Consider the following 55,428-nt stretch of genomic DNA (forward strand, 5'->3'; position numbering starts at 1 on the left):
AGGCGATGTTGTTGCGGGTGCGGAGTGTGTCGGGGTGGTCGGGTCCGAGGATGCGGGTGCGGTCGGTGAGGAGCTGTTGGGAGTCGGCTAGTGCGCCGGAGGTGTCGCCGGTGTCGCCGCGCCATGAGGCGATGTTGTTGCGGGTGCGGAGTGTGTCGGGGTGGTCGGGTCCGAGGATGCGCGCTTGGTCGGTGACGAGTTGCTGGAAGTCGGTGAGTGCGCCGGAGGTGTCGCCGGTTTCGCTGCGCCAGTAGGCGATGTTGTTGCGGACCGTGAGTGTGGCGGGGTGGTCGGGTCCAAGGACGCGGCTCTGGTCGGTCAGGAGTTGTTGGAAGTCGGTGAGGGCGGCGGCGGTGTCGCCGGCGTAACCGCGCCACGAGGCGATGTTGCTGCGGGTGCGGAGTGCGTCGGGGTGGTCGGGTCCGAGGACGCGGCTCTCGTCGGTGAGAAGTTGCTGGAAATCGGCGAGTGCGCCGATGGTATCGCCGGTTTCGCCGCGCCAGTAGGCGATGTTGCTGCGGGTGCGGAGTATGTCGGGGTGATCCAGCTCGAGGACACGGGTGCGGTCGGTGAGGAGTTGCTGGAAGTCGGTGAGTGCGCCGGTGATGTCGCCGGTATGGCCGCGCCAGTAGGCGATGCTGTGGCGAGTCGTAAGTGTGTCGGGGTGGTCCGGCCCGAGGACTCGGGTGAAGTCGTCGAGTGCTGCTGCCCACCGGTCCCTGTTATCCGCCGCGTTGTGGGAATTCAACTTCATCAGGAGGTCGAGCGCAGCCTTGGATCGGTCGCAGAGGATGAAATGGCGTACGCCTGCGGCGCGTTCGTATGGCGCGGCCTCCGAATCGTCATCGGCGAAGGTGGCGACGATGGCACGGTGCGCGGCCGCGATGGTGCCGGCAGCGTTCCGCTCGAGCTCTGTCTGTACCGGTTCGAGAAAAGCGCTGTGGGTCAACCCGACTTGTTCAGCGTCGGTTCCGGGCGCGGCCCGCGCGATCAGGGAACCCAACGCGGGCAAAGCTGTGCGTAGTCGCGGTGTGTCGAGATCGACACCGAGCTGTTCGAGCGCCCCGACGACGACATCGAGTGGTATGACCGGTCCCGCACCGGCGGCCACGAGCACGGCCAGCAGTTTCGTGATCATCTCGGCGTCGGATACCTCTGCGATGGCGTCGGCGATCCGCCGGGCGGTAGCGGCCGAGAGGATGGTGTCCGGGGTCGATTCCGCGGCGGTGGGCGGCTCGGAGAGTTCCCGCAGCAGCCGCGCCACCAACCATCCACCCGGCACGGCGGATTCGGATCGGGCGAGCGATTCACCCCACTCCTCGATCCCGTCCCGGGTGGCACGGAGTGCGTTCCGGGTCGCGACGACGAGGTCGTACCCGGTCGGCGGCGTCACCTCGATCCGCGTCATATGCGCGAGGTCGTCGGATTCCTCGAGTCCGGTGCCCGCCCGGATCCCGACGATCAGTCGCACGAATCGCAGCTTCTCGAGCGTCGTGAGCGAGGACAGTGCGGCTACCAGCGCCGCACGGTTACCGGGTTCGGGTTGGTCGAGCCCGTCGACAATGATCTCGACCACCTGCACCTTGGTCGGCAAGGTCAACGGCCCGATGATCATTCGCTCGAAGACACTGAGCTCGGAACGGGAATCGCCGGTGAGCTGCCTGTCGTATTCGACCGCAGCATCGGCATAGCCAGGCATGCGCGCGGTCAGCTGCTGCACCAGTTCCGAGGTCACCGATTCGAGACTGCTTGTGACATCGAGAAACACGGCAGCGGTGATCGATCGCGGCCCTTGCGTCGGGAACGCCTCGACAACCACAGCGGTCGGCCGGACCAGCAACGCCAGTGCCGTAGATTTCCCCGCACCCGCAGGCCCGATCACGGCCCGCAACCGCGGCCCACGATTCTCGGTAATGGCTTCCAAGACATTCCTGACATCGTCGGTCAGCTCGACCCCGGCGATGAGTTGATCGACCAGCGCACTCGCCGGGCGATCGGTGGCGGAATCCGGATTCAACGCGAGTGACCGGTTCGGCACCAGCCACAGACTCGGATCACTGTCGATAGGCGCGCCAGGCCGGAACTGCGTGGTGGCCAACCGCTGCGGTTGCTGGTGCAGGCAACTGGTTCGCAGCGGCGCGATCAGATCCTCGGTGAGGAGATTCTGCCCCCGGAACCGCACACCTTCGCGAAAGGCGGCAATGGTCGTCCTGGTGAAACAGGCGTTGAACGCAGGCCCGTCCGCCGAAGCGCACAGCAGATCGAGTCGCCCGGCATTGCGATGGATCCCGGGCAGCCACGCTTTGGCCGCGCCGACCAGCCCCGCCCCGGCATCACACGCGTCAACGAGCACAATGAGCCCGTCGAGCCTGGCCTGTTTGAGCTCGTTCTTGATCACCGTCGAGAAATCAAGGGCCCTATTGTCTTTCGGCCGCTCCGGCGAGTCGGTGGCGAGCAGATAGTAGTCGTCACCGTCGTCGACACCGTGCCCGAGAAAGCTGATGAACAGCGTGGCCTCACGCTCCGACGCCCGCGCGAACGCTTCCTCGACCGCCGCCCGCAACTCGGTATACGTCGGATTCAGCACCGGCCCGCCGGCCGCTGTCGCCGACTCCCAGAGATCATCTTTCCGAAGTTCCCCGTACAGCTCGGTCGCCAGCTCAGCCACCCCGTCGAGGGTGTTCCGCGCGACGCACTGCGACCCGATCACCAGTGCCAGTCTGCCGGTCATGCAATCCAACCTAGCGCCAACTCTCCACCCCCGCTGCGGGTTCCAGCCCCCGCGACCTGGGACGATAGCAACCCTTCCGCCGACTTCAGTGCCACGGAGCTCACCCCTCGACGGTGCCGGCACGATGGTCGAAAGAGCACCAGACCCCGGGCGCGGAGACTGGTGGCGCCGCGACTCCGGCGCGGGCAGAATCGAGACGACCCAACACAACCAGGGGAGTCGATGTGTCGGTAGTTGTGCTCGTCCACGGTATCGCGCAGGAGCAGTACTCGGCGGACTTGCTGGAGAGCACATGGATTCCCGCGATGGCGGGCGCGGTCCGGCTGGCAGGCAGCCCTGATATCGCCGACCAACTGTGGCGCGAGGGCCGCCCGGGTGCCCACGAGACGCGAATGGCCTTCTACGGCAATGCCTTCCTTCCGGAAGGCGCCCAGGGTAGTTCGGCGGCAATGGAACTCGACGACACCGAACTCGATATCGCCGAGCAGCTCGCCGAAGCCTGGCTACGGGCTGCCGCCGAGCGGGCGACCGACCCGGCCGATCGCGCCGAGGCCCGCACCCAGCTCGCGATACTCACCGACGACACTGCCCAAGCCCAGGGTGCCGGCGCCGCCCTGCGCCCGGCGATCAACGCCATCACCCGCCTGAACTGGTTCGCCCCCATGGGATACAGCCTCGCCGCCCGGTTCGTCGTGCGGGCGCTCGGCCAGGTCACCAGATACTTCACCGATCCGGATGTCCGCGAGTTCGCCCAGCAACGAGTGCTCGAACACATCGGCCCCGAAACCCGCCTGATCATCGCCCACTCGCTCGGTTCCGTCGTCGCCTACGAGGCACTGCACCGCATCGACCAGCCCGTCGCCCTGCTCACCGCGGGCTCGCCACTCGGCCTGCGGTCGATCATCTACCCGCGCCTCGAACCGAGCCCGCCCCGAGTGCCACCAACAGTCACGACCTGGGACAACCTCGCCGACCGCGACGACATCATCGCCACCACCCTGGACCTGGCACCCCTGTTCCCGCCCTCAGACAACGGCATCCAGCCCACCCGCACCGTGGTCGACAACGGCGCCGAACCCCACAGCGCCCTCAATTACCTGACGAAGGAACACGCGGGGAAAGTCGTCGCTGCCGCCCTCCAGTAGCCGTCGCATGCATGTAGAATTGCATGCATGGTTGCCTTGCAGATTCGCGACGTTCCGGAGCCACTGCGCGATCAGCTGGTCGCACTGGCGCAGCAGCGAGGCCAGTCGCTGCAGGCGTTCCTGTTCGACCTGGTCCGCGATGAAGCCCGGCGCCAGGACAATATCGCGGTGCTCAAACAGTTCAGCCCCGCCGCATTGGACGTAGCGTTCACCGCGCAGGACGTCGTGGTAGCGCTGGATGCCGTACGTGCCGAACGGGATTCGGCGCTGGATGAGTCGGAGGTCCGTGAGTGATCGTGGTCGACGCCTCGGTCTTCGTCCATGCTCTCCTGAACCCCGACCCGCTCGGTGACACCTGCCGCGCCGCGCTGGAAGCCGACAACCGCTGGATAGCCCCGCAGCACTGGACCGTCGAGGTCATGTCGGTGATCCGTCGCTTCACCCGAGCCGGCACCATCACCGCGGCCCAGGCCGACCGCGCGGTGATCGCCCTCGGCAGGCTGGATCCCGAGGTCCCCGTCACTCGCGTCCTCGTCCCCAGAATCTGGGAACTCCGCGACAACCTCACCGCCTACGACGCCGCCTACGTCGCAGCGGCGGAAGCCTACGGTTGCGACCTGCTCACCACGGACTCGCGGTTGGCGAACGCGCCAGGAATCGCCTGCGCGGTCCGCGTCATGCAGGTGTTATCGGACCAACGCGGGGCTGGGAAGTAATGCGCCGCGTGGCGATGCTCGCCACGCGGCGCGGTCGCTGACCGGATTTCAGGACGTCGGAACGGCGGTGGTTGTCGTGGAGCTCGACGGTGTCGACGAATTCGGGGTGCTGCGCGACGTGGACGGCGGCGGGGTGCTCGGACCGGTTGTGGTGGTCGGACCGGTCGTGGTGGTCGGGACCGGGCCGACGGTGATCGAGCGGGCGACGGCTTGCCAGTCGGCGGGGAGGTCGCCCTTGTCCGATTTCGCGATGGTGTAGGTGTCGCCCTTGTTGTTGCGGGCGGCGAAGAGGGTGGCTGTCTTGCCGGTGCCCTCGCTGCCGGTGAACAGGCAGACGTAGGAGGTGGGGCAGCGGTCGTAGCCGGTGCAGCCGCCGGTCTTGTTGCACCAGTCCTGCGTCACGCTGGTGAAGGTGTTGCCGCTGATCTTGGTGTTCTGCGAGCCCTTGCCGTTGTCGAGGGTGACCTCGTGCTCTTCGTCGGGGGCTTGGCCGATCCGGTCGAGCAGATAGGCACAGGCTTTGCTCAGCACGAGCCCGGTGGCCGCGGCGATCAGTGCCGCTGTCACAGTCACCCCCGCCTTCATCTTCACCACGACGGCGTCGACGATCGGCACCACCTTCTCGCACACGACTTCTTGCGCCTTGTCGGTGGCCTCCTTGCCCGCGGCGTCGTGCTCGCATCCGACGACGCCGAATCCGACTACCAGCGCGAGCACCACCGCGAACAGCTTTTGCACCGCGTCAGAATGCGCGCGGATTATCCACCCGCGCAAAGAATTTCACCTGCACGTTCCCCGCACTCGGGCGTGGTTTCGATTCCTCAGTGCAACGAACGAACCGTCACGCCCGGCGCTCCCGACGCGGCGAACCACGATGCCAACGCGGCGCCGTCGAGCCACTGCGGACTGCGCTCGCCGACATCGATGGGACCGTCGATCGCGCCGACCGCACCGGCCACCTCGCAACCCGCCAGCCGGGCGCCGCGGAAACTGGCATTGTCCATCCGGGCTTCGCGCAGGCTCGCGCCCCGGAAATCGGTGTCGCCGAACGTCGCTCGCCGCAGGTCGGCGCCGGTGAGGTCGGCACGATGAAAATCGGAGGTCGCGAAGTCGGCACTCATCAGCCGCGCGCCGTGCAGCCGGGCCTCGCGCAGCGTGCAGTCGCGCGCTTGGGCCTTGCCGAGATCGGCGCCGGTGAGATCGGCCCCGGACAGATCCGTCGACAACATCCAGGCGCCGTAGAGATCGGTGTCGACCAGCCGGACACCGGTCAGCCGCGCCTCGCCGAGTTCGGCCCCGCCGAGGTCGAGCCCGGACAGATCACTGCCGCCGAGATCGAGTCCCCAACCGTTGAACAGCATTTCGGTCGTTCGCGGCACGGCCGGATCGGTCGGCAGGCGGTCGAGATAGTGCGCCAGCGCCTTCCTGGCATCCGGGTCGGTGGGCCAGCAGGGGACCGTGTGCAGCTCGCCTTTCGATCGGCGCCGCCAGAACATCATGAGGAATGTTTACACCCCCCGGATCTCGCCCGAGAACGATCCCGGGGCGAAGGTGCTCAGCTGGCCCGATGAATGGGGTGGACCCGGGACAGGGCCCGCTTCGCCTCGGCGAGCGAGATCATCTGATCTTCGTCGTCGATCTCGGCGACCGCGGCTTCGGCCCATTCCCTGAGCAGGGTGGATACCCCTACGCGCCGTTCGTCGGCGAGATCCTTCAACCGGGAATGCAGCCCCAGCGGCAACCGGATGGAGGTGGTCACCATGATGTCCTCGTTGGCGGGCAGACGGGGCGGAGCATCGGCGGGCGCATCGGAGAAACTCAGCCGGTCCATGTAGTCGGCGAGTTCTTCTTTGCTCGATGGATAGTCCTGATCGCTCATGACCGGTTCCCACTTTCCCACTGCTCGAATTGCGCCAGTTCCTCGGCACGCATCGCTCGTGCGCCGATGATCACCCACGTCCAGTCGTCGCGCTGCCGTGTGACCACGATCAACGGGCGCCCGGCCGTGGTGCGCCCCCACACCGTCAGAACGGTCACCTGGCCGTCGAAGGCCGGGCGTGGCCACCGTCGTGACGCTGCGAGGACCTGCCGAACCTCGCTGGGTTCGACGCCGATCAGGTGAGCGATCGCCCAATCAGGCCACTCGAAACCCATATGTCCATAATACGCACGTAGTAAGTGTGTGTGAAAGCGCTGAGTACCGGCTTCGCGCCGACGCGGCGGTCCTGGCCCGGTGGCGCACCGTGAACCAGCGAGGTGTGCACCGAGCGGACAACCCGGCCGTACCCTCGAATGCGCGCGGTCGGTTCGTTGTCCTCCGCGGGTCTGGACGCGGTGCGGAGGAAGGGGAGGGCACGGTGGTGCGCGCAGGCGAGATCGACCGCCCGCTGTCGCCGTCGGAACGCTGGTTCTGGCTGGTCGACCAACTCTCCCCGGCCAACTGCGTGGTCCGGTTGCGGGTGCGTGGCCCGATCGGCGCGTATCGCCTGGAGGAGGCGGCGGCCGCCGTCGTCGCCGAATATCCGCTACTGCGCGCGATCGTCGTCGACGGTCCGCGCTTCGTCCCCTCGAACGACCCGCACCTACCGGTCCTGCACCGCATCGTCGCCGACCCCGACGAGTGGCGCACCGTCTTCGACGACCAGCTCACCGCACAGATCGACCTGTCGACCGCCCCGGGCCGCCTCGTCGATCTGGCTTGGCGCCCAGGCACTTCCGACGAACTGCACGACCTGATCCTGGTCTTCTCACACGTGCTGATCGACGGCCGCTCGATGGCCTCGCTCGCGTCACGTATCCTCGCCGTCGCCTTCGGCGCACCCGGCCTCGCCGCCACCCGGCCCCCGATCCAGGCCGCCGACGACCTGATCCCACCCGCGCACACCCGTCTGCTCCGCTGCCTGCGCACCAACCTCGCCGGTCAGCTCACTGCGACAATCCGGCGCCCCGTCGGCCTCCCCGGCGACTTACCCCCGCTCCCCGTGCGCCGCACCCGCACCGTGCACCGCACCATCGAAGGCGACCAGCTCGCCGAGCTCCGTGCCCGCTGTCATCAGGCGGGCGTCACCGTCAATGCCGCGCTCGCCGCCGCCCTCGCCCAGGCGCTGGGCGAACTGAACCGCCCTGGCGGATCCGGCGTGGCCGGAATCGGCATCCCGGTCGACCTGCGGTCCCGGCTACAACCACCACCCGCCGACGACGAACCCGGCATGTTCACCGCCGTCCTCCCGACCTTCGTCCCCTTCGGCCCGAACCGCTCGCTGTGGGACGCAGCCCGCGCAGCGAAAACCCAACTGACCCAACGTCTCACCCACCATGCCGACCTGACTGGCCTGGCCGCCATCCGCTACGGCTGCCCCCGCTCCCTCGAATCAGGCAGGCGCGCCGTAGAACTCGTAGACCGCCGAGCCCCCTGGAACGTCACCCTGAGCAACCTTGGCCGCCTCACCCCACCCGAAACCCCCGGCCCCCTGCCCATCACAGCCCTCACCGTCGCAGGCACCAACTCCTGCGCCAGCGCCCTCACCGTCGCCGTAGCCACCTTCGACACCACCCTGTCGATCACCTTCTGCTACGTCGACACCATGCTCCCGCGCCCTACCATCGAATCCCTCGCCGACAACACCCTCGCGCCCCTGACCCGCTGATCCGAGAACCTGCCTCCCCGCTCGTCGTCCCCGCGAGCCGGGCAACCACCGCGCTGAACGTTCACTATCCCGTCGATCGGTTGAAATCGGGACCGTCACAGCGATCAGTGCATGCTCAGCGCAGTCGAAACAGGCCCTAGGTGAGCCGTTCGCGCAGCACCTCGCGGAGGGCGGCGCGGTCGGGTTTGTTCGTGCGGCCGCTGGTGGGGATCCGGTCGACGATCACGATGTCGTCGGGGACCGCGGTGGTGTCGATGATCTGCGGCAATCGTGCGCGCAGCAGGGCGGCGACGTCGCCTGCGTCCGGGTCGGTGACGACGGCGAGGACGATGCGTTCGTCGCCGATCTCGTCGGGGATGCCGATCATGATCGCCTCGCGGACGCCGTCGATCGCCGTGATCACCGGCTCGTAGAGTCCCGGGTAGATGTTGGTCTTCCCGCGGATCATCATGTCCTTCTTGCGTCCGGTGAGCACGAGCTGGTCACCGTCCCAGCGCGCCAGATCGCCGGTGCGGACCTCCGGGAGCGGGTCGGCGCCGAGGTAGCCGCGGCACAGATTCGGTCCGGCCAGCACGAGTTCGCCGTCGTCGGCGATCCGGGCCACCACCCCTGGTACGGGGGCGCCGAGCAGATCGCCGGAGTGCGCGAGTTTGGCGACATCGTTGGTGACGGCGACAGGCAGGATCTCCGTCATCCCGTAGATCGCGAGAAATTCGGTACTGGGCAACGACTTTCGTGCCCGTCGCAGCAAGGCGGGGGTGACGGGGGCGCCGCCGAGCGCGACCTGGCGCAGGTACGGCGGCGGGGAGATCGCGCCGGACTCGAGCGCGTCGAGCGCGACGGCCAGGTCGGCGGGCGTGTAGAACGCGTGGGTGGCGCTGTGCAGGGCCTGGGTGAACCGGACGGGGTCGATGTGGGTGCCGAACCGCGGATACGGCGGCATCGCCCAGCGCGCGCCCGCCATGAGCGCGGGCAACCCCATCATGAGTTGTTCGGTGTGCAGGAACGCACCGGGCGCCAGACTGGTCCGCCCGCTCATCGCGGCCAGCCCCGCGCCGAGCGAAGCACGGCTGTGCACAACGGCTTTCGGCTCGTCGGTGGTGCCCGAGGTGAACACGATCAGCGCGGCCGCCTCGGGATCGGCGGGCACGGTCGCCGTGCCTGCCGCCGCACCGGTGAAGCGGCGCAACGGAATCGAACCTGACGGCGTCCCTGGCAGCCAGGGACCGCTGTGGATGTGCCGCACGTCGAGTGCGCCGAACCGGGGGAGACTCAGTCCGCGCCGACGCCCGAAACCGGCCAGCGGGCCGCTCACCGCATACAGCAGCGATTCGGTCGCCGCCCAGGTGGGTTCGACCAGTTTCACGCGCTGGGCGAACAATTCGGGCCCGACGCCGGGGTCGACGAAGACGATGGTCCCGCCCGCCGCGATCACCCCGAAGACCAGCGTCACCGAGGACACGCTCGGCCGGATCGAGAACAGCATCCGATCACCGGGCCGGAACCCGGCCGCCCCGAGGTTATAGGCGACTCTGCCGACGGTGTCGACGAGCTCGCGATAGGTCAGCGCACGTTCGCCGACCGTGCCGAGCGCGGACGCGTCGGGAATACGGTCGGCCTGCATGGCGAGGCGTTCGAGAAAGTCCGTCGTCATCGGATATCGACGACCTCGGGCCGGTAGCGGTGGTCGGCGTACCAGGCCAGCGTCTTGCGGATGCCCCACGCCCGCACCCGCCGGTTCGAGCCGAACACCCGGACATCACGGCGCAAGCCGTAGTCGGTGGTGAGCGTGCGTACCGCGTTGACCAGCGCGCGGTCCTCGTGCAGATCCTCGATCGCGGTGCGCGGGAATCCGCCTGCGGCAAGGTACAACTCGGCGGTGATCGCCATATTGCACCCGGGCGTCATCACATAGGGGCCGAGATATTTCGGATCGCGATTGCCCGAGCGCACCTTCCCGAAGGCCGACGCCACCTCCAGCGCGACCCGGATGATGGTGCGATCGCGCCACGAAACCCCTTCGTCCGTCCGGGGAATCAGCTGCCCGCTGACCAGTCGCAGCCCGGAATCGAACCCGGCCTTGATCCGCTGCGTCCAGTCGGGCGCGGGCAGGCAGTCGGCGTCGGTGCGGGCCAGGAAGGTCGCCCCCTGCGCGATCGCGTACCGCATCCCGGTGTCGGCGGCGGCGCCGGTGCCCTTCTGCGGCTCGGTGATCACCTCGATCGCCGGGACCGGATGCGCCGCGGCGAACGCGCGCACGATCTCGACGGTGCCGTCGCTGGAGTTGTTGTCCACCACGACCACGGTGAAGCCGGTATCCCGTTGCGCGGCAATGGCGGTCAGGGTCGAGCCGATCCCGCGCTCTTCGTCGAACGCGGGAATCACCACCCAGAGCGCACCGCTGTTCACAGGTCGGCCACCAGCCGGTCGAGACCACCGATCCCATCGACCCACTCGTGGAAGCGATCGAGACCGTCGGCGAACGGCACCGTCGGCCGGTACCCGAGTTCCCGTTCGGCACGGGAGATGTCGTAGGTCGCCGACCGCGTGACGAGCGCGACCGCGTACCGCGACAGCGGGGGTGTCCAGCGCTGCGCGACCGCCGGAATCCGCCACACCGTCTCGATTGCCGCCAGCGCGCCATCCAGCACCGGCGCGGGCACGGTGATGCTCGGCGCGGCCAACCCGAACCGCTGCGCCACCGCCGCCATGGTCGGCCACACCGACACCGGTTCGGCATCGGCGACGAAATACGCTCGCCCACCGACCTTCTCGGCCTCGAGCGCCAGGACCACCGCCTGCACGAGATGGTCGATGTAGCACAGCGACGCCCGCACATCCCGGCCGCCGGACAGGTCGGGCAACCGGCCGGCCCGCAACTTCGCCAGGATCTGCACGATCGGCCCGCGCCGGTCGCCGGGTCCCCACACCGCGCGCGGTCGCAGCGAGCACGTCGTGAACTCCGGCGTATCGGCCGCCAGCACCAGCTGCTCGGCCACCGCCTTGGTCTCGCAATAGCTGTTCAGGAACCGGGCGGGGTACGGCACCGTCTCGTCGATGCCGAGCTGGTCACCGCCGTCGGGCGCCATCAGCGCACTCGGACTGCCGATGAACACGAACCGCGCCACGCCTGCCGCCGCGGCCTCCTGCATCAGCCGATCTGTCCCGGCCACATTCACCGCGAAGAACTCCGCGGGTCGCCCGAATTCCCCGAGCAGCGCCGCGGCGTGCACCACGGCCCGCACCCCGGACACGGCGCGGGCCATGGCCGCGGCGTCCGCGAGATCGGCCACCGCCACCTCGGCACCGGCCGGGGCGGACGCGGGGTCGCGCACCATCGCCCTGACCGGCACTCCGCGCGCCAGCAGGCCGCGCACGATCGCCCCGCCGACGAAGCCGCTCGCTCCCGTCACCAGCACAGTCATCGCGTCACCTTAAGACGCGGACGCGGCGCGGACAGCTGGGCACACCGGTTCGATCCGTCGCCGCCACGCCGGGCTCACCGATCGGCCTCGCCCAGCGTCTTCCACCACGTCGCACCGAACAGCATCGTCATCGCGGCTGCCCGCCCCGGCCCGATTCCCCGCTCGGCGGCCACGCGGCGCGCGGCGGGAATCTGCGCGAGATGCGCTCCGACGCTGAGCGCCAGGTCGATCCAGAACGCGACCTTCAGCAGGCGCGACCGGAACGGCCGCACGAGTCCGAGTATCACGAAGGCCCAGCCCAGCACCGGGATCGTCCGCAGCGCGAGTACGGTCCGTCTGCTCGGGGCGCCCGCCGTAGCCGCGCGATGCCGTGCCTGATCGTGTTGCGGTGCCGCCACCGTCCACCTCTCCGTGTTTCCGTCCGCTGTCGAAGCGGCATGTGTTGTCATCACTGCACCCCCGGCCCGCGGTAGGTCACGGCCGCGGCGGTGGGTCCGCCGTCGGCCGCGACGAACAGCAGCGGCCGTTCGGCCAGCCCGGCATCGCGCGCCGCCACATAGGCGGCCGTCAGAGCGGACGTGTGCGCGTCGCCGGCGAAGTCGTCGGTCACCACGGCGCCGACACCGAGTTCGGCGGCCAGTGCGGCGGCGAAGCCGGGTGCCGGCTTGCCGCACACGAGCACGACCTGGCCCGCGTCGATATCGTCGGCCGCCAGCGCTTCCCGTGCCGCGGCGACCGCGTGCTCGACGAGTTCGGCGGTGTCGGTGCTGAGTTCCACCGTCAATGCCGAACGGCCCGTCGCGCCCATCGTCGACAGGGTCACATACCCCTGCGGGTCGGGCAGCGCGTCCCCGGCGCTCACATGCACACCACCGAAACCGACGGCAGCGGCGGAATTCTCGAGCACCAAGGCCGCACCCACCGGTTCGAACGCGAAGTCGGCGTCGGCCTGCATCGACGGGTGCGCGTCGCCGGAGACGACGACCACGTGTCCGGTGGGCAGGTCGGCCAGCAGTGACGCGGCGACACCGATGGCATTGACCACGCCGCACGCCCCGTTCATCAGGTCGAACGACAGGCACGGCACGTCACCGGGCCGGTACTCCAGGCCGATGCCCGCGGCCTGCTGGATCAGCGCCGCCACCGCCGGTTCGACGAGGTTCGCGTCGCGGTACACCCCGACATTGATCAGCGCGTCGATCTGTTCCGGCGTACAGCCCGCACCGGTCAGCGCGGCCCGCGCGGCGGCGGCCGCCTGGCCCACCGAACTGACTCCGCCGGTCTGTGTCACGGCCGAAGAAATGATGATTCCCATACTGTCCTATACCCGCAGATCGCCGATTGTCACCGACAGGAACCCGGCGACCACCCCGGAGGCGGCGGGCACGAGCAGCACCTTGGACCCCGGCGCGAGCAGACCCTGCCGCAACGCGTCGTGCAGCACCACGAAATGCGATGTCGACGCGGTGTTTCCGTATCGGTCCAGCACGGCCAGCTTGGGTGGCATCACCGAGTCGAACTCGCGCTCGGCGATCTTGTCGATCAATTCCACCGCGGGACCGCTGAATTGGTGATGGATCAGGTAGTCGTAGCCCTCGTCGGCGAAGCCCGAGCCTCGGGCGGTGAGGAATTCGCGCTGCCGAGAGGTCCACAGCAGGTACCTGGACTCGTTGTGCATCGCGCGGTTGTCGGTGTAGAGCGCGACACCGGGGCCCTGATCGCTCGGCATGCCGAGGCACAGCTTCGCGAACGCCGCACTGGTGTTGAGCTCCACGTAGTCCAGGCCGGGTCCGTCGGTGCCGTCGAGGATCACGGCCGCGCCCGCGTCACCGACGGTGAGCGAGGCGAACTGCGGATCGTATTTCTGCGAGATCTCACGCACCGCGGTGTCGGAGATCGGCGTGATGCACTCGCCGGAGACCACCATGCCCCGCCGGACCGCGCCGGATCGAATCATCCTGTCCAGCAGCAGAACCCCGGTCAGCATCCCCGCGCACGCATTGGACACGTCGAAGTGGATGGCCCGCGTCGCCCCGAGTGTGTTGCGCAGCAGCAGGGCGAACGAGGGTTCGAAGCAGAAGTTCTCGCCGCGGGTGCGGGTGATCGAGCAGGAGATGATCACGTCCAGATCGGCGGCGTCGTACCGGGAATTCGCCAGCGCGCTGCGGGCGGCGGCCAGGGCGATGGTGAACGAGTCCTCCGGCCTGCCGTCCTGGTCGACGCCGCGGACTCGCCGCGCCACGACCCCGCTGACTTTCTCCAGGTCCAGCGGCGCGTCGACGGCCAATCGGCTCATCAACTCCGCTGTGGTTACCTCGCGGGCCGGCAGATACGCGCCGACGGCTTCGATTGTGGATCTCACCATGTACTTGTTCACTTCCGAATATCGCGTGATGCACAGTCCTCCATCAGCGCATCCCGCCGATCCTAGTCACAGACCTTCACTATTCGGTCACGGTCAACTAGATTGTGCCGGGGTGTGGAGTGCTGCCCGACGCCATGAACTCACCCTACTAGCCGCAGGTCAGCCCTGGTTGCCTGGCGTTCTGCTGTTGGGCAGGATCGCGCGGCCGATTCGCAAGGTCCCCAAACTCGGTTGGTTCGTTGCCGATCCGCTGGTCGCGCGCCAGATCTACAACGACAGTACGCATTTCAGCATCGTCTCCGAGGGTGCGGCCGGGCACTGGTGGGCCCAGGTCATCGGTGACTGGGTCGAGGATCTGTTCGAAGGGCCGGGGCACACGGAGCTGCGCGCCACGGTGCGTGACCTGTTCACCCTCTCCCACACCGATGCCCTCGTCGAGCGCGTAATCGGCCCTGACCTGCGGGATCTGCGGGATCGGCTCGCCGCGGGCGAGACCGTCGACATCGCCGCACGCGCCCAGATCCTGGTCGGGCGCAGCGTGTCCGACCTGGTCGGCATGCGCCCCGAGGATATCGCCGCGGCCATCGGCGGCGACCACACCGACGATCTGGACGCCCTGTTCCTGCGGCTGTTCCACCACGTCGAGGAGCTGGTCAACCTCGGGTTCGGCACCATGGCCTCGACCACTCTCGACCCGGTCGCGGTGGCCCGCGCGAAGGAACTGGCCGGGCAGCTGGCTGTCAATGTCCCTACCGCCTACGAACGCGCGGATCCCGACACCACCCTCGGGCGCTGCCGGGAGCTGGGTCTGGATGTCGAACACGCGGCGGGGCTGGCGATTCTCATGGCCGTGGCCGGCACCGACACCCTGGCCAGCGCCATGACCAGGATGGTCGCGATCATGCACGACACCGGTCAGCATCGGGCGCTGCTCGCCGCGCCCGAGCGGCTGCCCGACGCGATCCGCGAGACCCTGCGGGTGACCAGTCCGGCCTATCTGGTCGGGCGCTCGGTCACCGCCGACGTGAACATCGCCGGACGCGAGCTGCGCGCGGGCGAGCACGTCAAGATCCTCACCTGGACGATCAACAACGCGGTCGGCGAGTTCAGCGTGCACCGCGACTACGTGCCCGAGACCCGTCAGCTCTGGTTCGGCGGTGGCCGTCATCTGTGCCTGGGCGCGCAGCTCGTCCACTCCGAACTGATCGCACTGCTCACGGCCCTCACCGCGGCGGGCAGACCGTGGCAGATCGTCGAGCGCCGCTACCGCCGCAAAGTCTTCATCCCCACCTACGAGACCCTGCGCATCCGCCTCGCGGACTGAGTACCACCCTGGCCAGGTCATAGCGAGGTTGTCCAGTCGGCGATTAAGCTGAGGATCGTCATGGGAGAGCCACGCACACTGGAAGGGTCGCCGGTCGAACTCGGCCGCCGCGCGATCAGCGACGTCGAGATCGCCGCATGGGCTCAGCGATTCGACCTGCTCTCGGATCCGAACCGCCTGGAAATCCTCCTCTGCCTGCACCGTACCCCCGGCATCAGTGTCGGCGAACTGGCCGCCGCGATCGGCCGCACCGAGAACGCGATCTCCCAAGCCCTCCGCGTCCTGCGCTACGAGGGCTGCGTCACCTCGACCCGCGAAGGCCGCACGGTCACCAACCGCCTGACCGACCCGATCATCCACGAAATACTCCACACCATCGGCGCCAAACACGCCTGACGTCGTGGCTCAGGGGAATTCGGCGACCACCTGGTAGAGCGCAGGGTTGGCGTGTGCGACCTGGCGCGCTTGGTCGACGGACGCGACGACCGTCGGGTTGAGCCCGGCGGCCTCGCAGGCCTCCGCGCTGTCCCAGTGCGCGACATTCACCAGCTGGAAGCGGGAATCGGGGAGCAGTGCGCGGTGCAGGCGGACATCGCGGAAGCCGGGCGCGGTGCGCATCAGCGCGACCCGCTCGCGCCACTGCGCGACGAAACCGTCTACGTCAGCGGCGGATACCTCGATGACATTGATGAAAGTGACACCCTGGTCGGTCATGTCGAAACTCCTTCAGCTCGCGGATCCGGGACGGACGATCATGAGGACGACCACGGCCGTCCAGAGCAGGTTGTAGATGCCTGCCAGCATCGACAGCACGCGCAGGCGCTTGCCGTCGTCGGGTTCGTCGAGCGCTTCGCGTTGCATCGGGTGGATCTGCACGGCGAGCAGTCCGCCCGCGATGGCGGTGGTCACCATGGCGGTGGTGATCCAGATTTCGTTCATCCGGCCCTGGATCGTGGCCAGCACGATGCCGATCACCGGGACGATGATCGCGAGTTTGGCGTAGTTGCCGGTGATCCGGTGCAGCGCCACGGCCACGGACCTGCTGCGCACTGACTCGGGATCGGGGCCGCCCGCGGCGACCGGGGCGTATCGGGGGAACAGGCTGGTCGCGACCGCCGAGCCCCCGACGAAGACGATGCCCGCGACCACATGCACGGACAACAAGAGATGTTCCACCTACGACTCCCTCCGACCTTCAATGTGGCTGAAGCTTAGCGCGAGTTTCAGCAACATTGAAGGTTGGATTCGTCACGTCCGGCGACGGCGCAGGTCAGGCAGGCGACGCGCCGGTGAACGCGGCGACGATGGCCGCGCCGACTCGCCGCTGAATCGGGTCGGCATCGGGCCCGAAGAGCTGAGTGTCGACCTGCGTCACCACTTTTCGCGCCTCGCCGAGCAGCTGTGCGCCCGCCTCGGTGAGTTCGATCGCCGAGGCCGACCCGGCGCGCGCGGTGCGATCCTGCACGAGCCCGGCCGCGACGAGGGACTTCACCGCTGTGTGCACGCTCTGCACGCTCGTCCCCGACATCCGCGCCAGCTCGCTGAACGACGCGCCCGGCACGCCGTTGATGTGCCCGAGCAACCCGAGCCTGGCCACCGTGAGGTCCAGCGGCGCCAGGGCCGCGCTCAGCTCCGCCTCGACCCGGCGCGACAGCGTGATCACCAGGATGGTCGGGCTCATCGCCGGCGGTCGTGGGCGCGGGTTCTCGGTGGTCACCGAGCCATTTTCCCGCATGCGCCCGCACCCGGCGGTGACAGGCCGGGCACGGGCGCGCCGGTTCAGATTCCCGAGCGGATCATCCCCTTGCAGCGCATGAGGAATTCGGCGAGGTATCCGTCGTGCGGAACGCCGGGCCGCAGCCAGGTGGTCGGGTTGTCGCCGAGGTAGAGGTTGGTGATCGTGGGTTCGTTCAGCAGGGCGTCGACCAGTTCGGCGCGGGTGGTCATCGCGGTCAGCACGAGCGAATCACGCAGGGGCGCAATGCCGTCCGCCGGTCGCCACGGTCCCACCCAGACGCAGGGGAAGGCCAGTTCGACACCGAGCTGGGGTGCGGTCGCCGCGTCGACGAGGTGCACGGCCGGGCGCAGCACCGCACCGCCGGACGGGAGCTCGTCGACGATGGTGTCCCCGCCGAGCAGTGGTGTCGCCGTGCCCGCCACCTCGTGCAGGTACTCGTCGATCGCGGTCACCGTCGGCACCGGTTGCACGGTGAGGATGGCGTCGGGGTGGTCGGCGGGCAAGCTCGGAATGCGGTCGAGGCGCTCGGCGAGTGCGCGAGCCAGCGGTTCCGGATCGCCTTCCACCAGCACCGCGGTGGTGCAGGTGCAGGCGGTTCCGCCGAGGTGACTCACCGAATCGGCGATCACGTCGATCCGGTCGCGCCAGTCCACGTCCGAGGTGATCAGGATCTTGGAACGACCCGGCCCCTGGGTGAGGACGCGCGGGCTCGCGCCGTACTTGTCGACGACATCCTGACCGCCGTAGACGATCGCGTAGTCGGCCTCGGCGATGATCACATCGGCGGCGGCGTAGTCGGTGGGCAGCAGGGTGATCGTCTCGGGTGGGAACCCCGCCATGCGCAACGCGCTCACCAGACGGAACGCCGTGAACGGCTCACGCGCCGACGGACGGACCACGACCTTATAGCCCAGCGCCAGCGCCTCCGGCCAGAGTCCGTGCACCGCAGGGGTATTGCCCGCCGCGTGCACCGCGAAGACGTCACCCTTGCGGACCCACACGGCGGCACCCTCACCGGTACGCTCGTCCGACCAGTTGGCGACCGCGCCCTGCGGCATCGCCAATTCCAGTGTCTCGCGCTGCGATCGCAACACCTCGGCGACCCACTCGACCGACTGGCGCACCACCTGCTGCGGCACGCCCGACACCGTCGAGACGATCCGGATGTACTCCTCGGGCTCGAGCCCGCCGATCGTCGCGGTGGTGAACAGCTCGGCGGCCTTCGTCATCAGGGTGAGGCGTTCCCCGGCGGGGACGGTCGGCGCTGACCGCATCGCCGCGATGGCACGTCGCACGAACAGGGCCGGGACCTGGCCCAGCTCACCGACTTCCGTGCCGTCCAGGGCGGTGATCGGAATGCGCTGCCTGGCGCGATACGGTCCGGCGGGGCCGAGGGCATCGATCTCGATCATCAGTACACGCCCTCGATGACCGACTTGTCGGCGAAGGTCGGGACCGGCCGCACATCGGCGACCGCGCAACCCAGCGTGCCCGGTGCGGGCTCGGCGCGCAGCGCGGTGTCGCGCTCCAGATTGTTCGGCAGCAGAGCGTATTTGGTGAGGTGGTTCATCACCACCTGGCCGCGTTCGCCGACCGCGACGTCGTCGCCGGTGGCCGGATCGACCACCCGGAACGCGATGTAGGGGCTCGGGGTGTCGAACACCGCGAGGCCGTCCTCGCGTTCGTCGTCCCGCTCGCGCGACATGCCGAGGATGGTGGTGCTGCCGTACAGGCCCTTGAGCGGGATACCGGGAAAGACCTCCTGGCGCAAGATCTCTCGCGTGTCGGCGTCCATGTGCGCGCCGCTCCAGCACAGGAACTTCACCTGCTTGCGCACCGCATCGACCAGTTCCTCGCGCCGGGCCAGCCGCTGCAGCAGCGGCGGCGTCGCGATGAGGATGCCGACCGACTGGGTCGTCAGGATCGCGGCGGCCTGGTCGATCAGGTGCTCGGCGTAGCGATCGGCGCCCTCGGTGTCACCGGAACCGATGAGCTGCTTGATCCACCGCGGGTCCAGATCGACGGTGAACTTCACCCCGTTGTGCCTGCGCGCGCGCCGGGACGCGAACTCGCCGAACATGTGTGGGCCGCTGGGCGCGATGGCGAGGGTGTTCACGGTCCCCAGCTCGGCATAGTGGTGCTCGTCCCACGACAGCGCGAATTCCATCCACCGCTCGAACATCACGAACCGCTTGGGCGCCCCCGTCGTCCCGCCGCTCTCGTAGATCCCCGCGATCTCCCGATCCGCCCCGCGCAATCCCCGCGGAATCAGATCCTCCACCGCGACGTCCCGGAACTCGTCGATCACATTCGGGAACAACCGCAGATCGTCGAAGGTCCTGATTTCGGTCACCGGATCGAATTCGAGCCGCTCGGCTCGCCGTAACCAGTAGGGACTCCCCGTCTCGGCACTGAAATGCCAGCTCATCAACGCCCGGACGTAGTCGTCGGGATCGACGTCGACAGCGTCCAGCTCGAGTATGTCGGAACACATGGCACAGCCTCCGGGGTGCGCAAACAATGGGCGTTCTGCGAACCCCATCGTTGCGCCCCCACCACTCCCCGAACGCCCGGGAACGCCCACGTCGATCAGACGATAGGAACGTCCACGGTCCGCCGGTGCAGGTGCTGATTCCGCCTAGGCGGGTAAGGCGGGGATGGTGCGGGCGTGGGTGACCTCGGGGGAGACCGTGATGACGTCGCAGGCGGCGAGGAGGGCGTCGGGGAGGTCGGGGCCGAGGTGGGTGAGGCTGGGGGTGACCACGGCGGCGGCCTCGGTGGTGGTGACCACGTCGAGGAGGCGGCCGATGGGGTCGGTGGTGCGGTCGCTGAAGACGACCGTCTTGGTGAAGCGGTAGCCGAGACGTTCGGCTAGGGAGCGGATCTGCGTTTCGTCCCAGGACTGGGCGACACCCGAGATGTCGCGGCGCAGGTATCCGATCGCCGGTGGCTTCATGGGGGAGACGCTACCGGCGCAGGGTGTCCGTTGCCGTGAACGCGAGCGAACGTGAGTCGAATTCGCAATCTGACTGATGCTCATTTCGGAATTTCGTCCGCGGGGGTGGGTCGCCGTGATCTACTGCTCGCCAACTCGGGCGGAACGAGGTCTCGACGACGTTGTCGAGCGGCGCCCGGTGTATGTGGGAGACAACGATGGTGGACAGAAGAATGCAGCGGGTGGCCGGTTCGATGGCCGCGTTCGCGGTGGCGGCGGGTTTCGCGGTGGCAGCGGTTCCCGCAACGGCCTCGGCCGCACCGGGAACGATCACCTGGAACGACGGGAACAGCAAGTTCACCCGGACGGTGTCCAACACCAACCCGGTCGTCGGCGACACCGTGACCGTCACGACGAAGTTCGAGCGGACCGGCATCCCGGTGGAGTACATCTACAACATCAAGGACCTGCACCCCGCCTGCCTGACCCCGGTCGCGGGCTCGGCGAAGATGGGCGGTGACCCGGTTCAGCTCGACACGTCGTCCTCGGATTGGGTCCGCGCCGAGTTCGGCATCACCAAGTACCCGGTGTACCCGAACATCGAGCCGAAATCGCAGACCTTCGAGGTGCAGTACAAGGTGGGCGTCAACTGCGCCCGCGACACTCCGCTGCCGACCTCGATGCACTACGGCGGTTCGCTCGGCGACGGCACCTACCAGGGCAAGGGCCCGAACATCACGGTGTCCAGCGATGCCGTGTCGAGCACCGTGCTCACCGATGTGACCGGCGCACAGGTCGGCAAGGCCGTCACCCTGGAGGCGAGCGTGTCACCGGCGGCGGCGGGCGGCACGGTCCAGTTCAAGGCGGGCGACAACGTCCTCGGCGACATCCCGGTCGCCGCGAACGGCAAGGCCTCGATCGTCTGGACGCCGGGCGCCGCCGGCGCGTACACCATCGGCGCGACGTTCTCCGGCCGCAGCGGCGTGGCGAGCTCCTCGACCACCAAGGTGGTCACCGTGGCCGAGCTGCCGACCGATCCCGGCCCGGGTGACGGCGGCGGCACCGGCACCGGATCCTTCGGGTTCTGAGCCACCCTCTCCGGCGCGGAATCGGTTGCTACCAGGTCTCGTTGGAGATCAGCGCGGTCAGCAGCTGACGAATCGCGGCGACCCGCCGTTCCGTGCCGGGGAGCTGGTCCAGCGCGCACTCCGGATCGGCGGGCGGGCCCAGATGGGTGCAGCCGCGCGGGCAGTCCTCGATGGCGTCGGCGAGATCGGTGAACGAGGCGATCACGTCGTCGGGCGTGATGTGGGCCAGGCCGAACGAGCGCACGCCGGGAGTATCGATCACCCAGCCGCCCGCGGGCAGCGGTAGCGCCACCGACTGGGTGGAGGTGTGCTTGCCCTTGCCGACACCCGACACCTCGCCTACGGCCCGATACGCATCGGGCACAAGGCGATTCACCATCGTCGACTTGCCGACGCCGGAGTGCCCGATCAGGGCGGTGAGCCGGTCGTCGAGCAGTTCCAGCACCGGCTCCATCGGATCGTCGATTCCCGCGTAGAGGATCTTCAGGTCCAAACCCTCGAAGGCGGCGGCGAATTCGGACTCCGCGACCAGATCGCGTTTGGTGAGTACCAGAATCGGTTCCAGCCCACCGGCATACGCGGCCACCATGGCCCGCTCGACGAAGCCGGTGCGCGGCGGCGGATCGGCCAGCGCCACGACGATGAACAGCTGTTCGGCATTGGCGACGACGATGCGTTCGAACGGATCGGTGTCGTCGGCGGTACGGCGCAGCACGGTGCTGCGCTCGGCGACCCGCACGATCCGGGCGAGGGTGTCGGGCTTGCCGGTCAGGTCACCGACGACGTCGACCTGGTCGCCGACCACGATCGGCGTGCGGCCCAGTTCCCTGGCCCGCATGGCGACGATGCGCCGGTCGGCGTCACCGTCGAGCACGCACCCCCAGCGGCCGCGGTCCACCGAGACCACCATCGCGGCCTCGGCGTCGTTGTGCTGGGGACGGGTCTTGGTGCGCGGACGCGAGGCCTTGCCCGGGCGGACCCGGACATCGGATTCGTCGTAGCTGGCTGCGGAGCGGCCTTGGCGGCTCAGTGCGACGCTCCCTCACCCGATAAGGCGGGCGCCAGCATCTGCTCCCACAGGGTGACGAAGGTCGGCAGGGTCTTGGCCGTCGTGCCGATGTCCTCGATCTCCACGCCGGGCACCCGCAGGCCGAGAATCGCACCGGCGGTCGCCATCCGGTGATCGGCGTAGGAGTGCCACTGACCGCCGTGCAGCGGGGCGGGCACGATCTCGAGGCCGTCCTCGGTCTCGGTGACATCGCCGCCCAGCCGGTTGATCTCGGCGGAAAGCGCTGCGAGCCGGTCGGTTTCGTGGCCGCGCAGGTGCGCGATGCCGCGCAGGATCGAGGGCGAGTCGGCCAGGGCGGCCAGCGCGGCGACGGTCGGGGTGAGCTCGCCGACGTCGTGCAGGTCGATATCGATGCCTGCCAGGCGCTCCGGGCCGCGCACGGTGAGCACGCCGTCGAAGATGCGGGCCTCGGCGCCCATCCTGACCAGGATCTCGCGGATCACGTCACCGGGCTGGGTGGTGCCGCGCGGCCACATCGGGATGCTCACCTCGCCGCCGCTGACGGCGGCCGCCGCCAGGAACGGAGTGGCATTGGACAGGTCGGGCTCGATCTCCCAGTCGACCGCGCGGATCGGGCCGGGCTGCACGGTCCAGGTCTGCGCGCTGCGCGAGTCGGCGGGGGTGTGCACCACCACGTCGGCACGGCGCAGCATCTCCACCGTCATCTCGATGTGCGGCATGGACGGCAGCTGCTTGCCGTCGTGCTGCACGGTGATGCCCTCGTCGAAGCGGGCGGCCGAGAGCAGCAGCCCGGAGACGAACTGCGAGGAACCCGACGCGTCGATGGTGACCGCGCCGCCGCGCAGGCTGCCGGTGCCGTGCACGACGAACGGCAGCGCGTCGCCGTCGACATCGAGGCCGAGCTTGCGCAGCGCGTCCAGGATGGTGGTCAGCGGGCGGAGCTTGGCCTGCTCGTCACCGAAGAACGCGACATCGCCGGTCGCCAGCGCGGCGGCGGGCGGCAGGAACCGCATGATGGTGCCGGCCAGGCCGCAGTCGACCGCCGTGCTGCGCAGCGGCGCCGGGGTGACCTGGAGGGTCTCGGCGTCACCGAGGATCTCGGTGCCCAGGCCCTGCAGTGCCTTGATCATCAGGTCGGTGTCGCGGCTGCGCAGCGCACCGGTGAGGGTGGACGGGCCATCGGCCAGTGCGGCGAGGATGAGCGCGCGATTGGTGATGGATTTCGAACCGGGCAGGGTCACGGTCGCGTGGACGGGGACCTCGATATGGGGCGCTGGCCAGAAACTCACCCGCCCATCTTCGCGCATGTGCGGTCCGGACACACGGGTGGTGTGGAATTCGGTGTGGTCGCGTCGCCGCCGGGTGTCGGACTCCGGTGAGACGATGGCCCTATGTGCGGACGATATGCGACGACCACGAATCCGGGTCGGCTGGCGGCCGAACTCGACGCGATCGACGAGACCGACCTCGACGCGGACCAGCAGGAATCGACGGTGAGCTACAACGTGGCGCCGACCACCCAGGTGCTGACCGTGGTGGAACGGCACGAGCACGGCGAGCCCGGAGACGACCCGAAACTGCGGGTGCGGCGCATGCGCTGGGGCCTGATCCCGTCCTGGACCAAAGCCGGCGAGCCGGGGGTGCCCGCGAAGGGCAAGCCGCTGTTCAACGCCCGCGCCGACAAGGCGGTCACCGCGCCGTCGTTCCGCGATTCCGCCAAGCACAAGCGCTGCCTGGTGCCGATGGACGGCTGGTACGAGTGGCTGGTCGAGTCGGCGCCGACCGCCAAGGGCAAGGCCGTCAAGCAGCCGTTCTATATGTCGCACGCGGACGGGTCGCGGCTGTATATGGCCGGACTGTGGTCGGTGTGGCGCGATCGTGAGGTGCCCGGCGCCGAGCCGCTGCTGTCGTGCACGATCCTCACCACCGATGCCATCGGCGATCTGGCGCGCATCCACGACCGGATGCCGCTGCCGATGCCGCGCGAGCACTGGGATGCCTGGCTCGACCCCGATCATCCCGCGCCCGCCGAGCTGCTGGCCGGGGTGTCACCGGAGGAGGTGGCCGCGATCGTCGCGCGGCCGGTGTCGACGCTGGTGAACAGTGTCCGCAACAACGGACCGGAACTGCTGGCGCCCGCCGGGGCCACCGACGGCGGAGCCGGGCAGATCAGCTTGCTGTGATCGTGCCCGGCCCCGGAGTTGTCGTCAGAATTTGCACTTCACCGAATCGGTGACGATGTTCAAGCTGCACTTGATGATTCCGGAGGTCAGGTCGATCAGCACGGTGGCGACCCCGCCGCCGAGCTTCTCCATCTTCTCGGCCTTTTCGCTCTTCTCGGGCGCGGCCTTCGGTGAGTTCTTCTTGGTGCCTTGGCCGTTGAGCGGGAAGTCGCTCGAGTCGGTCGGCGCCGACGGGGCCACCGGCGGAATGGCGGTGGCGGGCGGGGCGGCGGCGAGGGCGCCGAAGGTGAGGACTAGAGCACCGGACAGGGTGGCGATCGTCGAACGAGCGGACATTTCTCGCATCACATCCTCGGGTCGAATAGGTCGTACCGGGCGCGGAATGCGTCGCAGTGAATTCGGAACGAGACCCCGATCGGATGGCTGTGCGCCGGTCTACGCGGTGATCGGCGCCGTCACGGCGCTCGCCACCCGGGCCAGATCAGCCGGTGCGAGCTCGATTTCCAGACCGCGCTTGCCCGCACTGCACAGCACCCGGTCCCACTCCAGCGCGGATGCGTCGAGAACGGTCGGCAGCTTCTTGCGCTGGCCGAGCGGGGAGACCCCGCCCAGGACATAGCCGGTGGTGCGTTCGGCCTTGGTCTTGTCGGCCATGCTCGCCTTCGGCGCACCCAGCGCGGCGGCGGCCGCCTTCAGCGACAACTTGGCGGGCACCGGCAGCACCGCGACGGCCAGCGCGCCGGTCGAGAGCTCGATCACCAGCGTCTTGAAGATCTGCGCCGCCTGCACACCCAGTTCCGCGCCGAGCGCGTCCACGGCCTCGTCACCATAGGACTCCGCCCGGGGATCGTGGGCGTAGGCGTGCACCCGATGCGCGATCCCCGCGCCGGTGAGGATCTTGATCGCGGGCGTCGACGCGGCTGCCATGGGCGTCACCCTAACCATGTCCGGCCCCCGGTCGGCAAACACATTTCCGGCGGCGCGGGAACACGGACCCACGGGTGCATGTTGCACACAAGTGACAAGCCACCCGAGGCGGATGCTGTGAAGGAGAGATAGTGACACTGCTGCTCGAGGAGCGTCCCGTCTCACCGCAGGGTGCGCGATTGCCTTTCGAATCCGTGGTGCCGGTAGATTCGGTTACTACGGCGATCGAAGGGATTGGTGTGACGAGCGACGATGACGTGGTGCCTGCCGAGGCATCCGGCTCAGGAGTCGACGAAGCCGAGCTGGCTGCGCGGTTCGAGCGCGATGCGCTCCCGATGCTGGACCAGCTCTACGGCGCCGCCCTGCGGATGACCAGGAACCCGGCCGATGCCGAGGACCTGGTGCAGGAGACGTATGTGAAGGCGTTCCAGGGATTCAAGTCCTTCAAGGAGGGCACCAATCTGCGTGCCTGGCTGTACCGGATCCTGACCAACACCTACATCAACTCCTACCGCAAGAAGCAGCGCCAGCCCGCGCAGTACCCGACCGACGAGATCACCGACTGGCAGCTGGCGGCCACCGCCGAGCATTCCTCGACAGGCCTGCGCTCGGCCGAGGTGGAGGCCCTGGATGCCCTGCCCGACGACGAGATCAAGGCCGCGCTGCAGCAGTTGCCGGAGGAATTCCGGATGGCGGTGTACTACGCCGACGTCGAAGGTTTCCCGTACAAGGAGATCGCCGACATCATGGGCACCCCGATCGGTACCGTGATGTCCCGGCTGCATCGCGGCCGCAAGCAACTCAAGGGTTTGCTCGCCGGTGTGGCGCGCGAACGTGGATTCGACCGTGGGGAACGCCAGGAGGTTACGAAGTGAGCGACCCCGATATGGAGATGGACTGCACCGCGGTTCTCGCGGACGTATGGCTCATGCTCGACGGCGAATGCGATCAGGCCACCCGTGACCGGCTCCAGGAGCACATGGACCACTGCAGTCCGTGCATCGAGGCCTACGGCATCGAGGAGAAGATCAAGGGCCTGCTCAGCCGCAAATGCGGTGGTGAGCACGCTCCGGAGGGTCTGCGCGACCGGCTGAAGCTGGAGATCCACCGCTCGATCACCGTCACCAGGATCGAGACCACCGAGGGCTGAGCGCCCGGGTCGGGACACAGAAAAGGGGCACCCGACCGGGTGCCCCTTTTCACGTTCCGAGCAGAGCTCAGGCGTTGGGCCGCTTGCCGTGGTTGGCTGCGTTGCCCTTACGGCTGCGCTTCTTACGTCCACGCTTACCCATAGGTAGCTCCCTTCTCTGGGTCCTCCCCGCCGCAGCGCGGAGCACGATCTGATCGAGAGCCATTGTTTCATGTGTGGTTGGCTGTAGCTTCGGCGGATACGGCCACCGCGCACACGCGGTGGCCGCACGACTATTGAACGAGGTGCCATGTCTGAAGAAGTGCGCGCGGAGATGGTTTCGACCGTGCTCGCTGTCGAGGTCGCTGTGGGTGAGCATGTGCGGGTCGACCAGACCCTGGTGCTGCTCGAATCGATGAAGATGGAGATCCCGGTGCTCACCGAAATCGAGGGCGATGTCACCTCGATCGACGTGGCGCCCGGCCAGGTCCTCCAGGCAGGCGACCTGATCGCCACCATCGCCTAGGGCGCACGGGGAAGCGAAGCGGTAGATCCAACGTGGCAACACTGAGCGAGCTCCTGGCCGAACACACCGACCTTCCCGGCATCGCCGTGGATCATCTGCAGCGGGTGGTGGGCGACTGGCAGCTGCTCGCCGACCTCTCGTTCTCGGATCTGCTGCTGTGGGTCGGGGCGGGACCGGTCGCCGACGGCGCCGACGTCGTGTGTGTCGCCCAGATCCGCCCGACGACAGCGCCCACCGTCCACCTCGACGACAAGGTGGACACCACCGCGTCGCGCGCGGACTTCCCGCAGGTGTTCGACGCCCTGCTGAGCGGGGAGACGGTACGCACCGACACCGAGGTGGAGGTCAGCGGGGTCTACCATCCGACGCCCGCCCACGCCGTGCGCGAGGCGATTCCGGTGCGCTGCGGCGAGGACGTGATCGCGGTGCTCAGCCGCGACTCCGATCTGCAGCGATCCCGGGTGCGCAGCACGCTGGAGAAGGCCTACGTCTCGTGTGCCGACGACCTGTGCCAGATGATCGCCGACGGTAGTTTCCCGACACCGGAGGATCGCGCGGCGACCCATTCCAGCCCGCGCGCCGGCGACGGTTTCATCCGGCTCGACACCGAGGGCATCGTCGTCTACGCGAGCCCGAACGCGCTGTCGGCCTATCACCGGATGGGGATGCAGGCCGATCTGCTCGGCCAGGATCTCGCGGTGACGACCCGCTCGCTGATCACCGATCCGTTCGACGCGCAGGAAGTCGTCGCCGACATCCAGGCCGCGCTGGCCGGGCGCACCGGCCGCCGGATGGAGGTCGAGGCGCGCGGCGCGACCGTGCTGCTGCGCACGCTGGTGCTGCGGCCGGGCGGTGAACTGGCCGGGCCCGCGGTGCTGGTGCGCGATGTCACCGAGGTGAAGCGGCGCGACCGCGCGCTGCTGAGCAAGGACGCGACGATCCGCGAGATCCACCACCGGGTGAAGAACAATCTGCAGACCGTCGCGGCGCTGCTGCGCCTGCAGGCCCGCCGCACCGAGAACCCGGAAGCCCAAGTGGCACTGACGGAATCGGTGCGCCGGGTGACCTCGATCGCCTCGGTGCACGAGATGCTGTCGATGTCGGTGGACGAAGAGGTCGACCTCGACGAGGTCGTCGACCGGCTGCTGCCGATCATGGCCGATGTGGCGACGGTGCACACCGCGCGGATCAAGGTCCGCCGGGCGGGTTCGCTCGGGGTGTTCTCCGCCGAGCGGGCGACGCCGCTGGTGATGGTGCTGACCGAGCTGGTGCAGAACGCGATCGAGCACGCCTTCGACGCGGGGCAGAACGGTACCGTGACGATTCGGTCGGAACGATCGGCCCGCTGGCTCGACGTGATCATCAGCGACGACGGTCGTGGGCTGCCGTCCGGGTTCAGCCTGGAGGGTTCCGACCGTCTCGGCCTGCAGATCGTGCGGACCCTGGTGACCTCGGAACTGGGTGGTTCGATCGGCCTGCACCCCGGCGCCGAAGTGGGCACCGACGCGGTGCTGCGGGTCCCGCTCGGCCGTCGTGCCGGGCGCTGAGGAACCACCGAAACCGCAGGTAGGCAACAATAAACCCGGCACCGCGAGGTGCCGGGTTCTCACATGCGTTACCGGACCGGGCTGAATGGCCCGGTAACGCCTCCTTCGTCTACTAGACGGAGGTACGCGTACGGGTGCGCGCGTTGCGCCGCTTCAGCGCGCGACGCTCGTCTTCGCTCATTCCACCCCACACGCCGGCATCCTGTCCGGACTTCAGGGCCCACGACAGGCAATCGGCAGTGACGGGGCAGCGGGCGCAGACCAGCTTGGCATCGGCAATCTGCGCGAGCGCAGGACCACTGTTACCCACCGGGAAGAACAGCTCGGGGTCCTCATCGCGACAGATGGCCTTGTGGCGCCAGTCCATTCCTCTGCTCCTTTGCGCGGGCGCCACAAAGGGCACCTCTGGTTAGTGGATCGTTCACTTGTGCGACTCGAATGTTTCCGCACGGTTGCTTGTGAATGCTTTCACGAACACCGTAGATGTCAATAGGTGTCCGGCGCACCGTGGGGGAGATCACGCTCTAGAGGACCCGCAAGGGGGACCTGCCCGGTCCTTTGTACTCGCGTCTCCTGGTTTTCGCAGCGCAACCGGGAGATTTTTCCGCGTGTCCGAAGCTCAGGAAGGTTTCGGAGCGACTACATCGAGGACGCCGGGCACCGATGTGAAATGCACCATCTTGCGTTTTCCGATGAAGTCGCCATCGATTTGCAGGCCGATCTCCTCGGCTGCCTCGATGTGCACCGATGGCACGTCGTCGACGCGAAAGAGCGTGCTCGACTTGGGGTTTCCATTCTCGGCCAGCAACTGCCGCGCAAGCAGCAGGGTGCGCGTCACACTCATCGAACGGACCGCGAACACCCCGAGCCCGGATTCGAAGGTCGTCCCCGGATTGGTGCGAATCGGGCGGTCCTCGAGATAGGTCCACGGGCTCGAATTCGTGACAAAGGCGTAATGAACGGCCTCCACCGGATCGTGTCCGGGAACCTCGACAGTGACGCTCGGTTCTCGCCGCCGCGCGCGGAAGAACTGGCGCACCGTGGTCCGCAGATAGCGTGCCGGGGTGGCCTTGCGACCCTTCGCGCGGGCGGCGTCGATCGCCTCGCACACATCGGCGTCCAGGCCGACGCCCGCGCTGAAAGTGAACCAGCGGTCATCGGCCAGCCCGAGCCCGATCCTACGGTCGGCATCGCGGGTGAGCAGATCGATGAGCTGGTTGGTTGCGGTGACCGGATCGGGGGAGATGCCGAGGGCGCGGGCGAAGACGTTGGCCGAGCCGCCGGGGATGATGCCGAGGCGCGGTCGCCAGACCTGGTCGTCGCCGACCTGCGGCACCGGCAGGAAGCCGTTGATGGTCTCGTTGACCGTCCCATCGCCGCCGTGCACGACGATCAGGTCCATCTCCTGCGTGGATGCCCACTGCGCGAGTTCGGCCGCGTGGCCGCGATGCTGGGTGTGCGCAACGGTCAGCTGCGTTCGGCTCTCCAGGGCGTGGGCGAGCAGATCCCGGGTCGCCGGGGTGGTCGAGGTGGCATTCGGATTGACGATGAGCAGCGTCCGCACGGTGTCGAGGGTAATGGGAGACCGTGAACACCCGGCGCGCGCCGGGGCGCCACGACAGCTCGTCGTAGGCTGGGGCACGTGGCGGAGCACGACGTGACAGACGGTGGCGAACAGCACGATGACGAACCGGTGGCGACCGGCGTTCCGACGACGGTGCGGGTGGCAGGCGCGGTGGTGATGCTGGAGGGCCTGGCCGGTGTCGTCACCGCGATCGTGCTGGTGGTGCGGGCGCTGACCGGCCACGACCAGTCGGTGGCCAGCGGCGTCGGCACCGCGATCTGGTTCGGCGTGCTGTTCGGTGGCGTGCTCGCCGCGGGCATCGCCCTGCTGCGCGGCAAGCGCTGGGGACGGGCCATCGCGGTCATCGCCCAGGTGCTGCTGCTGCCGGTGGCGTGGTCGCTGCTGACCGACTCGCACCAGCCGCTGTGGGGTAGCTTGCTGGCGATCGTGGTGCTCGGCGGACTCGGCGCGCTGTTCGCCCCGGCAACGAGCCGGTTCATGGCGTTGGACTACGGCGAGCTCCCCGCCGAGCACAAGGGCGCGTAGTCAGGCCGTCGCCGCGCGCAGCGCCTCGCGGCACAGGTGGTCGGCCCTGCGGGTGGTCTCTGGTTGCCGGAAACCCCGGGTGAGGGCGAGCACCTGCGCGCAGGCGGTGTCGAGGTCGATCAGATGGCCGACCGAGACGAACAGCGGCTTCACCTCGTCGCGGGTACGCAGTGCCCGGCCGACGACTTCGCCGTCGATGGTGACGTCACTGGCGTCCCCGCGTCGCGGCCCAGGCTGCGCATATTCACCCCACACCGATTTGGCGACGCCGATGGTGGGAATTCCGGTCAGCAACCCGACATGACAGGCCAGCCCGAATCGGCGCGGATGGGCGATGCCCTGGGCATCGCAGACGAGCAGATCCGGTGTGCGGGTGAGCATTTCCAATGCCGCGACGGTGGCGGGAAGTTCCCGGAAGGCGAGCAGCCCCGGCACATAAGGAAATGTCGAAATTCCCTGTGCCACAGTCGATTCCACGGATTCGAGCGTGTCGGTGTCGAGAATTACCGCCGCGGTCGCCACGGTGCCGTCCTCGGCATAGGCCGAATCAATTCCCGCAGCCGTCGAGAATTGCGGTGGCCCAGGGTTTTCCGCGCGCACCAGCGGGCGCAGTTCGTCCTGCAGAGCGATCGCCGCCTCGGGCGTGCGCGGCCACTCGTGCGGCACTGCGATGCGCATCGGCTCAGCTCGCGGTCGCGGCCAGCGCCGTCAGTTCGGCACCGGCGAGCCGGTAGCCGACCCACTCGTCCTGCGGTGCGGCGCCCAGGGATTCGTAGAACGCGATGGACGGTGTGTTCCAGGTGAGCACCGACCACGACACTCGGCTGTAGCCGTGCTCGACCGCCTCGGCCGCCAGCGCGGCGACCAGGGCGCGGCCGAGGCCGGTGCCGCGGGTCTCCGGGCGCACGTACAGGTCCTCCAGGTAGATGCCGTGCACGCCGTCCCAGGTGGAGTAGTTCAGGAACCAGATCGCGCATCCGACCACGACGCCATCGTGCTCGGCGACATGGGCGAACAGCGCGGGCGCGGTACCGAACAGCGCCGAGTCCAGCTGGCCTGCGGTGAGGGTGCACTCGTCGGGCGCCTTCTCGTACTCGGCCAGATCGTGCACGAGCCCGACCATCGCGGGCACGTCGGCGGGCGTGGCGCGCCGGACCACTGCGCTCATCGGGTGGCTCCCTCGATCGGTTCGGTGCGGGTGGTCAGGTTGTGGCCCCAGACGGTGTGTGCGTCGTGGTCGTAGCCGAGCTCGCTGATCGCGCCGGTCGACATCGCGAACCGGCGGCCCTCGGTCACCGCGAATTCCGCCCAGCGCGCGATCAGCACCCGGGAGAAGTGTCCGTGGCCGACCAGCACCACGTCACGCTCGGACAGGACCGGTTCGACCCGGCTCAGCACGCGGTCGGCTCGGGCGCCGACCTGCTCGGCCGTCTCGCCGCCGGGCACCGGCGCGGTCCACACCGTCCAGCCGGGTACCGATTCGCGGATCTGCGCGGTCGTCAGGCCCTCGTAGTCGCCGTAGTCCCATTCGGTGAGGTCGTCGTCGAGCTCGGCGTGCGCGAGCCCGGCCAGTTCGGCGGTCTGCCTGGCGCGCAGGCGCGGGCTGGTGAAGACGAGCGGATCCCGCAGGTCGAGCGACTTCAGCACCAGTCCGGCCGATCGGGCCTGTGCCTCGCCGCGCGACGTCAGCGGCAGGTCGGTGTGGCTGGTGTGCCTGCGCTGACTGGACCAGGTGGTTTCGCCGTGGCGCAGCAGGACCACTCGGGCGTCGGGTGTGGACATGGGTCCATCATGGCAGGCGGTGCGGCGGCGGAATCGTCAGCCGAGGGCGTAGAGCCGGCCGCTCCGGCGCTCGAAGACCGTCGTGCCGAGGACCGCCGCGGAGATGGTGCCGCCGTCGTAGTCGCTGCGCTGGACCGGAATCCGGGCGACGGTCTCGCCGCTGCCGGTGTCCACCGCGAGCAGGCCGTCGGCGACCGGGACGAGCAGTCTGCCCGCCATCAGCGCGGGGGTGCCCAGCGCACCACGGACTGTCCACACCGGCTGCAGTGAGCTCGCGCTCAAGGCGATCAGGCTGTCGCCGGTGAAGACGTAGATCGCCGAACCGAGGCGGGTCACCGTCGTGGTGCGCTCGTTCCACGGCGCGGCCAGCTGGTGCACCGCGATCTCGTTGCCGGTGCCGTCGTGCACGGCGATCCTGGCCGGTTGGCCGAGACCGGTGGCGGTGGCCGGGGTGGGCGGATAGTAGACTGCGATCTTGGTGTCCGACACCGCGAGCACGCGCACCTCGGGGAAGTCGGCGCCCGGCGCGGTGAGCACCCGCGAGCCGTGCTCCTCGGGGTTGGTCGACTCCTTGGGCGCGGGGTTGAGCACGGTCAGCCGGGCGGACGGATCGGCCGGGCAGCGTTCGAGCACCGCCAGCCGGGACGAACTCGACGCGGCCGAGTACAGCGTGCACCCGGTGCGCGGCTGGGTGTTCGGATTGACCGGGGCGTCGACGTAGCCGTATTCGAGGGTGCGGACCAGATCGGAACGCCACATCTCCAGCCGGTCGGGGCCGAGGGCGAGCACGTAGGTCCCGTCGCCGGTGACCCGGATCTGGTCGTCCATGTAGCTGCTGCGCGCGACCCGGCGCTCCCCGGTGTCGGATTCGAGCATCGTGGTCTGGCTGCACCCGCGCTGATCGCGGTAGGTGGCGATCACGGTGCCGAACTGGGATTCCACCGCGCACAGCGGCATGTCCCGGCGATACCACCACAGCTGCTTGCCGGTGACCGGATCACGGCCGCTGACGGTGCCGTCGTCACCGGTCACCGCGACATCGCCGGACGTGAGCGCCCGGCTGCTCGCGCCGTCGGCAGCGTGCCACAGCTCGCTCAGCGTGGCGGGCAGTTGCGTCGCCGCGGTCACCATCGGCGCGGGAGAGGACGCGGTGACCGAATCGGTCCCGGTGACATCGGCCCGCGCCCACACCACGATCGCCGCCACCACGAGGGTGACGGCGATCGCTACTGCGGCAAAGATATCGGCGCGCGTCCGCCGTTCGGGTGCGAGCACGAAAGGGAGTGTACGCAGTGCCGGGTTGTGGCTGAGCTACGCGTCGACCGTCACCGGGCTGTCGGTAGCCGGGGTCTCGGCGGGCTTGCGCCGACGGCGGCGCCGGGCAGGCTTGGCCTCGGCGGTCGTGTCGTCCGCCGCGGCCGGTTCCTGATCCGCCGGTGCCGATTCCGTCGCCGACTCGGTCGCGGTCGCCTCGCCCGACTCGGCGGGCTTGCGGCGACGGCGCCGGCGGCGAGCCGGCTTGTCGCCCTCGGTGGTGTCCTCGGCCGGGGCGGTCGTGTCGTCGGCGCCCGCTTCGGTCGTACCCGATTCGGTGCCCGCGGTGTCCTCGGCCTTGCCGCCACGGGTGCGGCGACGGCTGCGGGTCGACTTGGGGCGCTCGGCGCGCTCCTCGACCACGTCGCCCTCCTCGCGCACCGGCTTCGGCTTGCGGATGACGCCGGTGATGCCCTCCGGGATGCCGAGATCGGAGTAGAGGTGCGGCGAGCGCGAGTAGGTCTCGGCCGGATCGGGGATGCCGAGGCCGAGCGCCTTGTCGATGGAGGCCCAGCGGTGCAGCTCGTCCCAGTCGATCAGGGTGATCGCGACGCCGGTGCGCCCGGCGCGGCCGGTGCGGCCGATCCGGTGCACGTAGGTCTTCTCGTCCTCGGGGCACTGGTAGTTGATGACGTGGGTGACGTCGTCGATGTCGATACCGCGCGCGGCGACATCGGTGGCGACGAGCACGTCGATGGTGCCCTTGCGGAACTTGGTCAGCGCCTTCTCGCGGGCGATCTGGCCCAGGTCGCCGTGGACGGCGCCGACCGCGAAACCGCGCTCGGCCAGGTCGTCGGCCACCTTCTGCGCGGTGCGCTTGGTGCGGGTGAAGATCATCGTGGCGCCGCGGGACTCGGCCTGCAGCACGCGCGCGACCAGCTCGCTCTTGTCCAGCGCGTGCGCGCGGTAGACGAACTGCGCGGTGCGATCGTGCACCGCGGAATCGTTGGCCAGCTCGGCGCGGATGTGCGTCGGCCTGGTCAGGAAGGTGCGGGCCAGGGTGATGATCGGGCCCGGCATGGTGGCCGAGAACAGCATCGTCTGACGCTTGTCGGGGACCATCGACAGGATGCGCTCGATATCGGGCAGGAAGCCCAGGTCGAGCATCTCGTCGGCCTCGTCCAGGACCAGCACGCCGATCTTGCCGAGGATCAGGTGGTTCTGGTTGGCCAGGTCCAGCAGGCGGCCGGGGGTGCCGACGACCACGTCGACGCCGTCGCGCAGCGCGGCGATCTGGGTGTCGTAGGGGCGGCCACCGTAGATGGCGGCGACCTTCAGCGAGCCCTGGTGGTTGGTCAGGTACTTGCTCGCGTTCTCCAGGTCCTTGGTGACCTGGATGCACAGCTCACGCGTCGGCACGATGACCAGCGCGCGCGGGGTGCCGTCGAGCGGGGTGGTGCCGGTGTCGGCGGTGGCGATGCGGTGCAGCAGCGGCACACCGAAACCGAAGGTCTTGCCCATGCCGGTGCGGGCCTGGCCGATGAGATCCTCGCCTGCCAGTGCCAGCGGCAGGGTCAGTTCCTGAATCGCGAAGGTGCGTTCGATCCCGATCTCGCCGAGTGCGCGCACGATTTCTTCGCGCACGCCCAATTCGGCGAAACTCGGCGGGATATGGGTGTTGTCCAGCTCGGCCGTCAGGAGGGTGTCGGTCAAACCGGGTTCCTGTTCGACAGTGATCTTGCTCAGGGTTCGTGCCTTCCTCGTCATTGCATCTCGCACGCACGAGGTGGGGCGGGCCGGTCGGCCCGCGACGACCACATATCCGCCTGTGATATTCACCGGGCCTGCACCGATCGCTATCGCGTCATCGGCGCGGCACATCGGTGATGCGGATTCGGTGCGCGCACATTTTCCGTGGACATCGCCGCCGTCCGCCCGCGCTGAACGCCGGTGGAGCGCAGCGCCCGCGAGAGCGGGAGAGTCGCGCCCGCAGGGTCTGCCGGGGCGAGGAAACTAGCGTTGTCCACGGTGATTGTAGCGTGATATTGTTCGCAACCCGAATTTCGGCGCGGCGCACATCGCCGCGAATACCCGGTTCGGCAGCACATTCCCGTGGTCTGGCCGTGTGTCACAGCACAATTCGACGGCCGTGATTTCGCGCGTGTCCGCCGCATGTAACTGAACTCACTTGGTACCGGCGGTACCGGGTGTGAGACATTCTTGTCGTGAGCATCACCGACACCGTCACCACCGCCGCGCGCAATGCGTGGGCGCTGAGCTTCGGCGCGGGCATCGAGCCCCCGAACCCGGCCCCCTCGACCGTGCTGTGGGACGAGCCGCACCGCTTGCTGCGTCGCTACGATGCCGAATACTCTTCCACTGCAACGGATTCCGCGGTACTGCTGGTACCGCCGCTGGCCGCGCCCGCGACCTGCTTCGACCTGCGCCCTGATCAGAGCCTGGCGCGGCATCTGGTCTCGACCGGCCGCTCGACCTACCTCGTCGACTACGGCGACATCTCCTTCGCCGACCGCCGGATGGGCTTCGAGGACTGGGTCACCGACATCCTGCCCGAGGCGATCCTGCGCACCAGCGCCGATCGTGGCGGCGCCCCTGTCGACCTGGTCGGCTGGTCCATCGGCGGCGTGTTCGCCCTGCTCACCGCGGCCGCGAACCCGGAACTGCCGATCCGCTCGGTCACCGGCGTCGGCTCGCCCCTTGACTACAACAAGATGCTCGGCATGCCGCAGCTGCGCGCGGTCGCGAGCCTCACCGGCGGCCAGGCCACCACCGCGCTGGTGCGGGCCGCGGGCGGCATCCCCGCGCCGCTGGTCAAGATCGGCTACCGGCTCGCCGCCTTCGAGCGGGAGCTGGCGCGGCCGATGTTCCTCGCGAGCAATATCGCGCGTACCGAGACGCTGGCCAAGATGGAATCCATCGACCGGTTCCAGGCCGCCATGCCCGGCTACCCCGGCCGCTTCTACGGCCAGATCTGGGGCCGGTTCATCCTCGCCAACGACATCGGCAAGGGCAGACTCCAATTGCGTGACCGCACCGTCGAACTCGCCGACGTGCGGGTGCCGGTGCTGCTGGTCGGCGGCACCGCCGACGTGATCACGCCCAAGGCCGCCGTCGAGGCGGGCCTGCGCACCCTCACCGGCGCGCCGTCGGTCACCTACGAGATCGCCCCGGGCAGCCATCTCGGCATCCTCGCCGGGCCGGACGCTCGCGACACGACCTGGACCTACCTCGACAAGTTCCTGGCGGAGCGCGATTGATCATCGATCGGGACTAAGGTTGGCACCTATGGGAGCACAGACCTCTGCCGCGCCGGATGTTGTCTCGACCGAACCGCTCGCCGCGGATCACCCGGGGGTGACCGAGCTGTTCGCCGTCGTCGCCTACGGTGAGATCTCCGCGTTCTACCGACTTGCCGAAGAGGCCAAGCTGGCGCCGTCGCTGCGCGGGCGGGTGGCCGTCGCCAAGATGGCCGCCGCCGAGCTGGCGCACTTCGAGACCCTCGAGGCCGCCCTGTCCGCGCGGGGCGCCGATCCCGAAGTGTCGATGGCGCAGTACCAGGGCGCGCTGGATTCCTACCACGCCTCCACCGACCCGTCGACCTGGCTCGAGTCGATGGTGAAGTTCTACGTCGGCGACGGTCTGGCCGCCGACTTCTACAGCGAGATCGTCGGCGTGCTTCCCGCCGAGGTCGCCGATGTGGTGCGCGATGTGCTCGCCGAGACGGACCATTCGCAGTTCGTGGTCGACGAGGTCCGCAGCGCGGTGGCGGCCAGCCGTTCCGAGCGCGACCGGCTCACCCTGTGGGGCCGCAGGCTCCTCGGCGAGGCGATCACCCAGGCGCAGTACGTGATGGCGCAGCGCGACGAGCTGGCCGAACTGGTGCTCGCCGCGACCGGCGACCTCAACGGCATCGCGACCCTGTTCGACCGCATGCAGGAGCGGCACGCCGCCCGCATGGCCCAACTCGGCTTGTAGGGAGCTGTTCCGCCTCTCCGGGACTGCTGTAGCCGCCTCCCCGGGACTTCGGCCGACGACTGAGGGGCGCAGCGCGTTCCTGATCGGGCTTACGGGCAGGCGTGGGGGCGGGTTTTGGGCGTGCCCGGTGAGTTACCCATGTTCTTGCGAGATCAGGCGTCACTCGCCGACTGCGTGACCTGGTACCAGACGTAGTTCGGGTGCGCGGGCTTCGGTCTGGCGTGGTAGCCAGATGACGACCTGTTGGTCGCGGTCGGCGGCGAGGGTCTGCACGGTGAAGGTGAGCGTGCCGCGGCTGGGGTGTTCGAAGCCGAGCAGGGTGGGGACATCCTCGGCCAGGCGGTGCGGTTGCCAGCGGCGGGCGAATTCCGGCTCGGTGCACAGGAAGGCGATGATCGCCGCGATGCGTTCGTCGTCGGGCCTGCGCAGCCGGGTCCTGGCGAGCTGGTCGGCGAGGTGATCGGCGAACTGGGCCCAGTCGGTGACGGTGGTGCGGGCCGACGGGTGACGGAAGGTCCAGACCGCCAGATTGACCTCATCCGGGTCGTCGAGCAGGCCGAGTGGGGCGACCAGGTCCGCCCACGCGGAGTTCCAGGCGAGGACATTGGCGCGCGGGCCGAGCGCGAACGCCGGCGTCGGCGCGAGCGCGTCGAGGACGCTGCGCAACGCGGCGGGCACCTGATCCAGAACCGGATCGAAAGCAGTACTCGGGCACCGGGATTCGCTGCCCGTGGTCAACGCCATCCAGCCGAAGTGGGCGCGTTCGGTCTCGTTGAACCGCAGCGCGGTGGCGAGCGCGTCGACCACGGCCATCGACGGATTGGTGTCGCGGCCCTGCTCGAGCCGGGCCAGATAATCGGCGCTGACACCGGCGAGCACCGCGACCTCCTCGCGGCGCAGGCCGGGGGTGCGGCGCCGGCCGCCGCCGGGCAGGCCGACATCCTCGGGTCGCAGCTCGGCGCGACGGGCGATGAGAAGCTCCGCGAATGCCGAACGGGCACCCGGCCGATCTGTCATGTCTTCGCCTGCCATGTCTCGATAGTGCCTGGTCCGTGACCCCGCAGCCACGCCCTGCCGGGTCCAGGATAACCGCGGTCTGGCTAACGGACCGCGGTCCGGTCAGGGTTGGGTCATGACTTCCTCGACACAGACCCAGCAGCTGAAGACCGGATCCTGGGCGCTCGACGCCAGCCACTCCACGGTCGCCTTCACCGTGCGCCACCTGGGCATCGCCAAGGTCCGTGGCGGATTCACCCGCTTCGAGACCGAGTTCGTCGTCGACGAGACCGGCGCCGCGACCATCGGCGCCACCATCGACCTCGACTCGTTCGACACCGGCAACGCCGACCGTGACGCCCACGTCCGCAATGCCGATTTCCTCGACGTCGCCAACCGCCCGACCCTGAGCTTCCGTGCCACCGGGCCGGTCCGGATCGCCGAGTCGTTCACCGTCACCGGCGAGGCCACCCTCGGTACCGTCACCAAGCCGGTGACGCTCGACGTCGAATGGGGTGGGGTCGCCGACTTCATGGACGGCACCCGCCACGCCGGTTTCTCCGCAACCGGCACCATCAAGCGCACCGACTTCGGCGTCGGCGTCCCCATGCCGGGCATGCTGTCGGATGCCGTCAAGATCGAACTCGACATCGAGCTGGTCGAGCCGGCCTGAGGCGTTCGCTCACAGCGCAGCTGGGCGTAGGGACGGCGGTGTTCGCCCTCGACTAGCCTGAGAGGCGACAACACAGGACTCTTACGTTCGGAGGTTGGCCGTGGAGGTCAAGATCGGTATTTCGGATAGCCCGCGTGAGCTCGTCATCAACAGCGCGCAGAGCCCTGAGGAGATCGAGGCGCTGGTGACCGAGGCGCTGAGCGGCGCCAGCGGCGTCGTCTCGCTGACCGATGAGAAGGGCCGCAAGTTCCTGATCCAGGCGGCGAAGGTCGCCTACGTGGAGATCGGCTCGCCCGCCGTCGGCCGCGTCGGCTTCGCCACGGTCTGAGTCCTGACACCGAAAAGCCCCGCACCGGAATCCGGTGCGGGGCTTTTCGCTGTGGTCTGTCAGCCGATCGGGTGCAAAGGGACGTGCTTGAGGCCGCCCCAGGCGAGCGCGACGGTGGTGTCGACCGCTTCGTCCTTGGGGATCGGGCGGTCGGCCTCGAGCCAGTAGCGGGCCGTGAACTGGCTCGCGCCGACCAGGCCGACGGCCAGGATGCGGGCCCGGTAGGGGTCGAGGCCGGAGTCGTGGGCGACCAGGTCGAAGACCGCGTCCACGCACGCCTCGGTGGCCTGCTCGACGCGGCGCTGCACCTGCGGCTCGCTGGTCAGGTCGGATTCGAAGACGAGGCGGAAGCCCTGCATCTCGTTGTCGACGAAATCGAAGTAGGCGTTGACGGCGGCGCGCACGCGCTGCTTGTTGTCGGTGGTGGAGCGCAGCGCCTGGCGCACGCTCGACACCAGGATGTCGACATAGTTCTGCAGCACCGCCAGGTACAGCTCCAGCTTGCTCGCGAAGTGCTGGTAGAGCACCGGCTTGCTGACGCCTGCCACCTGGGAGATCTCGTCCATGCCCGCGGCGTGGTAGCCGCGCTGCACGAACACTTCGCTGGCCGCGAGCAGCAGCTGTTGGCGCCGCTCGTCACGGGGCAGCCGGGTACCGCGCTTTGCCGGGACCGTTTCCGGCACCGATCGGCGCGAGGTCATGCGGTCCACGAGGTCTGTCATCTCGGCTCTCTTTGTCGATTACCCCGGCCCAGGGGTGTTCGGTCCGGTATCCCAGGAACGATACCCGCACGGTGTTCCCATCAAGTTTCGCCCTGGAAATGTAGTACCAGGCCCCGGGGTTCGCCGGGCCGTAACCGCGGGATCTCCTGCGGCCGCCGGAGAGGCGGGGTTGCGCACTGTGAGAATCTGGTGGGGTGACCGACCGACCGGAACGACCATCCGGCGGCGGGCCTGATGTCGCTCGCCCCACGCAACCCACCGAGTCCGGTTCTGTGACGTCGGCGCCAGAAGGGCGAGAACTGCAGGTCTACGACCCGCTCGGGCTGTATCAGCCCGCCGACCGATCCCGGCAGCCGCTGCGCGCCCACTGGAACCCCACCGACACCGACAACGGCAGGCCGCGCAGCCCGCAGCGCGACACGAAGAAGCAGAGCGCGATCGGCCGGTTCGTCCGCCGCTACGGCTGGCGGGCCTACGCGCTGCCGGTGTTGCTGGCCGTCACCGTGCTGGTGATCGTCGACGCCCTGCGTGCGAGCCCGATGCCCGCGGTGACCGATCCCGGCTTCGGCGCGCTCAGTCCCAAGGTGGCTCAGTCCGGCATCATCGGCGCACCACCCGGCGACGGTAAGTTCCCGCCCGACCTGCCGCTCGGCGCCCTGCCGGAGGGCGGCGACTACGTCGACCGCGCGGCGGGCACCTGGCACGTGGTGCCCGGCACCAGCCCCCAGATCGGCACCGGCACCGAACGCGTCTTCCGCTACACCGTGGAGGTGGAGGACGGCATCGACACCGGGCCCTTCGGTGGTGACGCCGCCGTGGCCAAGATGGTCGAGACGACCCTGGCCAACCCGAAGAGCTGGGCACACGACCCCCGCTTCGGATTCCAGCGCGTCGACGCAGGCGAACCCGACTTCCGGCTCTCGCTCACCTCGCGCGAGAGCACCCGCGCCGCCTGCGGATTCGAGATCCCGATCGACTCGTCCTGCTACAACGCCGACATCGACCGCGTCGTGCTCTCCGAGGTGCGCTGGGTGCGTGGCGCGCTCGCCTTCGACGGCGACATCGGCTCCTACCGGCAGTATCTGATCAACCACGAGGTCGGTCACGCCATCGGCTACCACGGGCATCAGCCGTGCGAGACCGACGGCGGACTCGCGCCGATCATGATGCAGCAGACCTTCGGCACCAGGAACAACGACATCGCGCTGCTCGATCCGCACGGTGTGGTGCCCGCCGACGGCAAGACCTGCCGCTTCAACCCCTGGCCGTACCCGCGCGGATAGAGCGGTGGCCCATGCGGGACCATGGGTGGGAAGAACAGCGCGGCCCGGCACGTTGCATGTAGTTGCATGTACCAGGAATGCCGCCAATAAACACAGGAGCTCTGACGTGTCATTCAACGGGTCTCTGCCGCCGCTCGTGGAGCCGGCCGCGGAACTGACCAAAGACGAGGTCGCTCGCTACAGCAGGCACCTGATCATCCCGGATCTGGGCGTCGACGGTCAGAAGCGGTTGAAGAACGCCAAGGTGCTCGTGATCGGCGCGGGCGGACTCGGCTCGCCCGCCCTGCTGTACCTCGCCGCCGCCGGTGTCGGCACCCTCGGCATCGTCGAGTTCGACGAGGTCGACATGTCGAACCTGCAGCGCCAGGTCATCCACGGCGAGTCCGACATCGGCCGTCCCAAGGCCGACAGCGCCCGCGATTCCGTCCTGGAGATCAACTCCGGGATCGACGTGCGGCTGCACAAGATCCGGCTGGAGCCGGACAACGCCGTCGAGCTGTTCCGTGAGTACGACCTGATCGTCGACGGCACCGACAATTTCGCGACCCGCTACCTCGTCAACGACGCCGCCGTCCTCGCGGGCAAGCCCTACGTGTGGGGCTCGATCTACCGCTTCGAGGGCCAGGTCTCGGTGTTCTGGGAGGACGCCCCCGACGGCCGCGGCATCAACTACCGCGACCTGTACCCGGAGGCTCCGCCGCCGGGTATGGTCCCGTCCTGCGCCGAGGGTGGCGTGCTCGGCGTGCTGTGCGCGTCGATCGGTTCGGTGATGGTGACCGAGGCGATCAAGCTGATCACCGGCATCGGTGAGACGCTGCTCGGCCGCCTGATGGTCTACGACGCACTGGACATGAACTACCGCACCATCAAGCTGCGCCGCGATCCCGAGCGTCAGCCGATCACCGAACTGATCGACTACGAAGCCTTCTGCGGTGTGGTGTCGGAGGAGGGCATGGCCGCCGCGGCCGGGTCCACGATCACCGCCGCCGAGCTGAAGGATCTGCTGGACGCGGACAAGATCGAACTGATCGACGTCCGTGAGCCGGTCGAGTGGGACATCGTCCACATCAAGGGCGCGACGCTGATCCCCAAGGACCGCATCCTCTCCGGTGAGGCGCTGGCGGAACTGCCGCAGAACAAGCCGATCGTGCTGCACTGCAAGACCGGGATCCGCTCGGCCGAGGCGCTGGCCGCGCTCAAGCGCGCCGGTTTCGCCGACGCCACGCACCTGCAGGGCGGCGTCGTCGCCTGGGCCAAGCAGGTCGATCCGTCGCTGCCGGTCTACTGACCGGGTAGCTGCACTGTTGCCGACCTCGCCGATGATTGCGGCGAGGTCGCAAAGTGGAGTGTGCCAGCGTGCCTTCGGGCTCGTGACGCCGCGGCGGGGTTACGGTACGGCCGTGACCTCAGTCGAACCTCCCGAGCATGTGCGCGCCACATTCGGACTTCGCGAAGTGACACCGGTCTCCCTGGGCGACTGGGACGGTGGCTGGCGAATGGGTGACGTGGTGCTGAGTCCGGTAGCCGATCACGCGCGGGCCGCGTGGTCGGCGAAGGTGCGCGAGACGCTCGCGGTCGACGGGCTGCGGGTGGCGCGGCCGGTGCGCGCCACCGACGGCCGGTATGTGGTGTCGGGCTGGCGCGCCGACACCTACGTCGACGGCGCGCCGGAACCGCGCTACGACGAGGTGGTCTCGGTGTCGCTGCGGCTGCACAAGGCGACAACACGATTCGACCGTCCCCGTTTCCTGGTCCAGCCCCCGGTCGCGCCCTGGGTCGACGTCGACGTGTTCGTCGCCGCCGACCGCGCAGCCTGGGAACCGGTGCCGCTGCGCAGCCTGCGCACCGGCGGCGTCCCGATCGGCACGACCCCCGACGCCCAGCGCAGTCTGGAACTGATCGGCCAGCTCTCGACTCTGCGCAAGCTGGTCCGCAGCCCCGACCAGCTCGTCCACGGTGACCTCTTCGGCACCGTCCTGTTCGCCGGCGCGCACACGCCCGGCCTCACCGACATCACCCCGTACTGGCGTCCGGCCGCCTGGGCCGCCGGCGTGATCGTCGTCGACGCGCTGTCCTGGGGCGGCGGCGACGACGGTCTCCTCGACCGCTGGTCCAGCCTGCCGGAATGGCCGCAGATGCTGTTGCGCGCGTTGATATTCCGCCTCGCCGTGCACGCGCTGCACCCGCGCTCCACCCCGGAGGCGTTCCCCGGTCTGGCCCGCACGGCGGACATGGTCCGTTTGGCGCTGTAAGGGTGAATTGCGCCGATCGTGACCGATGGGTCTGGTGTGGTTTCAAATCCGTTGAGACCCAACGTTTCCTGACGTAGCGCGTGCTATCTTCATCGAGCATCGCCGCCATGTGTCCTGCGCCGGACCGGGGGACCCACTGCGGCCCGTCACGAGCGGTGAGGATTGCTGCGGGTGAGAATCCAGCCCAGACAACAGATTCTGGATATTTGGAGCGCCATGCTCTCGGCCTGCTACCGGGACGAGAAATGGCATTGGGACGGCGTGCTCGGCGCCAATTCGATCAGTGATTCCGAGCAGTTGCTGTGCCTGCTGTACCCGGCGACCGAGATCGAGAGTTTCGCGCTGGACCGGCCCGAGGCGATGTCGGACGACGTCAAGATCGTGCTCGAAGCCTTCGGCGGACAGGCCCGGATCGGGATCATGGTGCTCGGCCTGCTCGAGGAATACCTGGCCCGCAACACCGATCCCGACGGGCTGCCCCGCTTCGACGCGGGCAGCTACCTGCGCGCCACGGGCGAGCGGGAACCGACGGCGGCACAGCACACACTCGAAGTGGTGGACGGCTACTCGATGTCGGTCACGCTGTGCATCGCGGCGCTGGGCTTCGCGCGCGTCTTCGACCGCTGGGCGCGCACCGAGCGACGCAAGGACATCAGCGCCAGGATCGCCGAGCTGAGCACGGGCCTGAGCACCCGGCTGACGGCCGCGATGACCGGCCTGGTCCGGAGTTTCGTGGTCAACACGGCCTCCCCGCGCTCACCCTCGGGCAAGGTGATGCTCGGCATGCTCAACCAGTCGGGCCAGCCGGAGAAGGTGGTCGTCGACGCGGTCTCGCGCAGTCTCGATCGTGTTCGCGCCCGCCTGCGCAACGACGTCACGCTGGGCCGGGCACCGGAATCCGAACTCGACGACGAGGACCTGCTGTTCGAGTGCGGCTGGAGCTGGGGCGTCGTCCAGGGCGCCGACCCGGTGGACTTCGTACCCGACGCGATCGGCTCCAGCATCGGCTACGCCGACCCCAGGCCCTACCTGTACTTCACCATCACCGCGCTCGACGGCATCAACGACGTGCTCTCCCAGCGCACCAGAGAGCTCGACCTGCTCGACGACACCCAGTACCGCCTGGCCGAGGCGCTGCGCATCCGCTGGGACATCACCCAGCGCTACTGGGCCACGGTCGCCCGGTTCGGCAGCGGCACCTGGCCGCTGGAGGACATCCCGTGGCGCACCTCCGACGGCGAGGAGTCCGATTACTTCTCGCTGATCGTGTCCGCGGTGCTGATCCAGGAACTGGTGGCCCGCACCGCCTCCGACGACGATCTGACCCGCGCGATCGGCATCTTCGACGAACTGGCCCGGCGCGGCCGCATCATCCGCAGACCCACTCAGGACGACCCGTCGGTGGCGCTGCATCACCCCGGCGTCCGGATGACCCTGCGCGGCAGTGAACTCGTCGAGGGCGGCGGTCCCCGGCTGGAGTGGATCGCCTCCGACTTCGCGCCGGTCCTGCTCAAGCGCAGTCTGCAGGCAGCGCGCCTGTCGGGCAACATCACCGCGCGCGACCGGCTGATGGAACTGGCCAAGAAGGTGATGGACCACCTCGACCTGCGCATGATCACCGACGGTGACGCCGCGGGCCTGTGGGACGACCCCGGTGCGGCGTTCGGCGCCGCGGCGACGGCGGGACAGACCCTGCCGTCGTGGTACATGACCGAGCGCGTCATCGAATGCCTGGTCACCGCCGACCGCACCTACCGGGAGGCGCCGCTACGTTCGCCCGCCATGGTCGTGCGCGCCGTGGAACTGCTCAACGAGGCCGAGCATCTGCTCAATCAGGAGATGCTCAATGTCAGTGTCGAGGACACCTCGGCCAACCGGATCGCGCTCGACGGTGTCGAGCAGCAGCTGGCCAGGGCCCGCGACGTGGTGAATCTGCAACCGGGAACGTCGTTCACGCTCGCCTCGGCGGCCCTGATCGAACTCGACCGGCTCGCCTACGCTCGTCTCGACGCGATGAGGAGCACCTGACCACATGATCGTTTTCGCCACCTCGGACAAGGGCGGCACCGGGCGGTCGGTGACCAGCTGCAATCTGGCCTACCGGCTGGGCTTGCGCGGCATCAGCACGGCCTATCTGGATTTCGACTTCGGCTCGCCCACCGCGGGCGCGCTGTTCGAGATCAGCGCGGTCGAGCGCGGCACCCAGCCGGGCAACGGCCTGCACTCGTACCTGCGCGGTCACAACACCCTGCCGCAGCGCATCGACGTGCGGGCCAATACCAACCGTGATGCCCTGCGCAGCCAGCGTTCCCGCGGCGGCAAGCTGGTCCTGTTGCCCGGTGACGAGGGCGGCGGCGAGGCGATGTCGGCCAACGACGCGCACGTGGTACGCCGCTGCCGCGAGCTGCTGCTCGACCTGGACAGCACCTACAAGGTGGTGATCGTCGACCTGAGCGCGGGCCGGTCGGTGGCCATGCAGATCGCGCTGGAAGCGACCAGGCCGCAGGACATGCCGGACAAGGAGGTGTGCTGGCTGGTCTACCACCGCTGGACCCGTCAGCACCTGATGGCCGCGCAGGGACTGGTGCACGGACCCAAGGGGCTGCTGAAGACCGGCGTCGAACTCGGCTACGCCCCTGACGACCTGCTGTCGCGAATCCGCTTCGTGCGCACCGCGGTTCCGCGCGTCACCGACGAGCACGCTGCCAGCGGCGGACCGCAGGCCGCCTGGCTGCTCAAGCAGAACGACGCGCTGCGTTCGCTCGCCGCCGAGTATCGCCTGGGCGCGGGTGCGCTGCTGGGGGAAACCCCGGTGGAGCCGGTGCTGCAATGGCGTGAGCAGATCGTGCTCGACGCGGACGTCAACGCGGGGATCGCCAATCGCGCGACGGTCGACGCGTTCGAGGAGCTGGCGCGGCGGCTGTGGGACCGCGCCACCTGGGTCCGGGTGTAGCCGGGCACAATACCCCTATTTCCGACAAATGTTGCGAAAAGGACTGGGGGAAGGGAAAATTCGGTCGGGCGTGTTCTGACCTGGACTGCCCTCGTGGTGGATAGAATCGCCAGCGATTCTATCCCGACGGGTTGACAAGGGGCAGTGGTTGTGGGTGGCGCCGTCTACGCCGAGTCGACGGCGTCCGTTCGTGTCGAGGACGTTCCGCTGGCGCATCTGTCGATCGAGGTCGGGCACTTCTACATGTCCGACCTGCTCAACGGCGAAGTGGCCATCGCCGCACAGTTCCGCAAGGTGGCCCCGCTGCTCGAGGCCTTCACCGATATCGCCCGGCAGGAATTTGCCGAGGTCGCCGGTGGCCCGTCGCGGGTGCGGGTGAGCACCTGCTTCCTGCTCGACGACTACTTCCAGACCGACGCCGACCCCCGGCAGATCGTGCCCAAACTGCTGCGCATCGCCGGCGACTGCGGTGTGCGGATCGACTACCTGGCCAGCGAGGCCGGGTGCAGCAGGTACCTACGCCGTCAGCACGACGAACCGCGGATCCCACTGGCGCAGATGGTCGCCGACTCGATCGTCGCCGAACCCTCGCCCGGTAGCACCGGCCGGCGGCCACCGACCGCGGAATCGGGCTGGCTGTGCAACGGCGAGCGGTCCAGCGACCACGAGCCGGGCCACGCCATGGAGGTCAACTACCGGCCGCCGGTGGAGTTCGCCGCGCACAATCACTCGATCTTCCTCGACGTCGAGATGTGGCGGGACCGCGGCGCGGGCCAGGAAGTGCTCTGGTCGTGCCCGTTCCTGGCCTCGGTGTGGCAACTGCTGCGCCTCGGCATGCTGCGCTACGAGGGCAAGGCCGTCGTCGACGCGGAGTACTGGGCGCCGGGGCACGAATGGCCGGCCCGCTGGGAGGATTTCCCGAGCGTGATCCGGTTGCAGGAACGGGCGGCGCCGTTTGCCGCGTTCCGGTCGCTGTCGTTGCTGCCCCAGCGGTATGTGGGGATCGAGCACGCGGTGCGGATGATTCTCGACCATGTGGAACCGGACCCCGCGGTCGTCGGCCTGATCACCCGGCGGGCGCGCGAACAGGGCATCGCGATGACCGACGACGTCACCGACCGGCTCTCACATTTCTTCCTCAGCACCGTCTGATCCGATGCCGTCACCTGCGCAAACGGGATACGCTGCACCAATGCAACTCAGCGGTGGACCGCTGGCACTTCTGGGTGAAGTGCGCACCGGCCTGCTTCCGGAGTCCGCGGCATTGAGCCGCGGGTCGGCGGCGGAATTGCTGACTCTGGTCCGTGGCCGGCGCGTGCAATCGAGGGAGCGCCCGGTCAGCTGGGCGCAGTCACCGGTCATCTCCGAGGGCGTCGACTGCAGGCTCGCGACACCGGCCCGCAGCCGGGTGCGCGCGGTCGGGACCGTCGCGACCCATGCCGTCGTCCTCGGTGGCCGCATCCTGCAGAGCTCGGCGCAGGCCACCGTGACCGCGGGTGAAGGCACGCATCGCCGCAGCTGGGGTCACTATCTCGGCCGGATCGGGATCGTCGAGATCCTCACCCGGATACCGGCGGACATCGGCAGCCAGCTCGTCGACGGCTTCCTCGGCCCTGGCGACCCGGCGATGGCGACGCTGGACCCCGGCGCGATCGCGGCCCGGCTGCACATGCGGGTACGCACCGATCCGATGCTGAACCAGAAGCCGCCGATCCAGACCAGCGCGTCCCGGTTGCGCTGGGCCGCCCGGGTGCAGCGGGGCGCGGCGCCGAGCATGTCGTTCGTCCTGCTCGACGACGAGACCAGGCTCGCCTCGGTCGTCGTCGGCGACGAGTCGGAGCTGTTCGCGGTGCAGCGCTTCTGTGAGGACCTGGCCATGCACGACTGGCTGCTGACGGTGCTCACCGAGGTGATCGACGAGGCGGAGATGGCCGAACTGTCGCGCAGTTCGCCCGCCCAGGTGCTCACCCCGCTGCTCGAACACCTCGTCCACCTGTGGTTGCCCGGGGCGTTCACCCCGGCCCCGCTGCGCGGGTTGTGGACGGGCCTGGAAGCCGATCCCGGCTTCACCGTGCAGTGGAATTCGCGGATCGGGCAGCTGCGCGACCGGGTGGCGGTGGCGACGCTGGGCGCGCTGACCCGCAGCCAGACCCGCTGGTGATCACAGCCGGAACAGCTGACGCACGAGCAGGGCGAAGAACACCGACGTCGAGACGATGCCTGCGTAGGACTCCACGATCAGCGTCGCCTGCGCGAAGGTGCTCAGCGTCGGCAGATCCTCGGTGCCGACGGGGTTGAGGAAGTTGAGCAGCCCCACCCGCGTCGCCGTCGCGAACCCGATCCCGGTGCTGGACAGATAGAAGACCAGGACGAACAGCGCGATCTCCACCGCGATCCAGGCCAGCAGCAGGAACGGCCGATAGCCATAGCCGCACAACAGATCCGAGGTGGTGCCGGGTACCCGCCGCCAGCGCGGGTTGCGCGCCCTGGTCTTGGCTCGCGCCATGTTCAGCCCGCACCGGTCCTGGCCGCGGGGGTTCTCGGTGCTGGTGTGCAGCCGATAGGCCTGACGGTAGGCGAGGGCGGCGTGTGCGGGCAGCCGGTGCCCCGAGAGTTGTTCGCCCAGTTCCTCGTAGACCTCGGCGAGCAGGGTGGACTGGGTGCGGCTCAGCCGCAGTGGACCGCGGAACTCGACCTCGGCGGCGAACAGGGCGGTGAGGACGGTCTCGCAGGCGAGCTCTCGGCCCGCGTTGTCGAGCGCGTCGGGGTCGGCGTCGCGGTAGAGGTGGGCGAAGACCAGGCTGTCGCCGACCCGGCGGGAAGACGGCGGAACGTAGTCGGCGAGAAACTGTTCCACTCGGTGATTGAGTTCGTCGAGCAGCGTGTATTCGGTGGCGGCGCCGGGGGCACGCTGGAAATCGGCCACCACGTCGGCGAACGCCCCGGCGTGCCTGCGGATGAGGGTGGTCTTGGAGGCGACGAAATCGCCCAGCCGGTCGTGTTCGGCGTAGTCGGTCATCCGTCGTCAACCGGTCCGCGGTCTTTGCGCCAGCGCCGATCGGTCGGCTCCGCGGCCGCCCAATCGTGAGTGATGCGGTGTACCAGCAGATCTCGGGGCTCGCCCGCACCGAAGTATTGGTCCTCGTAGTCCACCCAGGTGAAGCCGGAGTCCTTGTACAGGTTCGCGGCGGGCACGTTCGACGGGCGCACGGTGATGAAGATCGCCTCCACCTGTGCCGACCGGCAGCGCGTCACGGCACGATCGAGCAGTGACCGGCCGAGCCCGCGGCCTTGATACCGTGCGGACACGGCCAAGCCGATCAGCCACGCGGTCCGCTTGCCGACGGCCACCAGTGCGTACCCGCACACCGCACCGGCCAGATCGGCGACCACCCACTGCGATCCGTGAATGTCGAACAACTGCCGCAACGCGAAATACGGGTAGGCCAGCGGCATGAATTCGTGCGATTCGAGCTCGGCGATGGCGGCCAGATCATCGACGGTGGCGGATCGGAATCGTAGCTCTGCCTGCTTGTTCGAGGATTCCAATTACCGCTCACCTCTGCCGCCCCGGTGCAAGTCTGAACTCCAGGGTAAGCGCAGAACGGTGATCGCGGCCACAACCACGGCCGAAATGTGTTGTCACACAGCCGAAAGCCACGTTCGGTGAGGGGAGCCGAACGTGGCTTTCGGGGTATCGCTGGGTGGATCAGACGCTGGCGTAGGCCAGCGAGGGCACCCGGTCGGTGGCGAAGCTGGTGCGCAGGTAGCACCACCAGGTGACCGCCGCCATCACCAGGAACACCACGGCGTAGGCCCAGAAGGCGGGGGCCATGGTCTTGAGGTGGACGTTGGACAGGCGCAGTGCCTGCTGGACGATGAAGCCGCCCGCGGCGCCGACCGCGCCGATGACACCGATGGCGGCGCCTGCCTGGCGCTTGGCCGAGATGGCGGCCTCGGCGATGTCGATACCGTGCTCGGAGGCGTACTTCTTGGCGGTGGCGTTGAAGATCGACGGGATCATCCGGTAGGTGGAACCGTTGCCGATGCCGGCCAGCACGAACAGCGCCAGGAACGCGGCCAGGTAGAGCGGGAAGCTCTTCAGGTCCACCGCGAGGACGATGAACGCGACCGAGATCGACATGCCGCCGAAGACGTAGACGGTGATCTTGGCGCCGCCGCCGATCTTGTCGGAGACCCAGCCGCCGAACGGACGGCTGAACGAACCGACCAGCGCGCCGAGGAAGGCGAGGTTACCGAGGGTGGTGATCCAGCTGATCTTGGCCAGGTCGGGGAAGGTGGCCTTGATCAGCGTCGGGAAGGCGAAGGAGAAGCCGATGAACGAGCCGAAGGTGCCGATGTAGAGGAAGGCCATGATCCAGGTGTGCCGGTTGGTCAGGGCCAGCTTGTAGGACTTGCCGTCGGACTTCGCGTCGGCGATGGAGTCCATGAAGTACAGCGCGCCGACGGTGGCGACGACGATGAACGGCAGCCAGAACAGCACGGCGAGGGTGATACCGAAGCGGTAGCCGCCCGCGTCCTTGGCCATCAGGTGGGTGCCGAAGGTGATCAGCAGCGGCACGATCAGCTGGGTCTGCGCGACACCGAGGTTGCCGCCCGCGGCGTTGAGGCCCAGTGCGGCGCCCTTCTTGCCCTCCGGGAAGAAGAACGAGATGTTGGCCATCGACGACGAGAAGTTACCGCCACCGACGCCGGCCAGCGAGGCCAGCACGAGGAACACCCACATGGGCGTGCTCGGCTGGTTGACGAAGTAGAGGATTCCCAGGGTCGGAATGAACAGCATCGCCGCGCTGAACGCGGTGAAGGCACGACCACCGAACTTCGGGACGGCGAAGGTGTAGGGGATGCGCAGGGCGGCGCCGACCAGGGTCGGGATGGAGGTCAGCAGCAGGGCGTTGCTGACAGCGGTCGGGTTGCCCTTGCCCAGGCCGGCCAGAAAGTCGAAACCGGCCAAACCCATGGTGGTGACGATGGAGCCCCAGATCACCCAGATGCTGAAGCCAAGGTTCTCGGCGAAGACCGAGAACCAGAGGTTCTTGCGGGCCGTCTGCTTGCCGCCGGCTTCCCAGAACTCCGGATTGTCGGGGTTCCACTGGGTCAGCCAGCGACCCTTCTTCTGATATTCGAAGGACGGGGCTTCCGTCTCCTGGCCGGTGGCGGCGATTGCGGTCATCGGCTTCCTCTCGATCGGGCTCGATAGAGGCGCATCGTTTTTCGTGGTGTTCGATGCGCCTCTTGCGGGGTCGAGATAAAGGTAGAAGCCGGTTGTTGCGTGGCAATGGCCTCAGGTGAAGTTCCGGCCAACTAGGGCTCACCGCCGAAAACGCGTGCTGGTGACTGCCTGGTTACATCAGCGGTCGGGGTACTGCGCGATGAGTGAATCGAGGAAGCAGCGGGTCGCCTGCATGGCCTTGTCGGCGTCGCCGTCGATGACGGCCTGCACGAGCTCGGCGTGCTCGGTGTCGTAGGCGTCGTCGGAGCGGGCGGTGCGCGCGTGGATCACGTGCTCGATGATCGGCAGCAGCGAATCGTAGAACTCCAGATACACCGCGTTGTGGCTGGCGACGACGATCGCCCGGTGCAGTTCCACGTCGGCGGCGATGGCGACCGGGTCGGGTTCGGACCAGTTGCGGTTGCTGCGTTCGGCGAGCAGCCTGCGCAGGTTGGCGATATCGGTGTCGTCGCGGCGGCGGGCGGCCAGGCCCGCGGCGGTGGTGTCGAGGGCTTGGCGGAGTTCGAGGATGTCGCGCTCTTCGGCGTCGGCGAAGTACTTGGCCAGGGTGCCGCCCACCTCGGAGGTGGCGATCACATAGGTCCCCGAGCCCTGTCTGCGTTCGAGCATGCCCGCGTGCACGAGGGCCTGGACGCCTTCGCGCACGGTATTGCGGCCGGTCCCGGTGAGCTCGGTGAGCTCCGGTTCGGTCGGGATCCGTTGACCGACCGGCCAACGGCCGGAACGGATCTCGGCCCGAAGCTGCTCGGTGACCTGGGCGATGAGGCTGGTTCGCCGGACGGGTTGCACGTCAGCAAGGGTACCGCTGCTCACAAATCATTGCCCGGATCATGGGGTCATCCTATGATTTGCACGTGACTGTGCCGCCTCCACTCCCGCCTCTCCGCGAATTCAAGCCAGACTCGACTGCTGGGTCGACTCTGCTGGGCGACCGGCGGGATGAGATTGGTCCCGCTAGCCCGTCCCCGGCGAGTTACCCATGTGCTCCGGAAACCAACGCTCCGGAAACCGGTCGGCGTTTCTCGGCGTTGGTTCAGGGGCGCCTGCTCGTCCTCGCGGCCATTGTCATGTCAGCGCTCACGTTGCGGGCGGCGGTGACCGCGTTCAGTCCGCTGGCTGAGGAGATCGGTGCCGATATCGGGTACGGGACCGCGATCGTCGGGGTGTTCGGGATGCTGCCGACCGCGATGTTCGCTGTCGCGGGGCTGGTGACGCCGCTGCTGGTGCGCCGTTTCGGGCTGGAGCGCACGGTGCTCATCGCGATGCTGCTGGCCGGGACGGGGTCGCTCACCCGCGTGTTCGCCGGGGGGACCGGCGAGCTGCTGGCCTTCTCCGGCGTGGTGCTGCTCGGCATGGGTATCGGCAATGTGGTGATCCCGCCGCTGGTGAAGCGGTACTTCGCCGATCAGCTGGCCGCGATCAGCTCCCTCTACATCGTGATGGTGCAGTTGAGCACCGTCGTGCCCGCGTTCGTCGCGGTGCCGCTGGCGCAGGAGCACGGGTGGCGGATCTCGATGGGTGTGTGGGCGCTGGTCGGCTTCGCCGCCGCGGTGCCGTGGCTGTTCGTCCTGCGTGACCGCAAGGGTCGCGACCGGGTCGACGTCACCGCGCTGCCCGCCGAATCATCTACGGCCGCAGGCAAAGTCTGGCGATCACCGGTCGCCTGGGGGATGGCCGCGATGTTCGGCATGACCTCGCTGACCACCTACGCGATGTTCGCCTGGCTGCCCAAGATCCTGTCCGACGCGGGCGCGAGCGCCGGTTTCGGCGGCAGCATGGTCGGCCTGTTCGCGCTGATGGGCTTGATCCCCGCGCTCGGCGCGCCGACCGTGGTCTCGCGGATGCGCAATCCGTTCCCCGTCGTCGTCGGCTGCATGGTGCTGTTCATCATCGCCTTCGCGGGCCTGCTGATCGCGCCCATGGGCGCCCCGGTGCTCTGGGTGGTGCTGCTCGGCCTCGGCCCGAGCACCTTCCCGATGGCGCTGACCCTGATCAACCTGCGCACCCGCACCCCGCGGGGCTCGGCCGCGCTGTCCGGGTTCACCCAGGGCGTCGGGTACGCCGTCGCCTGCGTCGGCCCGTTGCTGTTCGGCATGCTGCACACCTGGACCGGCGGCTGGCTGGTGCCGTTCGCCATGCTGCTCGTCGCGCTGGGCGTGCTGCTCGCGGGTGCCTGGCAGGCCTGCAAGCCCCGCATGCTCGAGGACACCTGGAATTGATCGCGGAATCTCACCGTTCGAGTTGCGCGGGTGTGCGTCAAGAGCAATGCTGTGTAGGTCACACCTCACTGGGGTTTCTGGCAAATTCCGGCAGGTTCCTTACCTGTTGAAATCGCTGCGTCACATGCTGGAAACAAAGGCCTCAATCTCACCCCTCTGACCGGGCCTCGGTGAGAAACCGTTGATTCGGGCGCAATTTCCCGCAGCATTTCGGCAATACCCATTTCCTACCGTTGGGCCATCGCACTTTTGGGAGGCCCAACTTGAGCACGCTGAAGCGTAACCACGACATCGAGCACTGGGATGCGGAAGATGTCGCGGCCTGGGAGGCCGGCGGCAAGGACATTGCCAAGCGCAACCTGATCTGGTCGGTCTTCGCCGAGCACATCGGGTTCTCGGTGTGGTCGATCTGGTCGGTGATGGTGCTGTTCATGCCCACCGACAAGTTCGGCATCGATGCGGCAGGCAAGTTCTTCCTCGTCGCCATGCCGACGCTGGTCGGCGGGTTCCTGCGGATCCCCTACACCGTGGCCACCGCCCGTTTCGGCGGCCGTAACTGGACGATCTTCAGCGCGCTGGTGCTGGTGGTCCCGCTGCTGCTGACGCTGTACTTCGTCACCCAGCCGGGCACTTCGTACACGACCTTCCTGATCGTGGCCGCGTTCGCCGGTGTCGGTGGTGGCAACTTCGCCTCGTCGATGACCAACATCAACGCCTTCTACCCGCAGCGACTCAAGGGCTGGGCGCTGGGCATGAACGCGGGCGGCGGCAATATCGGTGTCCCGGTGATCCAGCTGCTCGGTCTGCTGGTGCTGGTCACCCTCGGCGGTGACTATGCCTACCTCATCTGCGCGATCTACCTGGTCCTCGTCGGTATCACCGCCGTCGGCGCCGCGCTGTACATGGACAACCTGACCAACCAGAAGGCCGACCTGTCCTACATGGGCAAGGCCCTGCGGGTGCCGCAGTCGTGGGCGATCGCGTTCCTCTACATCGGCACTTTCGGTTCGTTCATCGGCTACAGCTTCGCCTTCGGCCAGATCCTGCAGATCAGCTTCAAGGCCGGTGGCGATACCGCCACCCAAGCCGCCATTCACGCCGCGTCGATCGCCTTCATCGGCCCGCTGCTCGGTTCGCTGGCCCGCCCCTA

The 55,428-nt window shown here is 68.4% G+C and carries 61 protein-coding genes (1 of these 61 only partly in view); 26 read left to right on the plus strand and 35 right to left on the minus strand.

The genetic code is table 11. The annotated features are described in order from the left end of the window. On the minus strand, positions 1–2,731 hold a 2,731-nt coding region (locus ACFVAV_RS26395), incomplete at its 3' end, for a tetratricopeptide repeat protein (RefSeq protein WP_379038018.1). A gap of 224 nt (positions 2,732–2,955) precedes the next feature. On the opposite strand from ACFVAV_RS26395, the gene ACFVAV_RS26400 reads away from it, so the two are divergent. The 3 genes from ACFVAV_RS26400 to ACFVAV_RS26410 are packed head-to-tail and all read left to right on the plus strand — an operon-like array spanning position 2,956 to position 4,592. Continuing rightward, positions 2,956–3,876: a hypothetical protein gene (locus ACFVAV_RS26400; protein ID WP_379038019.1), complete on the plus strand. Its 921-nt coding sequence runs from the start codon at positions 2,956–2,958 to the stop codon at positions 3,874–3,876. Between the two features lie 27 nt (positions 3,877–3,903). Next, positions 3,904–4,170: a hypothetical protein gene (locus ACFVAV_RS26405; protein WP_379038021.1), complete on the plus strand. Its 267-nt coding sequence runs from the start codon at positions 3,904–3,906 to the stop codon at positions 4,168–4,170. After that, the gene (locus tag ACFVAV_RS26410) at positions 4,167–4,592 is read left to right on the plus strand and encodes a type II toxin-antitoxin system VapC family toxin (RefSeq protein ID WP_379038023.1); all 426 of its coding nucleotides are present in this window, start codon (positions 4,167–4,169) and stop codon (positions 4,590–4,592) included. The genes ACFVAV_RS26405 and ACFVAV_RS26410 overlap by 4 nt, the downstream gene beginning before the upstream one ends. A 48-nt stretch (positions 4,593–4,640) precedes the next feature. Here ACFVAV_RS26410 and ACFVAV_RS26415 read toward each other — a convergent pair whose 3' ends face one another. The 4 genes from ACFVAV_RS26415 to ACFVAV_RS26430 all read right to left on the minus strand — a co-directional run bounded on the left by ACFVAV_RS26415 (position 4,641) and on the right by ACFVAV_RS26430 (position 6,746). Further along, positions 4,641–5,330, minus strand: a complete 690-nt coding sequence (locus tag ACFVAV_RS26415; RefSeq protein ID WP_379038024.1) for a peptidase inhibitor family I36 protein — start codon at positions 5,328–5,330, stop codon at positions 4,641–4,643. An 83-nt stretch (positions 5,331–5,413) separates the two neighbouring features. Beyond that, positions 5,414–6,091 carry a pentapeptide repeat-containing protein gene (locus ACFVAV_RS26420; protein WP_379038025.1) on the minus strand — a complete coding sequence of 226 codons (678 nt, stop codon included), beginning with the start codon at positions 6,089–6,091 and terminating at the stop codon, positions 5,414–5,416. 56 nt (positions 6,092–6,147) lie between these two features. Next, a complete protein-coding gene (locus ACFVAV_RS26425; RefSeq protein ID WP_379038026.1) occupies positions 6,148–6,471 on the minus strand; it encodes a hypothetical protein in 324 nt (107 codons plus the stop codon). Next, on the minus strand, positions 6,468–6,746 hold the full coding sequence (locus ACFVAV_RS26430; protein ID WP_189026660.1) for a hypothetical protein: 279 nt from the start codon (positions 6,744–6,746) through the stop codon (positions 6,468–6,470). Before ACFVAV_RS26430 ends, ACFVAV_RS26425 begins: the two co-directional genes overlap by 4 nt. Positions 6,747–6,949: 203 nt before the next feature. Here ACFVAV_RS26430 and ACFVAV_RS26435 point away from each other — a divergent pair, with 203 nt between their 5' ends. Next, entirely contained in the window at positions 6,950–8,239 is a 1,290-nt protein-coding gene (locus ACFVAV_RS26435) for a hypothetical protein (RefSeq protein ID WP_379038027.1), read from the plus strand. A gap of 136 nt (positions 8,240–8,375) precedes the next feature. Here ACFVAV_RS26435 and ACFVAV_RS26440 read toward each other — a convergent pair whose 3' ends face one another. From ACFVAV_RS26440 to ACFVAV_RS26465, 6 genes are all read right to left on the minus strand, one after another. Next, on the minus strand, positions 8,376–9,893 hold the full coding sequence (locus tag ACFVAV_RS26440; RefSeq protein WP_379038028.1) for a class I adenylate-forming enzyme family protein: 1,518 nt from the start codon (positions 9,891–9,893) through the stop codon (positions 8,376–8,378). Then, a complete protein-coding gene (locus ACFVAV_RS26445) occupies positions 9,890–10,648 on the minus strand; it encodes a glycosyltransferase (protein WP_379038030.1) in 759 nt (252 codons plus the stop codon). The genes ACFVAV_RS26440 and ACFVAV_RS26445 overlap by 4 nt, the downstream gene beginning before the upstream one ends. Then, the gene (locus ACFVAV_RS26450; protein WP_379038033.1) at positions 10,645–11,664 is read right to left on the minus strand and encodes an NAD-dependent epimerase/dehydratase family protein; all 1,020 of its coding nucleotides are present in this window, start codon (positions 11,662–11,664) and stop codon (positions 10,645–10,647) included. The genes ACFVAV_RS26445 and ACFVAV_RS26450 overlap by 4 nt, the downstream gene beginning before the upstream one ends. Before the next feature lie 74 nt (positions 11,665–11,738). Then, positions 11,739–12,062, minus strand: a complete 324-nt coding sequence (locus ACFVAV_RS26455; RefSeq protein WP_379038035.1) for a hypothetical protein — start codon at positions 12,060–12,062, stop codon at positions 11,739–11,741. A 50-nt stretch (positions 12,063–12,112) separates the two neighbouring features. Beyond that, positions 12,113–12,955 (minus strand): hypothetical protein, encoded by an 843-nt coding sequence (locus ACFVAV_RS26460; RefSeq protein ID WP_379038037.1) that lies wholly within the window; start codon positions 12,953–12,955, stop codon positions 12,113–12,115. A 30-nt stretch (positions 12,956–12,985) separates the two neighbouring features. Beyond that, the gene (locus ACFVAV_RS26465; protein ID WP_379038038.1) at positions 12,986–14,029 is read right to left on the minus strand and encodes a 3-oxoacyl-ACP synthase III family protein; all 1,044 of its coding nucleotides are present in this window, start codon (positions 14,027–14,029) and stop codon (positions 12,986–12,988) included. A gap of 187 nt (positions 14,030–14,216) precedes the next feature. On the opposite strand from ACFVAV_RS26465, the gene ACFVAV_RS26470 reads away from it, so the two are divergent. Together ACFVAV_RS26470 and ACFVAV_RS26475 are read left to right on the plus strand one after the other, a co-directional pair. Then, complete coding sequence (locus ACFVAV_RS26470; RefSeq protein ID WP_379038040.1) at positions 14,217–15,353, plus strand: cytochrome P450; 1,137 nt, start codon at positions 14,217–14,219, stop codon at positions 15,351–15,353. 60 nt (positions 15,354–15,413) lie between these two features. After that, a complete protein-coding gene (locus ACFVAV_RS26475) occupies positions 15,414–15,749 on the plus strand; it encodes an ArsR/SmtB family transcription factor (RefSeq protein ID WP_379038041.1) in 336 nt (111 codons plus the stop codon). A gap of 9 nt (positions 15,750–15,758) precedes the next feature. Here ACFVAV_RS26475 and ACFVAV_RS26480 read toward each other — a convergent pair whose 3' ends face one another. From ACFVAV_RS26480 to ACFVAV_RS26505, 6 genes are all read right to left on the minus strand, one after another. Next, entirely contained in the window at positions 15,759–16,067 is a 309-nt protein-coding gene (locus ACFVAV_RS26480; RefSeq protein WP_379038042.1) for an antibiotic biosynthesis monooxygenase family protein, read from the minus strand. 12 nt (positions 16,068–16,079) lie between these two features. Beyond that, complete coding sequence (locus tag ACFVAV_RS26485; RefSeq protein ID WP_379038044.1) at positions 16,080–16,529, minus strand: hypothetical protein; 450 nt, start codon at positions 16,527–16,529, stop codon at positions 16,080–16,082. A 94-nt stretch (positions 16,530–16,623) separates the two neighbouring features. Beyond that, on the minus strand, positions 16,624–17,070 hold the full coding sequence (locus tag ACFVAV_RS26490; protein WP_379038045.1) for a MarR family winged helix-turn-helix transcriptional regulator: 447 nt from the start codon (positions 17,068–17,070) through the stop codon (positions 16,624–16,626). A gap of 62 nt (positions 17,071–17,132) precedes the next feature. Then, positions 17,133–18,503 carry an aldehyde dehydrogenase family protein gene (locus ACFVAV_RS26495; protein ID WP_379038046.1) on the minus strand — a complete coding sequence of 457 codons (1,371 nt, stop codon included), beginning with the start codon at positions 18,501–18,503 and terminating at the stop codon, positions 17,133–17,135. Next, positions 18,503–19,585, minus strand: a complete 1,083-nt coding sequence (locus ACFVAV_RS26500; protein WP_379038049.1) for an AMP-binding protein — start codon at positions 19,583–19,585, stop codon at positions 18,503–18,505. Before ACFVAV_RS26500 ends, ACFVAV_RS26495 begins: the two co-directional genes overlap by 1 nt. A gap of 144 nt (positions 19,586–19,729) precedes the next feature. Next, positions 19,730–20,047, minus strand: a complete 318-nt coding sequence (locus ACFVAV_RS26505) for a hypothetical protein (RefSeq protein ID WP_379038050.1) — start codon at positions 20,045–20,047, stop codon at positions 19,730–19,732. Between the two features lie 197 nt (positions 20,048–20,244). Between ACFVAV_RS26505 and ACFVAV_RS26510 the strand changes: the two genes are divergently transcribed. Continuing rightward, a complete protein-coding gene (locus ACFVAV_RS26510) occupies positions 20,245–21,114 on the plus strand; it encodes an Ig-like domain-containing protein (protein ID WP_379038051.1) in 870 nt (289 codons plus the stop codon). A 28-nt stretch (positions 21,115–21,142) separates the two neighbouring features. Here the strand turns inward: ACFVAV_RS26510 and rsgA are convergent, their stop codons facing one another. Further along, complete coding sequence (rsgA, locus tag ACFVAV_RS26515; protein ID WP_379038190.1) at positions 21,143–22,144, minus strand: ribosome small subunit-dependent GTPase A; 1,002 nt, start codon at positions 22,142–22,144, stop codon at positions 21,143–21,145. Next, a complete protein-coding gene (aroA, locus tag ACFVAV_RS26520; RefSeq protein ID WP_379038053.1) occupies positions 22,141–23,451 on the minus strand; it encodes a 3-phosphoshikimate 1-carboxyvinyltransferase in 1,311 nt (436 codons plus the stop codon). The genes rsgA and aroA overlap by 4 nt, the downstream gene beginning before the upstream one ends. A gap of 84 nt (positions 23,452–23,535) precedes the next feature. Between aroA and ACFVAV_RS26525 the strand changes: the two genes are divergently transcribed. Further along, on the plus strand, positions 23,536–24,327 hold the full coding sequence (locus tag ACFVAV_RS26525) for an SOS response-associated peptidase (protein ID WP_379038055.1): 792 nt from the start codon (positions 23,536–23,538) through the stop codon (positions 24,325–24,327). Between the two features lie 24 nt (positions 24,328–24,351). On the opposite strand, the gene ACFVAV_RS26530 is transcribed toward ACFVAV_RS26525, so the two are convergent. Together ACFVAV_RS26530 and ybaK are read right to left on the minus strand one after the other, a co-directional pair. Continuing rightward, a complete protein-coding gene (locus tag ACFVAV_RS26530) occupies positions 24,352–24,663 on the minus strand; it encodes a hypothetical protein (protein WP_379038057.1) in 312 nt (103 codons plus the stop codon). A gap of 99 nt (positions 24,664–24,762) precedes the next feature. Beyond that, positions 24,763–25,254: a Cys-tRNA(Pro) deacylase gene (gene ybaK, locus ACFVAV_RS26535; RefSeq protein ID WP_379038059.1), complete on the minus strand. Its 492-nt coding sequence runs from the start codon at positions 25,252–25,254 to the stop codon at positions 24,763–24,765. A gap of 239 nt (positions 25,255–25,493) precedes the next feature. Between ybaK and ACFVAV_RS26540 the strand changes: the two genes are divergently transcribed. Together ACFVAV_RS26540 and rsrA are read left to right on the plus strand one after the other, a co-directional pair. Next, the gene (locus ACFVAV_RS26540; protein ID WP_379038060.1) at positions 25,494–26,129 is read left to right on the plus strand and encodes a sigma-70 family RNA polymerase sigma factor; all 636 of its coding nucleotides are present in this window, start codon (positions 25,494–25,496) and stop codon (positions 26,127–26,129) included. Positions 26,130–26,140: 11 nt separating this feature from the next. Beyond that, entirely contained in the window at positions 26,141–26,404 is a 264-nt protein-coding gene (gene rsrA, locus ACFVAV_RS26545; RefSeq protein WP_218718691.1) for a mycothiol system anti-sigma-R factor, read from the plus strand. Positions 26,405–26,471: 67 nt separating this feature from the next. Here the strand turns inward: rsrA and ACFVAV_RS26550 are convergent, their stop codons facing one another. Then, on the minus strand, positions 26,472–26,546 hold the full coding sequence (locus ACFVAV_RS26550) for a 50S ribosomal protein bL37 (RefSeq protein WP_022597109.1): 75 nt from the start codon (positions 26,544–26,546) through the stop codon (positions 26,472–26,474). A gap of 147 nt (positions 26,547–26,693) precedes the next feature. On the opposite strand from ACFVAV_RS26550, the gene ACFVAV_RS26555 reads away from it, so the two are divergent. Both ACFVAV_RS26555 and ACFVAV_RS26560 read left to right on the plus strand, forming a co-directional pair. Further along, positions 26,694–26,909 (plus strand): biotin/lipoyl-binding carrier protein, encoded by a 216-nt coding sequence (locus ACFVAV_RS26555; protein ID WP_379038061.1) that lies wholly within the window; start codon positions 26,694–26,696, stop codon positions 26,907–26,909. Between the two features lie 32 nt (positions 26,910–26,941). Then, the gene (locus ACFVAV_RS26560) at positions 26,942–28,456 is read left to right on the plus strand and encodes a sensor histidine kinase (RefSeq protein ID WP_379038063.1); all 1,515 of its coding nucleotides are present in this window, start codon (positions 26,942–26,944) and stop codon (positions 28,454–28,456) included. A gap of 112 nt (positions 28,457–28,568) precedes the next feature. Here the strand turns inward: ACFVAV_RS26560 and ACFVAV_RS26565 are convergent, their stop codons facing one another. Both ACFVAV_RS26565 and ACFVAV_RS26570 read right to left on the minus strand, forming a co-directional pair. Continuing rightward, positions 28,569–28,823: a WhiB family transcriptional regulator gene (locus tag ACFVAV_RS26565; RefSeq protein WP_022567051.1), complete on the minus strand. Its 255-nt coding sequence runs from the start codon at positions 28,821–28,823 to the stop codon at positions 28,569–28,571. A 252-nt stretch (positions 28,824–29,075) separates the two neighbouring features. After that, on the minus strand, positions 29,076–30,020 hold the full coding sequence (locus tag ACFVAV_RS26570; RefSeq protein WP_379038065.1) for a diacylglycerol/lipid kinase family protein: 945 nt from the start codon (positions 30,018–30,020) through the stop codon (positions 29,076–29,078). A gap of 177 nt (positions 30,021–30,197) precedes the next feature. Between ACFVAV_RS26570 and ACFVAV_RS26575 the strand changes: the two genes are divergently transcribed. Continuing rightward, positions 30,198–30,566: a hypothetical protein gene (locus ACFVAV_RS26575; RefSeq protein WP_379038192.1), complete on the plus strand. Its 369-nt coding sequence runs from the start codon at positions 30,198–30,200 to the stop codon at positions 30,564–30,566. Here ACFVAV_RS26575 and ACFVAV_RS26580 read toward each other — a convergent pair whose 3' ends face one another. The 5 genes from ACFVAV_RS26580 to ACFVAV_RS26600 are packed head-to-tail and all read right to left on the minus strand — an operon-like array spanning position 30,567 to position 35,369. After that, positions 30,567–31,244 (minus strand): endonuclease V, encoded by a 678-nt coding sequence (locus ACFVAV_RS26580; protein WP_379038067.1) that lies wholly within the window; start codon positions 31,242–31,244, stop codon positions 30,567–30,569. A gap of 4 nt (positions 31,245–31,248) precedes the next feature. After that, the gene (locus ACFVAV_RS26585) at positions 31,249–31,734 is read right to left on the minus strand and encodes a GNAT family N-acetyltransferase (RefSeq protein WP_379038068.1); all 486 of its coding nucleotides are present in this window, start codon (positions 31,732–31,734) and stop codon (positions 31,249–31,251) included. Beyond that, positions 31,731–32,348: an acid phosphatase gene (locus ACFVAV_RS26590; RefSeq protein ID WP_379038069.1), complete on the minus strand. Its 618-nt coding sequence runs from the start codon at positions 32,346–32,348 to the stop codon at positions 31,731–31,733. Before ACFVAV_RS26590 ends, ACFVAV_RS26585 begins: the two co-directional genes overlap by 4 nt. 36 nt (positions 32,349–32,384) lie before the next feature. Further along, the gene (locus ACFVAV_RS26595) at positions 32,385–33,623 is read right to left on the minus strand and encodes a hypothetical protein (protein ID WP_379038070.1); all 1,239 of its coding nucleotides are present in this window, start codon (positions 33,621–33,623) and stop codon (positions 32,385–32,387) included. 36 nt (positions 33,624–33,659) lie between these two features. Beyond that, entirely contained in the window at positions 33,660–35,369 is a 1,710-nt protein-coding gene (locus ACFVAV_RS26600) for a DEAD/DEAH box helicase (protein WP_379038072.1), read from the minus strand. 458 nt (positions 35,370–35,827) lie between these two features. Here ACFVAV_RS26600 and ACFVAV_RS26605 point away from each other — a divergent pair, with 458 nt between their 5' ends. Then, a complete protein-coding gene (locus ACFVAV_RS26605; protein ID WP_379038073.1) occupies positions 35,828–36,880 on the plus strand; it encodes an alpha/beta fold hydrolase in 1,053 nt (350 codons plus the stop codon). 28 nt (positions 36,881–36,908) lie between these two features. After that, positions 36,909–37,598, plus strand: a complete 690-nt coding sequence (locus ACFVAV_RS26610; protein WP_379038075.1) for a ferritin-like fold-containing protein — start codon at positions 36,909–36,911, stop codon at positions 37,596–37,598. Positions 37,599–37,757: 159 nt separating this feature from the next. Here the strand turns inward: ACFVAV_RS26610 and ACFVAV_RS26615 are convergent, their stop codons facing one another. Then, positions 37,758–38,630 (minus strand): helix-turn-helix transcriptional regulator, encoded by an 873-nt coding sequence (locus ACFVAV_RS26615; RefSeq protein ID WP_379038076.1) that lies wholly within the window; start codon positions 38,628–38,630, stop codon positions 37,758–37,760. A 100-nt stretch (positions 38,631–38,730) separates the two neighbouring features. Here ACFVAV_RS26615 and ACFVAV_RS26620 point away from each other — a divergent pair, with 100 nt between their 5' ends. Both ACFVAV_RS26620 and ACFVAV_RS26625 read left to right on the plus strand, forming a co-directional pair. Continuing rightward, positions 38,731–39,267 carry a YceI family protein gene (locus ACFVAV_RS26620; RefSeq protein ID WP_379038077.1) on the plus strand — a complete coding sequence of 179 codons (537 nt, stop codon included), beginning with the start codon at positions 38,731–38,733 and terminating at the stop codon, positions 39,265–39,267. Between the two features lie 100 nt (positions 39,268–39,367). After that, positions 39,368–39,595 (plus strand): DUF3107 domain-containing protein, encoded by a 228-nt coding sequence (locus ACFVAV_RS26625; RefSeq protein ID WP_379038079.1) that lies wholly within the window; start codon positions 39,368–39,370, stop codon positions 39,593–39,595. A 59-nt stretch (positions 39,596–39,654) separates the two neighbouring features. On the opposite strand, the gene ACFVAV_RS26630 is transcribed toward ACFVAV_RS26625, so the two are convergent. Then, positions 39,655–40,317 (minus strand): TetR/AcrR family transcriptional regulator, encoded by a 663-nt coding sequence (locus tag ACFVAV_RS26630; RefSeq protein ID WP_379038081.1) that lies wholly within the window; start codon positions 40,315–40,317, stop codon positions 39,655–39,657. A 299-nt stretch (positions 40,318–40,616) separates the two neighbouring features. On the opposite strand from ACFVAV_RS26630, the gene ACFVAV_RS26635 reads away from it, so the two are divergent. The 7 genes from ACFVAV_RS26635 to ACFVAV_RS26665 all read left to right on the plus strand — a co-directional run bounded on the left by ACFVAV_RS26635 (position 40,617) and on the right by ACFVAV_RS26665 (position 48,966). Beyond that, positions 40,617–41,600 (plus strand): DUF3152 domain-containing protein, encoded by a 984-nt coding sequence (locus ACFVAV_RS26635; RefSeq protein WP_379038194.1) that lies wholly within the window; start codon positions 40,617–40,619, stop codon positions 41,598–41,600. Positions 41,601–41,706: 106 nt separating this feature from the next. Continuing rightward, the gene (gene moeZ, locus ACFVAV_RS26640; protein WP_379038083.1) at positions 41,707–42,888 is read left to right on the plus strand and encodes an adenylyltransferase/sulfurtransferase MoeZ; all 1,182 of its coding nucleotides are present in this window, start codon (positions 41,707–41,709) and stop codon (positions 42,886–42,888) included. Between the two features lie 112 nt (positions 42,889–43,000). Next, entirely contained in the window at positions 43,001–43,852 is an 852-nt protein-coding gene (locus tag ACFVAV_RS26645) for a TIGR02569 family protein (RefSeq protein ID WP_379038084.1), read from the plus strand. A gap of 171 nt (positions 43,853–44,023) precedes the next feature. Next, positions 44,024–45,880: an SCO2524 family protein gene (locus ACFVAV_RS26650; RefSeq protein ID WP_379038086.1), complete on the plus strand. Its 1,857-nt coding sequence runs from the start codon at positions 44,024–44,026 to the stop codon at positions 45,878–45,880. Between the two features lie 4 nt (positions 45,881–45,884). After that, positions 45,885–46,805 (plus strand): SCO2523 family variant P-loop protein, encoded by a 921-nt coding sequence (locus tag ACFVAV_RS26655; RefSeq protein WP_379038088.1) that lies wholly within the window; start codon positions 45,885–45,887, stop codon positions 46,803–46,805. Between the two features lie 150 nt (positions 46,806–46,955). Continuing rightward, positions 46,956–47,957: an SCO2522 family protein gene (locus tag ACFVAV_RS26660; RefSeq protein WP_379038089.1), complete on the plus strand. Its 1,002-nt coding sequence runs from the start codon at positions 46,956–46,958 to the stop codon at positions 47,955–47,957. Positions 47,958–47,997: 40 nt separating this feature from the next. Further along, on the plus strand, positions 47,998–48,966 hold the full coding sequence (locus tag ACFVAV_RS26665; protein WP_379038091.1) for an SCO2521 family protein: 969 nt from the start codon (positions 47,998–48,000) through the stop codon (positions 48,964–48,966). Here the strand turns inward: ACFVAV_RS26665 and ACFVAV_RS26670 are convergent, their stop codons facing one another. The 4 genes from ACFVAV_RS26670 to ACFVAV_RS26685 all read right to left on the minus strand — a co-directional run bounded on the left by ACFVAV_RS26670 (position 48,967) and on the right by ACFVAV_RS26685 (position 52,848). Then, positions 48,967–49,824 (minus strand): hypothetical protein, encoded by an 858-nt coding sequence (locus ACFVAV_RS26670; RefSeq protein WP_379038093.1) that lies wholly within the window; start codon positions 49,822–49,824, stop codon positions 48,967–48,969. Continuing rightward, positions 49,821–50,354 (minus strand): GNAT family N-acetyltransferase, encoded by a 534-nt coding sequence (locus tag ACFVAV_RS26675; protein ID WP_379038094.1) that lies wholly within the window; start codon positions 50,352–50,354, stop codon positions 49,821–49,823. The genes ACFVAV_RS26670 and ACFVAV_RS26675 overlap by 4 nt, the downstream gene beginning before the upstream one ends. Before the next feature lie 160 nt (positions 50,355–50,514). Beyond that, the gene (locus tag ACFVAV_RS26680) at positions 50,515–51,999 is read right to left on the minus strand and encodes an MFS transporter (RefSeq protein WP_379038095.1); all 1,485 of its coding nucleotides are present in this window, start codon (positions 51,997–51,999) and stop codon (positions 50,515–50,517) included. 177 nt (positions 52,000–52,176) lie between these two features. Then, complete coding sequence (locus ACFVAV_RS26685) at positions 52,177–52,848, minus strand: FadR/GntR family transcriptional regulator (RefSeq protein WP_379038097.1); 672 nt, start codon at positions 52,846–52,848, stop codon at positions 52,177–52,179. Positions 52,849–53,126: 278 nt separating this feature from the next. On the opposite strand from ACFVAV_RS26685, the gene ACFVAV_RS26690 reads away from it, so the two are divergent. Both ACFVAV_RS26690 and ACFVAV_RS26695 read left to right on the plus strand, forming a co-directional pair. Beyond that, the gene (locus ACFVAV_RS26690) at positions 53,127–54,278 is read left to right on the plus strand and encodes an MFS transporter (RefSeq protein WP_379038099.1); all 1,152 of its coding nucleotides are present in this window, start codon (positions 53,127–53,129) and stop codon (positions 54,276–54,278) included. Between the two features lie 263 nt (positions 54,279–54,541). Further along, positions 54,542–55,428, plus strand: the 5' portion of a protein-coding gene (locus ACFVAV_RS26695; RefSeq protein WP_379038101.1) for a nitrate/nitrite transporter. The gene runs 574 nt beyond the window's last position; 887 of the gene's 1,461 nt are visible here — the first part of the coding sequence; its start codon is at positions 54,542–54,544; its stop codon lies beyond the right edge, outside the window.

The organism is Nocardia sp. NPDC057663 (assembly GCF_042799895.1).
Taxonomy (GTDB): Bacteria; Actinomycetota; Actinomycetes; order Mycobacteriales; family Mycobacteriaceae; genus Nocardia.

Bases quoted from the DNA above. Each gene is read 5' to 3' on its own strand.
- ACFVAV_RS26475 (WP_379038041.1), top strand. From the start codon at position 15,414: ATGGGAGAGCCACGCACACTGGAAGGGTCGCCGGTCGAACTCGGCCGC.
- ybaK (WP_379038059.1), bottom strand. From the start codon at position 25,254: ATGGCAGCCGCGTCGACGCCCGCGATCAAGATCCTCACCGGCGCGGGG.
- ACFVAV_RS26615 (WP_379038076.1), bottom strand. From the start codon at position 38,630: ATGGCAGGCGAAGACATGACAGATCGGCCGGGTGCCCGTTCGGCATTC.
- ACFVAV_RS26555 (WP_379038061.1), top strand. From the start codon at position 26,694: ATGTCTGAAGAAGTGCGCGCGGAGATGGTTTCGACCGTGCTCGCTGTC.
- ACFVAV_RS26610 (WP_379038075.1), top strand. From the start codon at position 36,909: ATGGGAGCACAGACCTCTGCCGCGCCGGATGTTGTCTCGACCGAACCG.
- ACFVAV_RS26500 (WP_379038049.1), bottom strand. From the start codon at position 19,585: ATGTGTTCCGACATACTCGAGCTGGACGCTGTCGACGTCGATCCCGAC.
- ACFVAV_RS26580 (WP_379038067.1), bottom strand. From the start codon at position 31,244: ATGCGCATCGCAGTGCCGCACGAGTGGCCGCGCACGCCCGAGGCGGCG.
- ACFVAV_RS26420 (WP_379038025.1), bottom strand. From the start codon at position 6,091: ATGATGTTCTGGCGGCGCCGATCGAAAGGCGAGCTGCACACGGTCCCC.
- ACFVAV_RS26450 (WP_379038033.1), bottom strand. From the start codon at position 11,664: ATGACTGTGCTGGTGACGGGAGCGAGCGGCTTCGTCGGCGGGGCGATC.
- ACFVAV_RS26620 (WP_379038077.1), top strand. From the start codon at position 38,731: ATGACTTCCTCGACACAGACCCAGCAGCTGAAGACCGGATCCTGGGCG.
- ACFVAV_RS26495 (WP_379038046.1), bottom strand. From the start codon at position 18,503: ATGATCGAGATCGATGCCCTCGGCCCCGCCGGACCGTATCGCGCCAGG.
- ACFVAV_RS26690 (WP_379038099.1), top strand. From the start codon at position 53,127: ATGTCAGCGCTCACGTTGCGGGCGGCGGTGACCGCGTTCAGTCCGCTG.
- ACFVAV_RS26405 (WP_379038021.1), top strand. From the start codon at position 3,904: ATGGTTGCCTTGCAGATTCGCGACGTTCCGGAGCCACTGCGCGATCAG.
- ACFVAV_RS26465 (WP_379038038.1), bottom strand. From the start codon at position 14,029: ATGGTGAGATCCACAATCGAAGCCGTCGGCGCGTATCTGCCGGCCCGC.
- ACFVAV_RS26630 (WP_379038081.1), bottom strand. From the start codon at position 40,317: ATGACAGACCTCGTGGACCGCATGACCTCGCGCCGATCGGTGCCGGAA.
- ACFVAV_RS26655 (WP_379038088.1), top strand. From the start codon at position 45,885: ATGATCGTTTTCGCCACCTCGGACAAGGGCGGCACCGGGCGGTCGGTG.
- ACFVAV_RS26525 (WP_379038055.1), top strand. From the start codon at position 23,536: ATGTGCGGACGATATGCGACGACCACGAATCCGGGTCGGCTGGCGGCC.
- ACFVAV_RS26590 (WP_379038069.1), bottom strand. From the start codon at position 32,348: ATGTCCACACCCGACGCCCGAGTGGTCCTGCTGCGCCACGGCGAAACC.
- ACFVAV_RS26585 (WP_379038068.1), bottom strand. From the start codon at position 31,734: ATGAGCGCAGTGGTCCGGCGCGCCACGCCCGCCGACGTGCCCGCGATG.
- ACFVAV_RS26510 (WP_379038051.1), top strand. From the start codon at position 20,245: ATGGTGGACAGAAGAATGCAGCGGGTGGCCGGTTCGATGGCCGCGTTC.
- ACFVAV_RS26665 (WP_379038091.1), top strand. From the start codon at position 47,998: ATGCAACTCAGCGGTGGACCGCTGGCACTTCTGGGTGAAGTGCGCACC.
- ACFVAV_RS26505 (WP_379038050.1), bottom strand. From the start codon at position 20,047: ATGAAGCCACCGGCGATCGGATACCTGCGCCGCGACATCTCGGGTGTC.
- ACFVAV_RS26425 (WP_379038026.1), bottom strand. From the start codon at position 6,471: ATGAGCGATCAGGACTATCCATCGAGCAAAGAAGAACTCGCCGACTAC.
- ACFVAV_RS26430 (WP_189026660.1), bottom strand. From the start codon at position 6,746: ATGGGTTTCGAGTGGCCTGATTGGGCGATCGCTCACCTGATCGGCGTC.
- ACFVAV_RS26575 (WP_379038192.1), top strand. From the start codon at position 30,198: ATGCTGGAGGGCCTGGCCGGTGTCGTCACCGCGATCGTGCTGGTGGTG.
- ACFVAV_RS26670 (WP_379038093.1), bottom strand. From the start codon at position 49,824: ATGACCGACTACGCCGAACACGACCGGCTGGGCGATTTCGTCGCCTCC.
- aroA (WP_379038053.1), bottom strand. From the start codon at position 23,451: ATGCGCGAAGATGGGCGGGTGAGTTTCTGGCCAGCGCCCCATATCGAG.
- rsrA (WP_218718691.1), top strand. From the start codon at position 26,141: ATGGAGATGGACTGCACCGCGGTTCTCGCGGACGTATGGCTCATGCTC.
- ACFVAV_RS26440 (WP_379038028.1), bottom strand. From the start codon at position 9,893: ATGACGACGGACTTTCTCGAACGCCTCGCCATGCAGGCCGACCGTATT.
- ACFVAV_RS26680 (WP_379038095.1), bottom strand. From the start codon at position 51,999: ATGACCGCAATCGCCGCCACCGGCCAGGAGACGGAAGCCCCGTCCTTC.
- ACFVAV_RS26480 (WP_379038042.1), bottom strand. From the start codon at position 16,067: ATGACCGACCAGGGTGTCACTTTCATCAATGTCATCGAGGTATCCGCC.
- ACFVAV_RS26600 (WP_379038072.1), bottom strand. From the start codon at position 35,369: ATGACGAGGAAGGCACGAACCCTGAGCAAGATCACTGTCGAACAGGAA.
- ACFVAV_RS26565 (WP_022567051.1), bottom strand. From the start codon at position 28,823: ATGGACTGGCGCCACAAGGCCATCTGTCGCGATGAGGACCCCGAGCTG.
- ACFVAV_RS26530 (WP_379038057.1), bottom strand. From the start codon at position 24,663: ATGTCCGCTCGTTCGACGATCGCCACCCTGTCCGGTGCTCTAGTCCTC.